51 protein-coding genes and 2 riboswitches (2 of these 53 running past the window's edge) are annotated in these 56,329 nt (G+C 73.2%); of the genes, 11 read left to right on the forward strand and 40 right to left on the reverse strand.

All coding sequences use genetic code 11. The features are described 5' to 3' along the window. The 11 genes from ACIGXP_RS07770 to ACIGXP_RS07820 all read right to left on the reverse strand — a co-directional run. Positions 1–575, reverse strand: the 5' end (the start) of a protein-coding gene (locus ACIGXP_RS07770) for an MFS transporter (RefSeq protein WP_399765260.1). Its footprint begins 796 nt before the window's first position; only the first 575 of its 1,371 coding nucleotides appear in the window; its start codon is at positions 573–575; its stop codon lies beyond the left edge, outside the window. 203 nt (positions 576–778) lie between these two features. After that, the gene (locus ACIGXP_RS07775) at positions 779–1,534 is read right to left on the reverse strand and encodes an aspartyl/asparaginyl beta-hydroxylase domain-containing protein (RefSeq protein ID WP_399765263.1); all 756 of its coding nucleotides are present in this window, start codon (positions 1,532–1,534) and stop codon (positions 779–781) included. 49 nt (positions 1,535–1,583) lie between these two features. Continuing rightward, positions 1,584–2,225: a sigma-70 family RNA polymerase sigma factor gene (locus ACIGXP_RS07780; protein WP_363218690.1), complete on the reverse strand. Its 642-nt coding sequence runs from the start codon at positions 2,223–2,225 to the stop codon at positions 1,584–1,586. Between the two features lie 244 nt (positions 2,226–2,469). Further along, positions 2,470–3,153 (reverse strand): hypothetical protein, encoded by a 684-nt coding sequence (locus ACIGXP_RS07785; RefSeq protein WP_363218691.1) that lies wholly within the window; start codon positions 3,151–3,153, stop codon positions 2,470–2,472. A gap of 277 nt (positions 3,154–3,430) precedes the next feature. Continuing rightward, a complete protein-coding gene (locus ACIGXP_RS07790; protein ID WP_399765268.1) occupies positions 3,431–5,731 on the reverse strand; it encodes a heavy metal translocating P-type ATPase in 2,301 nt (766 codons plus the stop codon). Further along, positions 5,731–5,973 carry a hypothetical protein gene (locus ACIGXP_RS07795; protein WP_363218693.1) on the reverse strand — a complete coding sequence of 81 codons (243 nt, stop codon included), beginning with the start codon at positions 5,971–5,973 and terminating at the stop codon, positions 5,731–5,733. Before ACIGXP_RS07795 ends, ACIGXP_RS07790 begins: the two co-directional genes overlap by 1 nt. A gap of 167 nt (positions 5,974–6,140) precedes the next feature. After that, positions 6,141–7,469 (reverse strand): LLM class flavin-dependent oxidoreductase, encoded by a 1,329-nt coding sequence (locus tag ACIGXP_RS07800; protein ID WP_399765272.1) that lies wholly within the window; start codon positions 7,467–7,469, stop codon positions 6,141–6,143. 45 nt (positions 7,470–7,514) lie between these two features. Further along, a complete protein-coding gene (locus ACIGXP_RS07805; protein ID WP_399765275.1) occupies positions 7,515–8,564 on the reverse strand; it encodes an aliphatic sulfonate ABC transporter substrate-binding protein in 1,050 nt (349 codons plus the stop codon). Between the two features lie 35 nt (positions 8,565–8,599). After that, positions 8,600–9,331 carry an ABC transporter ATP-binding protein gene (locus ACIGXP_RS07810; protein ID WP_363218696.1) on the reverse strand — a complete coding sequence of 244 codons (732 nt, stop codon included), beginning with the start codon at positions 9,329–9,331 and terminating at the stop codon, positions 8,600–8,602. Further along, the gene (locus ACIGXP_RS07815) at positions 9,328–10,221 is read right to left on the reverse strand and encodes an ABC transporter permease (RefSeq protein ID WP_399765279.1); all 894 of its coding nucleotides are present in this window, start codon (positions 10,219–10,221) and stop codon (positions 9,328–9,330) included. The genes ACIGXP_RS07810 and ACIGXP_RS07815 overlap by 4 nt, the downstream gene beginning before the upstream one ends. Then, a complete protein-coding gene (locus tag ACIGXP_RS07820) occupies positions 10,218–11,114 on the reverse strand; it encodes a TauD/TfdA dioxygenase family protein (protein ID WP_399765282.1) in 897 nt (298 codons plus the stop codon). Before ACIGXP_RS07820 ends, ACIGXP_RS07815 begins: the two co-directional genes overlap by 4 nt. Positions 11,115–11,727: 613 nt before the next feature. Between ACIGXP_RS07820 and ACIGXP_RS07825 the strand changes: the two genes are divergently transcribed. Next, positions 11,728–12,333, forward strand: coding sequence for a class I SAM-dependent methyltransferase (locus ACIGXP_RS07825; RefSeq protein ID WP_399765285.1), 606 nt, complete (start codon positions 11,728–11,730; stop codon positions 12,331–12,333). A 232-nt stretch (positions 12,334–12,565) separates the two neighbouring features. After that, entirely contained in the window at positions 12,566–13,147 is a 582-nt protein-coding gene (locus ACIGXP_RS07830; protein ID WP_399765288.1) for a histidine phosphatase family protein, read from the forward strand. 18 nt (positions 13,148–13,165) lie between these two features. Here the strand turns inward: ACIGXP_RS07830 and ACIGXP_RS07835 are convergent, their stop codons facing one another. The 5 genes from ACIGXP_RS07835 to ACIGXP_RS07855 form a co-directional block, all read right to left on the reverse strand. Continuing rightward, the gene (locus ACIGXP_RS07835; RefSeq protein ID WP_363218701.1) at positions 13,166–13,504 is read right to left on the reverse strand and encodes a hypothetical protein; all 339 of its coding nucleotides are present in this window, start codon (positions 13,502–13,504) and stop codon (positions 13,166–13,168) included. A gap of 146 nt (positions 13,505–13,650) precedes the next feature. After that, entirely contained in the window at positions 13,651–14,403 is a 753-nt protein-coding gene (locus tag ACIGXP_RS07840) for a CbtA family protein (protein ID WP_399765292.1), read from the reverse strand. Between the two features lie 22 nt (positions 14,404–14,425). Further along, positions 14,426–14,647, reverse strand: coding sequence for a CbtB-domain containing protein (locus ACIGXP_RS07845; RefSeq protein WP_363218703.1), 222 nt, complete (start codon positions 14,645–14,647; stop codon positions 14,426–14,428). Positions 14,648–14,683: 36 nt separating this feature from the next. Next, a riboswitch (cobalamin riboswitch) is annotated at positions 14,684–14,827 on the reverse strand. Positions 14,828–15,019: 192 nt separating this feature from the next. Beyond that, a complete protein-coding gene (locus tag ACIGXP_RS07850) occupies positions 15,020–15,421 on the reverse strand; it encodes a hypothetical protein (RefSeq protein WP_399765296.1) in 402 nt (133 codons plus the stop codon). 61 nt (positions 15,422–15,482) lie between these two features. After that, a riboswitch (cobalamin riboswitch) is annotated at positions 15,483–15,604 on the reverse strand. 29 nt (positions 15,605–15,633) lie between these two features. Continuing rightward, positions 15,634–16,398, reverse strand: coding sequence for a methyltransferase family protein (locus ACIGXP_RS07855; RefSeq protein WP_399765299.1), 765 nt, complete (start codon positions 16,396–16,398; stop codon positions 15,634–15,636). A 217-nt stretch (positions 16,399–16,615) separates the two neighbouring features. On the opposite strand from ACIGXP_RS07855, the gene ACIGXP_RS07860 reads away from it, so the two are divergent. From ACIGXP_RS07860 to ACIGXP_RS07875, 4 genes are all read left to right on the forward strand, one after another. Continuing rightward, positions 16,616–17,476: a hypothetical protein gene (locus tag ACIGXP_RS07860; protein WP_399765302.1), complete on the forward strand. Its 861-nt coding sequence runs from the start codon at positions 16,616–16,618 to the stop codon at positions 17,474–17,476. 140 nt (positions 17,477–17,616) lie between these two features. Continuing rightward, a complete protein-coding gene (locus tag ACIGXP_RS07865; protein WP_399765305.1) occupies positions 17,617–18,792 on the forward strand; it encodes a hypothetical protein in 1,176 nt (391 codons plus the stop codon). Between the two features lie 158 nt (positions 18,793–18,950). Beyond that, positions 18,951–19,958: an AmmeMemoRadiSam system radical SAM enzyme gene (gene amrS, locus ACIGXP_RS07870; protein WP_399765309.1), complete on the forward strand. Its 1,008-nt coding sequence runs from the start codon at positions 18,951–18,953 to the stop codon at positions 19,956–19,958. A gap of 4 nt (positions 19,959–19,962) precedes the next feature. After that, on the forward strand, positions 19,963–20,172 hold the full coding sequence (locus ACIGXP_RS07875; RefSeq protein WP_351240601.1) for a radical SAM-modified peptide, FtsH ternary system-associated: 210 nt from the start codon (positions 19,963–19,965) through the stop codon (positions 20,170–20,172). Positions 20,173–20,205: 33 nt separating this feature from the next. Here ACIGXP_RS07875 and ACIGXP_RS07880 read toward each other — a convergent pair whose 3' ends face one another. From ACIGXP_RS07880 to ACIGXP_RS07940, 13 genes are all read right to left on the reverse strand, one after another. Continuing rightward, a complete protein-coding gene (locus tag ACIGXP_RS07880) occupies positions 20,206–23,373 on the reverse strand; it encodes a WD40 repeat domain-containing protein (RefSeq protein WP_399765313.1) in 3,168 nt (1,055 codons plus the stop codon). Then, on the reverse strand, positions 23,370–25,019 hold the full coding sequence (locus tag ACIGXP_RS07885) for a hypothetical protein (protein WP_399765316.1): 1,650 nt from the start codon (positions 25,017–25,019) through the stop codon (positions 23,370–23,372). Before ACIGXP_RS07885 ends, ACIGXP_RS07880 begins: the two co-directional genes overlap by 4 nt. A gap of 35 nt (positions 25,020–25,054) precedes the next feature. Beyond that, on the reverse strand, positions 25,055–25,729 hold the full coding sequence (locus ACIGXP_RS07890) for a hypothetical protein (protein ID WP_399765319.1): 675 nt from the start codon (positions 25,727–25,729) through the stop codon (positions 25,055–25,057). Further along, positions 25,726–25,995, reverse strand: a complete 270-nt coding sequence (locus ACIGXP_RS07895; RefSeq protein ID WP_363216551.1) for a hypothetical protein — start codon at positions 25,993–25,995, stop codon at positions 25,726–25,728. The genes ACIGXP_RS07890 and ACIGXP_RS07895 overlap by 4 nt, the downstream gene beginning before the upstream one ends. A gap of 3 nt (positions 25,996–25,998) precedes the next feature. Beyond that, the gene (locus ACIGXP_RS07900; RefSeq protein WP_363216550.1) at positions 25,999–26,793 is read right to left on the reverse strand and encodes a hypothetical protein; all 795 of its coding nucleotides are present in this window, start codon (positions 26,791–26,793) and stop codon (positions 25,999–26,001) included. Between the two features lie 30 nt (positions 26,794–26,823). Further along, on the reverse strand, positions 26,824–28,029 hold the full coding sequence (locus ACIGXP_RS07905; protein ID WP_363216549.1) for an AAA family ATPase: 1,206 nt from the start codon (positions 28,027–28,029) through the stop codon (positions 26,824–26,826). A gap of 39 nt (positions 28,030–28,068) precedes the next feature. Continuing rightward, positions 28,069–29,982 carry an AAA family ATPase gene (locus tag ACIGXP_RS07910; RefSeq protein ID WP_399765324.1) on the reverse strand — a complete coding sequence of 638 codons (1,914 nt, stop codon included), beginning with the start codon at positions 29,980–29,982 and terminating at the stop codon, positions 28,069–28,071. Between the two features lie 187 nt (positions 29,983–30,169). Next, the gene (locus tag ACIGXP_RS07915; protein ID WP_399765327.1) at positions 30,170–31,042 is read right to left on the reverse strand and encodes a hypothetical protein; all 873 of its coding nucleotides are present in this window, start codon (positions 31,040–31,042) and stop codon (positions 30,170–30,172) included. Beyond that, the gene (locus tag ACIGXP_RS07920) at positions 30,990–32,081 is read right to left on the reverse strand and encodes a JAB N-terminal domain-containing protein (protein ID WP_399765330.1); all 1,092 of its coding nucleotides are present in this window, start codon (positions 32,079–32,081) and stop codon (positions 30,990–30,992) included. The genes ACIGXP_RS07915 and ACIGXP_RS07920 overlap by 53 nt, the downstream gene beginning before the upstream one ends. Next, on the reverse strand, positions 32,074–33,573 hold the full coding sequence (locus ACIGXP_RS07925) for an effector-associated domain EAD1-containing protein (protein ID WP_363216544.1): 1,500 nt from the start codon (positions 33,571–33,573) through the stop codon (positions 32,074–32,076). Before ACIGXP_RS07925 ends, ACIGXP_RS07920 begins: the two co-directional genes overlap by 8 nt. After that, positions 33,570–34,583: a HesA/MoeB/ThiF family protein gene (locus ACIGXP_RS07930; protein WP_399765333.1), complete on the reverse strand. Its 1,014-nt coding sequence runs from the start codon at positions 34,581–34,583 to the stop codon at positions 33,570–33,572. Before ACIGXP_RS07930 ends, ACIGXP_RS07925 begins: the two co-directional genes overlap by 4 nt. A 1-nt stretch (position 34,584) precedes the next feature. Next, entirely contained in the window at positions 34,585–35,223 is a 639-nt protein-coding gene (locus ACIGXP_RS07935) for a hypothetical protein (protein ID WP_363216542.1), read from the reverse strand. Continuing rightward, positions 35,220–36,071: a CHAT domain-containing protein gene (locus tag ACIGXP_RS07940; RefSeq protein ID WP_399765336.1), complete on the reverse strand. Its 852-nt coding sequence runs from the start codon at positions 36,069–36,071 to the stop codon at positions 35,220–35,222. Before ACIGXP_RS07940 ends, ACIGXP_RS07935 begins: the two co-directional genes overlap by 4 nt. A gap of 204 nt (positions 36,072–36,275) precedes the next feature. Between ACIGXP_RS07940 and ACIGXP_RS07945 the strand changes: the two genes are divergently transcribed. The 5 genes from ACIGXP_RS07945 (at position 36,276) to ACIGXP_RS07965 (ending at position 42,324) form a co-directional block, all read left to right on the forward strand. Beyond that, positions 36,276–37,253, forward strand: coding sequence for a protein kinase (locus tag ACIGXP_RS07945; RefSeq protein WP_399765339.1), 978 nt, complete (start codon positions 36,276–36,278; stop codon positions 37,251–37,253). 13 nt (positions 37,254–37,266) lie between these two features. Further along, a complete protein-coding gene (locus tag ACIGXP_RS07950; protein WP_363216539.1) occupies positions 37,267–38,343 on the forward strand; it encodes a hypothetical protein in 1,077 nt (358 codons plus the stop codon). Continuing rightward, positions 38,340–40,553, forward strand: a complete 2,214-nt coding sequence (locus tag ACIGXP_RS07955; protein ID WP_399765343.1) for a hypothetical protein — start codon at positions 38,340–38,342, stop codon at positions 40,551–40,553. Before ACIGXP_RS07950 ends, ACIGXP_RS07955 begins: the two co-directional genes overlap by 4 nt. Before the next feature lie 62 nt (positions 40,554–40,615). Then, positions 40,616–41,791, forward strand: coding sequence for a hypothetical protein (locus tag ACIGXP_RS07960; protein WP_399765347.1), 1,176 nt, complete (start codon positions 40,616–40,618; stop codon positions 41,789–41,791). After that, entirely contained in the window at positions 41,788–42,324 is a 537-nt protein-coding gene (locus ACIGXP_RS07965; RefSeq protein ID WP_363216535.1) for a hypothetical protein, read from the forward strand. The genes ACIGXP_RS07960 and ACIGXP_RS07965 overlap by 4 nt, the downstream gene beginning before the upstream one ends. Positions 42,325–42,361: 37 nt before the next feature. On the opposite strand, the gene ACIGXP_RS07970 is transcribed toward ACIGXP_RS07965, so the two are convergent. The 11 genes from ACIGXP_RS07970 to ACIGXP_RS08020 form a co-directional block, all read right to left on the reverse strand. Then, positions 42,362–43,546, reverse strand: a complete 1,185-nt coding sequence (locus tag ACIGXP_RS07970; protein ID WP_399765349.1) for a sensor histidine kinase — start codon at positions 43,544–43,546, stop codon at positions 42,362–42,364. A 93-nt stretch (positions 43,547–43,639) separates the two neighbouring features. Next, positions 43,640–45,376: a cation acetate symporter gene (locus ACIGXP_RS07975; RefSeq protein ID WP_399765352.1), complete on the reverse strand. Its 1,737-nt coding sequence runs from the start codon at positions 45,374–45,376 to the stop codon at positions 43,640–43,642. A 31-nt stretch (positions 45,377–45,407) separates the two neighbouring features. Further along, positions 45,408–45,656, reverse strand: a complete 249-nt coding sequence (locus ACIGXP_RS07980; protein ID WP_399765355.1) for a hypothetical protein — start codon at positions 45,654–45,656, stop codon at positions 45,408–45,410. A 252-nt stretch (positions 45,657–45,908) separates the two neighbouring features. Next, complete coding sequence (locus ACIGXP_RS07985; protein WP_399765359.1) at positions 45,909–46,721, reverse strand: LytR/AlgR family response regulator transcription factor; 813 nt, start codon at positions 46,719–46,721, stop codon at positions 45,909–45,911. A 21-nt stretch (positions 46,722–46,742) separates the two neighbouring features. Further along, positions 46,743–47,612, reverse strand: a complete 870-nt coding sequence (locus ACIGXP_RS07990) for a carbohydrate ABC transporter permease (RefSeq protein WP_363216530.1) — start codon at positions 47,610–47,612, stop codon at positions 46,743–46,745. Further along, on the reverse strand, positions 47,609–48,571 hold the full coding sequence (locus ACIGXP_RS07995; RefSeq protein ID WP_363216528.1) for a sugar ABC transporter permease: 963 nt from the start codon (positions 48,569–48,571) through the stop codon (positions 47,609–47,611). Before ACIGXP_RS07995 ends, ACIGXP_RS07990 begins: the two co-directional genes overlap by 4 nt. Then, a complete protein-coding gene (locus ACIGXP_RS08000; protein ID WP_399765363.1) occupies positions 48,565–49,905 on the reverse strand; it encodes an ABC transporter substrate-binding protein in 1,341 nt (446 codons plus the stop codon). The genes ACIGXP_RS07995 and ACIGXP_RS08000 overlap by 7 nt, the downstream gene beginning before the upstream one ends. Continuing rightward, the gene (locus ACIGXP_RS08005) at positions 49,902–50,882 is read right to left on the reverse strand and encodes a GNAT family N-acetyltransferase (protein ID WP_399765365.1); all 981 of its coding nucleotides are present in this window, start codon (positions 50,880–50,882) and stop codon (positions 49,902–49,904) included. The genes ACIGXP_RS08000 and ACIGXP_RS08005 overlap by 4 nt, the downstream gene beginning before the upstream one ends. A gap of 48 nt (positions 50,883–50,930) precedes the next feature. Beyond that, the gene (locus tag ACIGXP_RS08010; protein ID WP_399765368.1) at positions 50,931–52,127 is read right to left on the reverse strand and encodes an exo-beta-N-acetylmuramidase NamZ domain-containing protein; all 1,197 of its coding nucleotides are present in this window, start codon (positions 52,125–52,127) and stop codon (positions 50,931–50,933) included. Between the two features lie 110 nt (positions 52,128–52,237). Then, positions 52,238–54,607, reverse strand: coding sequence for a glycoside hydrolase family 65 protein (locus ACIGXP_RS08015; protein WP_399765371.1), 2,370 nt, complete (start codon positions 54,605–54,607; stop codon positions 52,238–52,240). Positions 54,608–54,609: 2 nt separating this feature from the next. Continuing rightward, on the reverse strand, positions 54,610–56,329 hold the 3' portion of the coding sequence (locus ACIGXP_RS08020) for a xanthine dehydrogenase family protein molybdopterin-binding subunit (protein WP_399765374.1). The gene runs 470 nt beyond the window's last position; 1,720 of the gene's 2,190 nt are visible here — the last part of the coding sequence; the start codon falls outside the window, past its right edge — the gene reads right to left on this strand; the stop codon is at positions 54,610–54,612.

Below are 56,329 nucleotides of genomic sequence, written 5' to 3' on the forward strand. Positions count from 1 at the left end.
CTCCGCGCCCCGGCCGGCGGGACGTCCGCCGGGAACAGTGCCCGGCCCGCCCACGCGATGGCTCCCGCCAGGGGAACGTTGACGAAGAACACCGACGGCCAGCCGAACGCCTCCACCAGGACCCCGCCGAGCAGGGAGCCCGAGCAGAGTCCGCCGGCCCCCGCAGCGCCCCACACCGCCAACGCCCGGTTCCGGTCCGGTCCTTCGGCGTAGATGGTGTTGATCAGGGACAGGGTGGCCGGGAAGAGCAGGGATCCGCCGATGCCCTGGACCGCCCGCACGGCGACCAGCGCTCCCGGCGTCTGCGAGAACCCTCCCACCAGCGAGGACACCGCATAGATCAAGGCCGCGGCGACGAACGTACGGCGCCGGCCCAGCAGGTCCGAGGCCCGGCCACCCAGCAGCAGGAAGCCACCCGTCGCCACGACGTAGGCGCTCACCACCCATTGCAGGTCGTGCTCCGGGAAACCAAGGCCTGCGCCCACGTCGGGCAGAGCGACGTACACGATGTTGTAGTCGAGGGCGATGACCAGTTGAGCCAGCGCCAGGACGAGAAGGGACAGCCGTGCCGACATCGTCCGGTCCCCCCTCACCAACAGAAAAAACATGGAGACGAATATCGAATCCGTCGATCATTTTCGGTCACGATAACACCCCGAAGAGAACTTGAGAATGCCCGCTCTGCAAACATGCCCACGGCCCGATATTCACTTTTCAGGCAGCACTGAAAACCGACAGTGCAATACCGTCGGTTGAATTTCGCAGGATTTTCAGGCGGTCAGCCCTCTCCCATCAGTCGCCTGATTTCCGAGATGAGCACCGTCAGTGCTCGCCTTTCCGGAATGGTCGTTTCCGGATGCCAGAGGTCCACGAGGAGACAGGTGCGTGGGCGAGCTCCGTCATTGCGCGCCTCATGCTCGAAGGAGTAGTCGAAGAGCAGGCAGTGACCTTCCTGCCAGGTACGGGTCTCCCCGGCGACCGTGATGCTGCACCCGTCGGGGATGTCCACGGCGAGATGCAGGTTGATGCTGAAGTTCCACAGGTCGCAATGCGGGGCTATGGATGCCCCCGGCAGCAGGGTGGAGAAGTGACTTTCCAGGAGTGGGCAGATCTTTTCCGTGTCCACGGCGAACTCTTCGAGCACCTTGTAGGCGGTGGGTACGGTCGTCGCCGCTTCCTCGACCATTGCCCCGCCGCGGTAAAGGTGGAGAGCCTGCCAGTCGGTCTGCCGGGTCAGGTAGTGCTCGTAGTCGGAAAACGCCTCCCGACGCGCCCCCCAGGCCGACTTCAGCTCATCCCTGATGACCGGATGAGCCGATTCCAGTGCCTGGACGACGGGGATGAGTTCCGGGTGGGCACGGGGATCGTGCCACGGGGTGGGAGACAGTCCCGGCAGGATCCATTTGGCTCCCTTCTGGAGCGGGTGGCGTGCCGCTCCCCCTCCGGGTTCCAGCATCCGCTCCACCCGGCTGAGGGAGTCCGCACCGTGATCGCTTCTGATCGCCACGAACGCGTTCTCTATCTCGGGTGTCATGAGGCCCTCCTGGCTACTGCCGCGACCGGCGCCGTGCCGCGCCGTCGCATCAGTAGTCGGACAGGCGACCGAGCGAGTTCCCGCGATTTCCCGCGTTCGGGCCGGGTCTGTCGGCCTCGTCGAGGAGCCCCATGAGGGTCGTCCGGGCGCGGGCCACGCGGGACCGCACCGTGCCGACGGGGCAACCGCCGAGCAGGGCGGCCTCCTCGTAGGACAGCCCCACCACCTGGGTCAGCACGAACGCCTCACGTCGTTCGTCGGGGAGCGCGTTCAGCAGGTCGAGAAGCGCGATGCCGTCGTCGAAGCCCGGCAGCCCCTGCGGCTGGGTCCGTTCCACGGCTGTCTGCCAGTCGTGGGTGTCCGCCGTCCGGGGTCGGACGGCGGCGCGGCGGTAGCTGTCGACGACCGCGCAGCGGGCGATGGACAGCAGCCAGGTTCGTGCCGAGGCGCGTCCCTCGAACCGGTGCAGGCTGTTGAGTGCCCGCACGAACGTGTCCTGGGTCAGGTCGTCGATGTTCTGGGGATCCGCTCCCAGGTGGGCGACGTAGCGCAGCACGTCGGAGTGCAGGGCACGCACGAAGCATTCGGCGGCGTCCGGGTCGCCGTTCCGGGCGGCCAGCGCCCAGGCGGTCGCCGAGGCGTCCGCAGAAGCCCTCTGCGTTTGCGGAGCAGTCAGGGCAGAAGTGATCACGAGGTGTCCTTCTCAGTCATCCGGGGCGCGGCCAGGTGAGGCCACAGCTCTGTCCGGTGAGTGGGGTGCAGCCGTAGGGGTGGTACGGCGGTGCCCGGGGCTCGCGCAGGCTCGCGCGCGTGCAGCTGTGCGTGCCGGTTCTTCAGGAACAGCTCACGACACGGCTGGTGGCGTCTTCCGAGGAAGGCTCAGGAGACCTGCTGAAGGAGAAACGGGAAGGAGAGCCCCGGTGGGTCCGGCTGTCTCAGGCGACAGCGGCGCCCACGGGCGGCCCCCGGGAGGTGATGGCGTGACAGAGAAGGAGTCGTACCGGCGTGCGGTGGCCGGAGTCGCGGCGCCTTCGCACGGACGGCCGACGCGGCACCACGGGCAGGGCGAGCAGCATCCGCAGCGGTGCCACCAGGCGGACGGCCGCGGCCCGCAGGATGCGGAAGACGGCGCGCTCGCCGTACGCGAGCCACAGGCCGCACAGGACCGCGGCGAGCAGGTGGGCGGCGAACATGCCGAACGCGGCGCCGCCTTCCATGCCGTGGGCACTGTGCGTGCCGAGCCCCATGTGAGACATGGAGCCCGCACCCATGTGCTCCATGCCGGCCATGTGCATCTCGTCCATGTGCATGGAGCCCATGTCCATGGCACCCATGCCGTCCGAGGCCGGGGCGCGGCCGGATGCGACGGACTGAGCGAGGGAGAAGGTCTCGTGGAGCAGCGCCTGGGCGGCGACCACGACAGCGACGATCGGCGCACGCCCACGCTCACGGCCGGCGAGACACCAACCGGCCGCGCCCGTCCCGGCGGCACCCGCCGCCATCGCCCACCAGGGCACCGACGTACCGGACATCATCACGTGGCCGAGGGCAGCAAGCAGCACGCAGGCGGCGGCGAACACACCGGCCCGCAGCGTGCGGCACCACCCTCCGACAGTCATGACGCGCCCATCTTCGCACCCGTGGTCCGATCGTCGTCAGGGGGTACGTGCGGACACCTGCCCCCGGACTCACTCCGAGAAGGGTGACACACAACACACCGACAGGGCGGGAACTCGGCGGGCATCGCCGACGACTTCTGGAACACGACGGAAGGACAGCTACTGCCGGAACGCGACCGTTCCGGGCCTGACCACGACGGCGGGCAACTTCACCGAGCCGCTGTGGCTGAACGTCAGTGTGAAATACACGCACCGACCAGGCGGGTGAGCCGTGCGTTCACCGGTGACCCGCCCTGCTCCGGCGTCGCTCGCGCGCCGGGGCGGGCGACGGCTGCCAGGCGCGCAGGCGCAGGCTGTTGCCCACCACCAGCACGGAGCTGACCGACATGGCGGCCGCCGCCAGCATCGGATTGAGCAGTCCGACCACGGCGAGCGGCACGGTGACGACGTTGTAGCCGAAGGCCCACACCAGGTTGGCCCGGATCGTGCCGAGCGTGCGCCGGGCGAGCAGCACGGCGTCGCCCAGGGCTTCGATGTCCCCGCGCACGAGAGTGAGGTCGGCCGCGCCGATGGCCACGTCCGTACCGCTGCCCATGGCGATGCCCAGATCGGCGCAGGCGAGCGCGGCGGCGTCGTTCACGCCGTCGCCCACGACCGCGACCCGGCCGCCCTCGTCCTGCAAACGCCGTACCAGAGCCGCCTTGTCCTCGGGCGTGCAGCGGGCATGTACCTCGTGGATGCCGAGCGCGTCGGCCACGGCCCGGGCGGGTGCCTCGCGGTCACCGGTGGCGAGCACGGGGCGGATCCCGAGCCTGCGCAGCCGGTCCACGGCCCGGTAACTGCCGGGCCGTACGACGTCGCCGACCGCGATCAGCGCCTCGGCCACCCCGTCCACCCGCACGAGCACCGGAGTGTGCGCGGCGGTCTCCGCCGCGACGAGGGCGTCCGCGAGAGCGGTCGGCAACTCGCCGTCCGGCGCCAGTACTTCCACCGTGCGGCCGTCCACGCGGCCCCGTACTCCCCGCCCCGGCATGGCCTCGAAGTCCCGTACCGGCGCCAGAGGTTCCTCGGCGAACGAGCGCCGGGCCCGTGCGGCGACGGCCCGCCCGAGGGGGTGCTCCGAGCCCTGTTCGACGGCACCGGCCAGACGGAGGACGGCTTCCTGACCGAGACCGCCGGGAGCGGCGGTGATCTGTACGACGGTCATGTGGCCACTGGTCAGCGTGCCCGTCTTGTCCAGGACGACCATGTCGACGTGCTGGAGAGCCTCCAGCGTCTGCGGGCCGCTGACCAGCACGCCGAGCTGGGCCCCGCGGCCGGTGGCGGCCATCAGTGCGGTCGGCGTGGCCAGGCCCAGCGCGCAGGGACAGGCAACGACGAGTACGGCCACGCATGCGGTGATCGCCGCCTGGGGGTCGGCTCCGGCCCCAAGCCAGAAGCCCAGCACCGTGACCGCGACCGTCAGCACCACGGGCACGAAGACCCCGGCCACCGCGTCGGCCAGCCGCTGCGCCCGCGCCTTGCCCGCCTGGGCCTCCGTCACCAGCTTGGTGATGCGGGCCAGCTGGGTGTCGGCTCCGACGGCGGTGGCACGGACGAACAGCAGCCCGCCGGCGTTCACGGCCCCACCGACCAGGGCTGAACCGGGCCCCACCTCGACGGGGTCGCTCTCGCCGGTGACCAGGGAGAGGTCCACGGCGGAACTGCCCTCCACCACCCGGCCGTCGGTGGCGACCCGCTCGCCGGGCCGCACGGCGAAGACCTGCCCCACGCGCAGCTGCTCGATGGGAACGGAACGCTCGCGCTCGCCGTGCTCGTCGCGTACGGACACTTCCTTGGCGGCGAGTCCCGCCAGCGATCGCAGGGCCGCTCCCGTCCCCCGCCTGGCCCGCGCCTCCAGGAACCTCCCGGTCAGCACGAACAGCGGGACACCGACCGCGGCTTCCAGGTACACGTGTGCGGGACCGTCCGCCGCGGACGGCAGCAGACTGAACGGCATCCGCATCCCGGGTTCGCCCGCGCCGCCGAGGAACAGCGCGTACGCCGACCAGGAGAAGGAGGCCACCACACCCAGCGAGACCAGGGTGTCCATGGTGGCCGTGGAGTGACGCAGCCCCCGCACCGCCCGTACATGGAACGGCCAGGCGCTCCACACCACCACCGGAGCAGCGAGCACGAAGCACAGCCACTGCCAGTTGCGGAACTGCAGGGACGGCACCATCGACAGCACCAGGACAGGGACGGCGAGCAGCGCGGTGACGACGAGACGTTCGCGTTCCTGGCGGGTGGCGGCCTCGGACTCGTCCTCGTCACCGGGTGTCCTGTCCCGCCCCTCCGGCGCGGGAGGCTCGGGGAGCGCGGCCTCGTATCCTGCCTGTTCGACGGCGGTGACGAGGTCCTCCGGAAGGATGTCCGCCGGATGACTGACCCGGGCGAGTCCGGTGGCGAGATTGACGGTCGCCGTCACGCCGTCCAGCTTGGCGAGCTTCTTCTCGACCCGCCGTACACAGGCGGCGCACGTCATGCCGCCGACCGTCAGGTCCGTGACCACGAGCGGCGCCAGCGGTTCGGCTCCCATCACTCACCGCCTCCGTGCATGCCGGGCATGCCACCCGTGTCACCGCCACCCGCGCCACCGCCGCCCCCTCCGGTTCCGGTGCCGTGCATGCCTGGCGCCACGGGTCCGGCGGCCGATCCCACGGCGTACGACACCGAGAAGACCAGCATCAGCAGCAGCAGAAAGCCGCAGAGCGCGGGCGGGGGCATGAGCTTGCGGATACCCCTGTCCGCACCGCGGGAGGGGTGTCGGGACTCGGCCATGCTCGACCTTCCTGGTCGCGTCGAACCGTCGTACGACCGACGAGCAGTCTCAGCCGTACCGCTCCAGGAGTCGGACGGATCGAAGGCCGAGTTCCGCCATCGAACTATGGCGTGCGCCACATGGCGGACACGCGTGCTCCGCGTCCCCACCCGCGGCCGTGTGCGGTTCAGGCATGGAACTGGTTCGCCGGTACGGGAAGCCCGTAGTGTTCGCGCAGGGTCGTGCCCTCGTACTCCTCACGGAACAGCCCCTTGCCGCGCAGCAGCGGGAGCACGTGCTCGACGAATGCCGCGAGGCCCGAGGGCAGGGCGGGCGCCATGATGTTGAATCCGTCCGCTGCGCCACCCTCGAACCAGGTGATGATCGTGTCCGCGATCTGCTCAGGTGTGCCGACGAGCTCGAAGTGACCGCGCCCGCCGCCGAGCCGGGAGATGATCTGCCGCACCGTGAGCCCCTCGCGCACCGCGAGCTCGATGATCAGGTCGGAACGGCTCTGCGATCCCTCCAGTTTCGGCCGCGCCAGAATGAAGTCCGGCAGCGGTTCGTCGAGTGGGAAGACCGACGGCTCGGTCTCGAAGACCGCGGCCAGCTGGCGCAGTCCGTACTCCGGGATCCGCAGGCGGTCGAACCGGTCCGCCAGCGCGCGGGCTTCGGCCTCCGTCGACCCGATGTACGGGACGATTCCCGGCAGGACGATCACGCCGTCCGGGTCGCGCCCCGCCGCCTTGGTTCGTGCCTTGATGTCGGCGTAGAAGGCGGCGGCACGCTCGTACGTCGTGTGGGCGGTGAAGATCGCCTCGGCGTGGCGGGCCGCGAAGTCCTTGCCGTCCTCGGAGGAGCCGGCCTGGACGAGCAGCGGGTGGCCCTGCGGAGGGCGTTCGACGTTGAGCGGACCGGCCACCTTGAAGTACCGGCCGCGGTGGCCCAGCCCGTGCAGCCGGTCAGGATCGGCGTAACGCCCCGTGGTCCTGTCGGCGACGACGGCCTCGGACTCCCAGCTGTCCCACAGTGCCTTGGCCACCTTCAGGAACTCGTCGGCCCGGGCGTAGCGTTCGGCGTGGCCGGGGCGGTCGTCGAGGCCGAAGTTGGCCGCTTCGTCGGCCCCTGCGGAGGTGACGATGTTCCAGCCGGCGCGGCCCCCGCTGACGTGGTCGACGGACGCGAGCCGACGGGCGAGGTTGTACGGCTCGTTGTACGTCGACGACACGGTCGCGATGAGGCCGATCCTGCTGGTCGCCTGGGAGAGCGCGGTCAGCAGCGTCAGCGGTTCGAGCTGGCCCGGTGGCCGGAACTCGCCGGTTCCGATGAGGGCCGGGCCGTCCGCGAGGAACAGCGAGTCGAACTTGGCGCTCTCGGCGAGCCGGGCCAGCTCGATCCAGTGCTGCAGGTCGAAGTCGGCCCGCGGGTTGCTGTCGGGGAGCCGCCATGCTGCTTCGTGGTGGCCCGCCTCCATGAGGAAGGCGTTGAGGTGGAGTCGCCGCGGTCTGGTGCTCATGTCTTCTCTCCTTTCTCCTTTGCGTGTCGAGATGGACGGCGCGGCTCAGCCGAACGTCAGCTTCGAGCTGTCGTAGCCGGCGGGGAGGAGGTTGTCAGTGATCGACGGGACGTCGACCTTCTTGGTGATCTGTCCGGCCTCCAGGAAGGCGTCGGCGAGCTTCTGCTCCGCCGCTATGTCCGGCTTCCCGATCGGGGTCACCCGGGTCTCGAAGGCCTTGAGGGACGCTTCGGCATCGGCCAGCGGGATGCCCTCCTCCTCGGAGAGGGCCTGTGCGTACTTGTCCTCGTGCTTGACCGCGTAGGCGAACTCGCGTGCCAGCCGCTGCAGTACGTCCGTCAGGGCCGCCCGCTTGGTCCTGTCGTCGAGCGACTTCCCACTGGCGACGTAGTAACTGCTCGTCTGGTCGATCGGCGGGAGGCCCTTGGCGAGGATCCGTGCCCCGTTCCTGACCGCGATCGCCGACTGGGGGTTCCAGATCGCCCAGGCGTCCACCTTGCCGGTGTTGAACGCCGTGGCGCCGGCCGCCGGGTCGAGGAAGACCAGGTGCACGTCCTTGGGGCCGAGGCCGACGCTGTTCAGCGCGTTGAGCGTCAGACCGTGCGCCGAGCTGCCCTGCGGCACGGCGATCTTCTTGCCCTTGAGGTCGGCGAGACTCCTCAGCTCCGACCCCTTCGGCACGATGATGTTCTCGTTGGACTGGCTGGGCGTGAGCGAGCGGTTGACGGCCACGATCTTGAAGCCGTACTCCTTCGCGGCGCCGGTGATCGGCGGTACGTCGCCGACGGCGCCCAGGTCGATGTCGCCCGAGGCCGCGGCCTGCACCAGCGGCGGGCCGTAGGTGAAGCGGGCGAACTTCACCTTGTACGGCGCGTCGTCGAACGCCCCGGTGATCTTGGCCAGGGCCTGGCTGCCGTCACCCCCGTTGTCGCCGATGGTGAAGGTGTACTTGCTCCACTCGGGGTGCGCGGAGGCGCTGCCACCGGACTTGCCGAGCGGCGGCGCCGCCTGGGACGACGCACTGCACGCGGCGAGGGCGCCCGTGAGCGCGAGCAGACCGGCGGCGCCGACGAGGCGGGGGGTTCTTCTGTGCATGGTTTTGCTCCGGCTTTCTGTGCAGGGGGAGGACATCAGTGGTGACCGGCGAGACCGAGGTCGTTCAGGAGCGCGGCACGCAGCTCCTCGCGGGCGACGCTCGCCTCGCGGTCGGCTGCCGAGAGCTGGACGAGATGCGCGGCGCCGATGCGCCCGTCGCGCATCACGACGATGCGGTCCGCCAGGGCGATCGCCTCGTCGACGTCGTGGGTGACCAGCAGCATGGCCGCGTGGTGCTTGCTGCGCAACGCGCGTACGAGGTCGTGCATGCGCAGCCGGGTGATGGCGTCGAGGGCCGCGAACGGCTCGTCGAGCAGCACGAGTTCGGGTTCGGATACCAGGGCACGCGCGAGCGACACCCGCTGGGCCTCGCCGCCGGAGAGCTCCTTGGGCCACGCCCTCTCGCGTCCCGCGAGTCCGACCTCGGCGAGCACGTCGCGGGCTCGCTGCTCCGCGTCGGGCCCGTACAGGCCGAGTGTGATGTTGCGCAGCACCCGCTGCCAGGGCAGCAGCCGGTCGGCCTGGAAGACGATCGCTCGCTCCGCCGGGACCTCCACCTGCCCGCCGTCGGGCCGGTCGAGGCCGGCGAGCAGTCTCAGGAGGGTGCTCTTGCCGCAGCCGGAGGGGCCCAGCAGGATCACCAGTTCCTCCTCGGCGATGGTGAGGTCCAGATGGTCGAGCACCACCCGGTCACCGAACCGACGGACGACCTGCTCGACGACGACTCCGGTCTGCCGACGGGACTCCGTCACCACTGAGCTGCTCATGACGCCTCATAACCCGGGCGCCACCGCAGCAGCACCCGCTCGAGTACCCGGACGAACTGGTCGGCGAGCAGACCGAGGAGCGAGTAGATCACCAGCCCCACGAAGACCTGGTTGGTCTGCAGGTAGGTCTGCCCTTGCGTGATGAGGAAGCCGAGTCCCTTGTCGGCGTTGACCGTCTCGGCGGCGACGAGGCCCAGCACGCTGTATGCGAGGGAGAACCGGAGTCCGACCAGGAACCCCGGCAGGGCCCCGGGCACCAGCACTCGCGTCACGATGCGCCATGTGCCCGCGCCCGTCGTGCGCGCCATCTCGATCAGGCGCTGGTCGACGCCCCTGATCGCGGCGAACAGATTGAGATACATCGGGACGCCTGCGCCGAACGAGATCAGCAGCACCTTGGTGAGCTCGTCGATGCCGAACCACACGATCATCAGTGGCAGCACCGCCAGCAGCGGGATGGTGTTGAGGACCTGCACCAGGCCGTTGAACAGGTACTCGCCGCTGCGCAGCAGCCCGCCGAGCACTCCGGTGACGATGCCCACCGTCAAACCGATCAGGAGTCCGATGCCGGCCCGTTGCAGCGAGATGGCCACGTCCGGGCCGAGCACGCCCTGCTGCCACAGGTCGGCGGCGGATTTCACGATGGAGGTCGGCGCCGGAGCGTATGTCTTCGCCAGTACGCCGGCTCGGGCGAGAACCTCCCAGGCGACCAGGATCACGACCGGGGTCGTGTAGATCCCGAGCGGCCAGCGGAGGCGCTCGCGGAGTGAGCTGAGCGGTGTCCGGCGGCGGGTGTCGCGGGGCAGGAAGACCTCGCGTTCCCGCGTGCTCGGCGACTCGGCGTCGGCGGTCTGGGGGACGGCCGGCGCCGTGAGGCGGATCTCGGTCATGCGACCGCCTCCAGGACGCCGGTGTAGTGCGAGGCGTCGCCGACGAGTTGCCGGCTGCGGCGGCCGTCGACCCCGACCGGCACGTCGCCCGCCACCGTCACCCGGTTGAGGCGCCGCGGGTGGTCGTCGTAGTTGTCCACCCCGTAGTGCTGGGTGATCCGGTTGTCGAAGATCAGCAGCTGGCCGGGGGACCAGGTCCAGCGCAGGATGTTCTCCGGACGTGTCACATAGGACTGCAGGATGCGCAGCAGATCGGCCGAGTCGCTGCTCGGCAGGCCGACGATCCGCTGGGCGAAACCGCCGATGAACAGGCCGCGTTCGCCGGTCAGCGGATGCACCCGCACGACCGGGTGCTCCGCCTCGTAGGGCGCCGAGACGAAGACCCGGTCGTACTCCTGGCGCAGCGCCGTCGTGGCCGGAGGACGGGCGTAGTCGTGCTGGTTGGTGTGCACGACGCGCAGCGAGTCCGCGAGAGCGCGGAGCGGTTCGGGCAGGTCGCGGTAGGCCGCGGCGGCGTTGGCGATGAGCGTCTCGCCGCCGTACGGCGGGATCGCGAGGGACCGGAGGGTGGTGACCTGCGGCGGGTTGACCACGAAGGTGACGTCCGTGTGCCACGCGTCGGCCTTGGACGTCTCGCTGTCGACGGCGAGCACGTTCGTCGTGCCATCGGCCGCCGGTATGTTCGGGTGAGCGGTGGTGAGTTCGCCGAACCACGCGGCGACGCGCTCCTGACCGGCGTTGTCGAGGTTCACCTGGTCGAACACGATGGCCTTGTGTTCGTTGAGGGCTTCACGGAGCGCCGTGACCGTCGACGGGTCGCTCGGGGCCGTCAGGTCGACGCCCTCGACGACCGCGCCGATACGGCCGGTCAGCTTGCGGATGGACACAGGCATGCGGAGGTCCTTGTCGGGGAGGCGGGCGCAGCACGGGGTGCTGGAAGATGAGGAGTTGGAGTGCACGGTCGACCGGCGCGGCCGGGACACCGCGGTTCGGGTGGCCGTCGGGTCGCGATGCGGGAGGAGCGGAACGACGGCGTCGAAAGCACCTGATGCAGGTCAGGGCGACCGCTCATCCGGTCGTGGAGAAGAGCCGGAGAAGGGGACGATCAGGAGGCGGGCACAACGGTCCTCAAGGAGACCGTGTGACGACGTGCCGGCTCAGCGACAACAGAACGCGCTGGAGACGTGCGCCAGATCGATGTGGCGCCGCCGAGTGAGGTCCACGCGCGGGTTCATGGGACCGGAGTTCAGCAGAGGTCCGTGGCACTGGTCAAGGACTTCCCGGACGGGTCTTGCATCGCGGACAGGGACAACCGTCGTATGTCCGGAGCCGGGCGGCCGTGTGCCATGGTGAGCGCATGGCCAGTGAGATCAGGTTCGAGCCCGGCCTCTACCGAGGCACCGCCGAGTACTACGACCGGTTCCGCCTCCCCTGCCCCGATCAGATGATCGCCGACCTCGCGCGCCGGGCGGCACCGTCGGGGCACGGACGCCTGCTCGACCTGGCATGCGGCACCGGCCAGCTCTGGTCCGCGCCAAGGCGGACGTTTCCGGCGCGGCCCACATCCGGACGATCACCGTCGGCGCCGAGGATCTCCACGCCGAACCGGGAAGCTTCGAGCTGATCGTCATCGGCAATGCGTTCCACCGGCTCCCCCGCGACCTGGTCGCGCAGCGCGCCCACGGCTGGCTGAAACCCGGCGGCTGTCTCGCGCTGTGCTGGTCGACCGGTCCGTGGACGGGGCCCCGGGACTGGCAGCGGGCGCTCTCCAGCATGCTGCGCAGATGGCAGAACACCCTCGGCGCGGCCGGCCGCGTGCCCGCCGGCTGGGAGCAGGCACGGAAGCAGGATCCCGACCACGATGTCCTGTCACGTGCCGGGTTCGAACCCGCCGGACGGCACGAGTTCTCCGTCGAGCACCGCTGGACGATCCGTGAGCTCGCCGGGTACATCCGGTCGACATCGTTCCTGCCGCCCGCGGTGCTCGCGGAGCACGCCGGCACGTTCGACGCCGACCTCACCGCCGAACTCGGCTCCTGCGCAGCCGACGGCCACCTCTGCGAAACGGTCGGCTACGCCTACGAACTGGCCCGCAAGCCGGCTCCCGGATGACCGCCCTCCGGTCCGGGCGTTCGCTTCGCAGAACCGCCGGATGCCGTACCACCGCGTCGAACAGACAGCCCTGTGTGTGGGGCACCGCGGTGTCCGGCCGGGTGTGGCCGGTCGGGCCGGAAGTGGGCGGTCGGGGCGCACGGAAGGCATGCGGTGGATGTTATGTTCGCGGCCGCGCGGGCCGTACCGGCCGGGGCCCGCGTCCCAGGACGAAGGCAGCAGGAGCATCCGCGTGACCAGCCGAGTTCTTCTCGTCTCCCCCGCCACCAGCGCGTCGTTGCGGCAGGCGCGGTTCGACGACGGCGGCTCGCTCGACGCCGTCGGCGCGGTACGGGCCCGGGCGGCGGCCGGGTCGCTGCCCGCCGCGGAGCGTGTGGCCGTCTCTCCGGGCGCGCGCTGCCGGGAGACGGCCACGGCGCTGGGCCTCGACGGCGTGCCGGTGCCGGAACTGGCGGGGCTCGACGTGGGCCGCTGGCGGGGCCGCACCCTTGAGGAGGTGGGGGCCGCCGAGCCGGAGGCGGTGGGCCATTGGCTCACCGACCCCGGCTGCGCCCCGCATGGTGGTGAGTCCGTGCAGGACCTGTGCGGAAGGGTCGCACGGTGGCTGGCCGACGTGCAGGCCGTGGCGGGCCGTACGGTCGCCGTCGTCGAGCCGGAGGTGGTACGGGCGGCCGTCGGCGGCGCGCTGGGGTTGCCTGTCACGGTTTTCTGGCGCCTCGATGTGCCGCCGCTGACCGTGACCGAACTCAGCGGCCGGGCCGGGCGCTGGAATCTGCGGCTGGGGCGTCCGCTTGCCGCGCCGGACGCCGATTAGGCGCCGCCGGCCGGTGGTTCAGTCTGCCGAAGCCCGGTGACGGCGCAGCAGCGCCGCTATCGCGCAGCGCAGGCAGGTGCCGTCGTCGCCCGGCTCCATGGCTTCGCGGTCGGGGCATGTCGTCGGCGCCGGATGGGACCGTCCCCGGCAGCCGTCCCCCGAGGCCGCGATCAGCATCTCCAGGTCGTGCAGCAGCTGTTCGGTGCGCTTGGCCTGCTGGGCGAGCACCCGCACCCGGGCGCTCTGGCCGCCGATCTGCCGTCGGCTGGCGACCAGTTGCTCGTATTCCCTCGGGGTGAGGGCGACCGCGTCGCGGCCACCGACGGTGATCCGGCGGGGCTGTGGGGCTCTGGCCACTCGGTTCCTCCGCTCCTCGCCCGGGCATCCGCCTCCGGTCCGCCGCCGGATTCCCTCGCCCTGCCGGTGAACCCGTGCGCCGGTGTCCGGAGAACGCCAGAGGGCCCCCGGATGATTCCGAAGGGCCCTCTGTTGTCCGGAAGGGGTCAGTGCGCGGCCGGAACCGCTCGCCCGCTCTCGGCCGTCGTCGGCTTGGGGCTCAGCAGCCGCTCGGCCAACTCGCCGAAGAGGAGGCCGAATCCGCCCCACAGAGCGGCCTGGATGCCCAGTGCCGAGAGCCGGAACCGCCACAGCAGGGTGGCCGGGAAGCCCTTGGGGACCTCGTTGACGACAGGCAGGAACTGGTAGGCCAGACCGATCACGACGGCGAACGCGGCCACCGCGACGACCGTCGCCCACCAGGTGCCCAGACGGGGAGCCAGGCGCTTGCCCAGCAGGGTGGCGGCGACCGCCAGCAGGACGCTGAGCAGCATCATCAGGAAGTACAGGGTGGTCCGCCTGCCGATGGTGTCGGGCTCGCCGACCGACGGCGGGTTGGCCGGGTACTTCAGGAACGGCACGACGTACACGGCGAGGAGGGCGCAGCCCGACAGCAGCAGCGCGGTGGCGCGCGGGCTGAAGCGGCCCACGCGGCCCAGGGCGAAGCAGAAGGCGAGCGCGGCGATCCCGCCGAAGGCGACCCCGTACACGAGGACACCGGTGGCGAGGCCGGCGGTGGACTGCAGGGAGCGGGAGACGACTTCCATCTCGTGCTCGTGGGAGTGGGCCTCCTCGAAGCTGATCGCCTTGTCGACGCTCGGCTCACCGAGGACGTACGCCACGACGAGGGCGAGCATGCCGGCCGCGAGGCCGGCGAGCATGCCCCGTACGAGGAGGTTCCGTACGGTTGCGGAATTCATGGGCGGGCGGTGTCCCCTCGCCTCAGTGGCAGGGGAAACCGAGCAGGTGTCGGGCGTCGTGCACCCACTCGTGGACGTCCGTGCCGTTGAGCACCGAGGTGGCGCCCTGCTCGGCGCCGACGAAGTAGAGCAGGATCAGCATGAGGATGCCGAAGAAGACCGCCCAGGGGGCAATCGCCTTCAGTGGCAGCTTGGCGGGTACGACGGGGGTGGTGGCTGTCGGCTGGGCGACGGTCTGCGCCATGGCAGAACCTCCTCTGGGAGTTCGCGTCCCATCTCGGTGGTGCACAGGACGACGGCCACGGGTCTGACTCACGGGACGCCGCGGGGGCGTCTCGCACACAGTGGCGCGACCGTGCCGGATTCCCACCGGCTTCCGTCTCGCCGTCGTCGATATCGGACAGACCGTACCGCGTGCCGCGCGCTCGGCCAAGACCGCCTGCCCCCGCCGTGATCTTCCTCTCCCAGCAGGCGGGACAGGACGAGGCCGGTGGGGCGGCAGCGCAGGCAGGGCCCACATCAACGGCGCCCGGGGGCAGTTGCGCACGGCCGTGTCGGTGGCGCGCACCGGACGGTGGCGACCTGCGCCGGCTCGGTGCCGTACCGGACCCCTGGGTCAACGGGGATCCGCACGGCGCCGTGGCGGCGTGAAGGCGTACAGGTCGAGGATGTCCGGCTGGGGAGCGACGCCCGGGCCACCCGCCCGTACCCACGTCACGATGTCCTCGGTCGCATCCGGGTCGTTGACAAGTCCGAGCCAGACCGGCCGCGCACCGGCGGCCCGGCCCGCGGTGGACGGCTGTACGACGATGACGTTGGCCTGGTCGCACACGTCGAGGCAGTCGGAGATGCGCACCGGCACCTCCGCCCGCAGCCGTGCGGTCTGCGCCTGGTGATCAACCCCCGTCACCTTGGGGCTGCCGCAGCAGCAGTCCCGGCACACGACGACCCGGCACGGCGCCGCAGCGCTCCCCGTCCCCGCTCCGCCGGACGCCTCTTCCGCCGGCCTCTCGGGCACGCCCATGTCACTCCCCTCCCGGGGAGATCCGCCCCGGTGTGCGTCGAGGAGGCGACCGCGTGAGTCTCTGGCTCCCGGGTCGTCGCCCGCCCGGCCTGCCCGCCCCGGGCGGAGCGGAGGCCTGCCGGAACTCGCTCACCGGTCACAGTGGCGGGACCGCGCCGGATTCACACCGGCTTCCTCGGACCGCCGTCGCCCTATGTCGCAGGTCATCATGCCATCACCGGTGGGAGCGCCGCGTGTACCGTCACCGCTCCCGCCCTCCGACGGCGGCCGGAGCGACGACCGGGCCGGGGGGTGTCGTTCGGATCATCCCGGCGTCGCGGGCCCTGGCGCTGCACGCTGCCCGCGGCGCGCCGGCCGACCCGGTGGGCCGTGCGGCGTATGTGGGGGATCAGGGCCGGGACTTCGGCGCGGTAGGCGTCGTAGGCGGCGCCGAACCGCCGGGCCATCAGGCGGTCCTCGACCCGGACCCGGCGCAGCAGCCCGGGTATCGCGGCCACCAGGAACGCCACCCGGACACCGAAGCCGCAGGCCGGCACGGAACCGGTGACCAAGCCGAGCAGGCCGGTGTAGATGGGGTGGCGGACCAGCCGGTACGGCCCGTCCGTGCGCAGCTCGTGGTACTCCCGGACCGTCGGCACACTGGCCCACATCGTCCCCAGCACCCAGCGGGACCACAGCAGCAGGGCGGTCGAGGCGACGGCGAGCAGGACACCCAGGAGGGCCGGCTCGGGCCGCCAGTACTGCAGATGGCGCCAGAACCCTTCGAAGCGCCCGACCAGGATGAAGAACGCGGAGACGCCCGCCGCCGGCAGCAGCCGGCGCGGCAGCGTGCGGCGCAGTCCCCGCAGCCAGCCGCGCAGTCCCAACCGGCTCCGCACGCCGAAGTGGACAGCGCCCACGACCCAGGCCGCGACGAAGATCAGGACGCAGACGTCGACGGTCAGGACGAGTGCCGAGTGAAGAGAACCCATGCCTCAAGACTGCTCCGCGTACCCAGCCGATCACCACCACCCACGGGTCGATGGAGAGGCCCCGCCTATCCCCACCGCTCCCCACCGTTCTCCGTCCACGGATGGAGAACGCGGCGGCAAGGCCCGTACCGGACACGGCAGTTCGGGCGTGTCCCGGGTGTGGCGCTGCTAGCCTGCGCGCAGGTGCTCGGGCGGGACAGGGGAGGAGCTGAACGCCGTGGTCCATGCGTTCGCCGTGTACCGGGACGCCATGCGCGAGGCGTGGGGTGACTGGTGGCTGGCCTGGCCCCTGCTGCAGAAGGTCGGCGTGGGGGACGTCCTGCACGACTCGCGGGGGTCCGTCCGCGCGGCCGGGACGCTGGCCGACCGCAGGATCGCCTTCGACGCGACGGCGCCCGAGGCCCGCGGTGCCTTCCTGCACGACGCCGGCGGCGGGATCGACGTCCGCTTCAAGGCGTCCGGCGCCACGGACCCGCTCTTCACGGCCCTCGTCGACGCGGACGCCGGGGTGCTGCTGCGGTTCGCCCGGCAGCGGGCCGCGCTGGTGGCGTACCGGGGCCTGGCCGGGAGCGGTCTGACGGACACCCCTGCCCTGGCCCGGGCGCTCGTCCGCCGCTACTGGGAGGGCCGCTGGGAGGCCGGTCTGCTCGCCGTGACCGAGGTGGTGCGGGCCGATGCGGCCGCCGTGCTGGTGGCCGCCGAGGCGGGCGCCTCGGCCGAGCTGCGCCTGGCCACGTCCGTCGGCGCCGGGCCGCTGCAGCTGCTCGACCTGGCGGGCTCGGCGCGGCTCGCCGGCAGCAGGCACCTGGGCTTCCAGTGGATCGGCGAAGCCCTCACGCCGCTCTTCCGGGTCGTACGGCTGCGCGGCACCTGGCTCGGCGGGGTGCGCGAGGAGTACGGACCCGTGCAGCCGGGGCGCGGCCTCGACGCCGAGCCCGTACCGCCCCTGCTGCTGGAGCAGGCCGCCGACGACCCGGCAGCCGTGCTCGAAACGCCGCCGCAGCTCGTCGGTGAGACGGAGACCGAGACAGAGCCCGGGACCGGGACCGCACCCGAGCCGGCCCAGGACGCGTCCTGACCGGGCCGGCCCCGCTGTCCGTCCGGCGCGCCGCCGCACGGCTGCACGCCGTCGCCGGGCTGGAGGAGGAGCTGCGTCAGTGGCAGGGCGCGAGCCGCGCCGGCGGTCCGCTGGAGAAGCACCACAGCCAGCTGGAGGCGGTGCTCGCGCTGCTCGGCGTGGGAGTGGCCGACGTACGGGCGCGGCTCGCCGACGGACGCGCGGACGACGTGCCCGGCCGGGTCCTGGACCTGCACCATGTGTGGGACTACTACCGCACCCGGTTCCTGCTGCGCCGCGTCCGTGACTACCGCCGTGTCCTGGACGTCGCCGACGAGTTGGCCTGGGAGTGCTACGGGCCGGTCCTCGGCCTCGCCGGAGCTCGCGCCAAGGAGCCCCCGCTGGTCGGCTTCAGCCGGGCGGCCGCGCCGCGCGCCCACCGCCGGGGCAGCGCCTACCACGATCTGCTGCCCCGCGGTGGCATCCACACCCGCGAGGGCCGCGAGGCCGCCGCACGGCTGCCGTTCCCCGTCATCGACGTGCCCTGGTCCTTCGGCTCCCATCTGCCCGCCCTGCTGACGGTGGCGCACGAGGCCGCGCACCACATCGACGACGACCGGGGCCTCGGTGACGAGATCCGCCGGCGGATCACGGCGGCCGGTCTGGCCCCGGAGCGTGCCGTCCCCTGGGAGCGGTGGTCGGGCGAGGCGTTCGCCGATGTGTGCGCCGCCGTGCTGTGCGGGCCCGCCTACGCCGCCGTACTCGCCGAACTGCTCGACGCCGGGGACGACACGGACGAGCCGGACGAGCGGGACTTCGACGGAGCGCATCCGCCGCCCGGGGCCCGGCTGCGGCTGACCCGTGCCGCCGCCCGGCTGGCCGGACACCCGGGCGCGCCGGACGACACCGAAGACCGCGCCTGCGACGGCGACGAGGCCCATGTCGTGGCCGGCGCGCTTCTGCGGGGCGGCTGGTCCGGGCTGGACGGGCTGTCGCTCACCGATCTGCTCGGGGCCGGAGGCCCGCCCGGCCGGGCGGACGTACCCGAGGGGACGCGGCGGCTGCTGGCGGGCGGCCCGTCCCGGTGCTCCTCGGCGGCCGGGGTGCTGGCGGCGGCCGCCCTCGCCTTCCAGCGCGACCCGGCCGCGTACGACCGGCAGGCCGTCGGCGAGCGGGCCGTGACCGAGGTGCTGCGCCTGCGGGCCGCCGGTACACGGGCGGCACGTGCCGCGGACCCGTCGGCCGTCGAACGCCGCCGCGTGCACACCGAGGCGGGCCGTGCGGTGCTGGCCGCGCTGGCTGCCCGGCCGGATCCGAGCCGAGCGGATTTCTGGTGAGCGCCTGCCGCAGCCGGCCGAGAAGGCGACGTCCTGGGACCCGCCCGGATCCGAACCTGCCGGCTCCGGATCCAAGTCTCGTGGTTCGCCGGAGAGTTGACCGGCCCGGAGCTACTCTGGCTGAGGCGCACCGACCGGACGGGGGACGGTACATGGGCATGCAGTGGACGCCGGCGGTCCTCCACCGGCAGCGGCACGGACGGGTGCAGTGCGTGCTGTGTCCCTTCCGCTGTTCGCTGAAGGACGGCGAGACGGGTCTGTGCGGGGTGCGCCGCCGGTCCGGGGACCGACTGGAGACCGCGACCTTCGCGTCGTCGGTGCGGCACTGGGACACCGTCGAGCGAAAGCCGCTGTTCCACTACCGGCCGGGCACGCCCTGTCTGACCCTGGCCGCGCCCGGCTGCACCTTCGCGTGCGACTACTGCATCAACCACCGTATGTCCCAGTACGGCCGGGAGGACTCCGTCCGCTGGGACGCCGAGCCGGTGGACCCGGCCGAGGTGACCGGCGAGGCCGCACAGCGCTCGGGGTGCGTCGCGATCTCCTACACCGAGCCCTCACTGGCCATCGAACTCACCGCCGCGCTCGCCGAGTCGGGCCGTCCGCTGGGAGTGGACGTGGTCTGGAAGAGCAACGGCTTCCTCACCGCCGAGGCCGTCGACCTCGCGGCGAGCCATGTCGCCGCCGTGAACGTCGACGTGAAGACCCTCGACGAACGCGAACATCGTGAACTGACCGGCGCCCGGCCCGGTCCCGTGCTCGACGCGCTCGCCGGGCTGCGGGAACGCGGTGTCTGGGTGGAGGTGTCGACCCCGCTGATCCCCGGCCTCACCGCCGGCCCCGGCACCCTGCGCCCGATCGCCCGGGCACTGGCCGCGCTGGATCCCGCGATCCCCTGGCATCTGGTCCGGGCCACGCCCGCCCACCGCCGCACCGGCCACGCGCCCACGCCGGTGGCCGACCTGGAGGCCGGGGTGCGGATCGGGCACGAGGAGGGGTTGCGGCACGTGTACGTCGAGCGGGCCCTGGGCGCCGATGGGCGGGCCACCCGGTGCCCGCGGTGCCGTACCACCGTGGTGGCACGGGACATCTGGGCGCTGGGCGAGAACGTGCTCGTGGACGGCAGGTGCCCGCGGTGCGGCACCGAAGTGGAAGGACGATGGTGACACCATGGCCGAATACCGGATGGTCGAGCACATCCCCGACCTGATCCAGCCCGAGGAGTACGAGCAGCATCCCGAAGGGCGTCTGGTGCGGATCAGCATCCGCGTCGACGGCGGGGGCGTCCAGGTACTCGGTGACGCCTTCCGGCCCGAGGTGCTGGAGCAACTGCTGCAGACGCTGGGACCGGACGCGATCGAGCAGATGCTCTGCGGCTGACCGCACGGCACCCCGGGCGTGCCGGAACCCGTCTCACTCGTCCGACAGCAGCGCCGTCAGTGCCGCCCGCAGCTCCTCCGGTGACGGTTCCGGCGGCAGTACCTGGCGGTGCCGGGCCGGCTCCCGCCAGGGGATGTGCGGGTAGTGCACACGCAGTTCGCGCAGTCCCGGTCGCGGTGCGGGCCGCAGGTAGGGGTGCGACAGCAGCACCATCCGGGGCGGTCCGGACATGTCGGCGGTGAGCCGGGCGGCCACCACCTCGGCCTCCCGGAACGCCGTGGGCGCGTCACCCGCCGCCAGCGGGCCTGCGGCCCACACATGGACCAGGTCCTCCGGGCCCTGCAGGATCCGCGACCGCCACGGTTCGCCGAGCGGCACCAGGGCACAGGGCCGCCCCAGCCTGAGCACGGTGGCGGCCATCAGATGGGCCGCGAGCCGCAGCACGGATCCGACCTTGCCGTGGGTGGCGGGTGTGTCGTCCAGCACCAGCACCAGGCCGTGCGGATCACGCGGCAGCCGGCCGCTGCTGGTGCGGTACAGCAGCTCGTCGCGGGCGTGCCGGGCCCTGAGCAGCTCGGTGGGCAGGGCGAGCTGGGTGGGCAGCAGCCGGTTGGCGGGGCCGTGCCGGGCCAGCCCGGAACGGCCGGTGCCGCCCGCGCCGCCCATGGCGAGTCCGGTGTCACCGTCGAGCAGCCTCAGGCCCAGCAGGGCACGCTGTGCGGGTCCGGGCGGGGTGAGGGAGAGCGGCAGCCGGCGCATCCGGGCCGGCAGGGTGGGGTCGGCGGCCACCGCCTCGGGGCCGAGGATGCGCAGCAGCGCGACCAGCCGGTCGTCCACCGTGCCCAGCGCCGCGGTCAGTTCGGTGAGCGTGGGCGCGGATCTGCGGGCGGGGATGGAGGAACCGGTCAGCGCCCGGCCCAGGGCCTGGGCGAGATCGGCCGGGGTGACCTCGGGCGGGGCCAGGTACGCCGGGTCGGCGGGCAGGTCCGCGACCAGCAGCAGCGCCAGTCCGGCCAACGCGGGCCCCGGCCAGCCGAGTTCGCGCAGCGCGTGCAGACCGCGGTGGTCGGCCAGGGTGCGCAGCCGGGGTGGGCAGGTGCCGTGCAGCAGCGCCAGCACGTCCGCGAGCAGGTCCAGCGGTACCCCGAACCCGTGGACGGCCGCGAGCACGGCGAGCCGTACCAGTTCCTCCTGGCCGTTGGGCGGGACCGGGGCGGCGGTGGTGCGCGGGCCGCCGGTGAACAGCTCCCACAGCACGGCGGCACCCGAGTTGTAGGTGGCCGCGAGCTGGTCGCCGACCGGGGACCAGCGCAGCGTCCACAGATGCCCGCCGACCCCGTCCGGCGGCACGAGGACCCGGATCCGGCGCGCCTCCTGCGCGTCCCAGACCTCGGCCACGGAGTCCTGGTCGGCGGACACGAACGCCAGCAGCCGGGAGTCGGCGCACCAGGACAGCGCCGGGGCCCAGTCCCGGCCGCCGGCCTCGCCGAACGTCTGCCGCCGCTGCCAGGTGCCGGTGTCCCAGACCACGACCGGGCCGCCGGAGCTGCCCGGCGCGGCGGCCAGCCGGCTGCCGTCCGGGGACCAGGCCACGTGGCACACCATGAACTGGGGGTCGGGCCAGTCCAGTACCCGCACGCGGCGGCACCGGCCGGTGGAGGCGGCGCTCCAGACGATCACCCGGCCGCGGGTGCCGGCCGCGAGCAGCCGGCCGTCCGGGGACCAGGCGGGTCGGCGCACCCCGTCCGCCACGGGCAGCCGTTGCGGTCCGCCGCCGTCCTGGGCGAGGTCGTGCACCAGCAACTGCCGGGGGGTGGCGCCGGGTTCGGGTGCCGCCCAGCGCAGCGGTCGCACCGGATCGGCGGTGACCGCCTGTCCGGCCGCGCGTTCGGCGAGCACCCCGCCGTCGCTCGGGTCCACCAGCCGGTTGACGCCCTGCTCGTAATGGGATGCCAGCACCAGGACCGGGCGGTCGCCGGCCAGGCAGGCGGCGTCGTACCAGCCGTGCGGGAAGCTGCGCACCGGTGCCTCGCCGTGCGGGCGGGTCGCGTCGGCGGCGTGTTCGAGGATGCGGCCCGGCCCGGACTCGCACCAGTGCCGGGCGCCGTCGGGCGACCACACGAGGGCCGGGGCGACACAGCCCAGCCCGGCCGCCGGCAGGCGCAGCGCGCGCAGCACGCCCGGTGGCCGTTCCCCGGTGCGGGTGTGGACCTTGCCGACGGTGACCCCCATCGCGTTGGCCCAGCGGCGCAGCGCGGCCGGGTCGCGGCGCCGGTGCGGGCGCGGCACCGCGCCGGACGGCTCCCACACCGCGATGGTGTCCGCGTCGAGCCGGGCGGCGAACAGTCCGCTCGCCGACAGGCTCAGGTCGCCGGGGCCGGTGACCCGGCCGGGCAGCTGCCCGAGGAGGTCGAGGCGCGGGCCGAGGACGCGCAGCCCGTCCAGCTCGGAACCGGCGATCAGCAGGGATCCGTCGTGGCTGAAGGTCAGCGCGTTCATGCGGTACGGCACGAACTCGCGGTGCAGTTCCCGGCCGGAGCCCGGATCCAGGAGCCGTAGCCCCGCGTAGTCCTCGACGGCGATCGCCCGTCCTTCCGGGGAGCACGCCACGCGGCGCAGGCCCTCGAAGAGCCCGCCGAGCGTGCCCGTCATGGTGCCGCCGTGCGGTTCCCACAGCTGCGCGGACGTCGCCGTTGCCACGCACAGGGTGTCCTGCCGGCCCGGGATCCAGCTCACCTCCACCACCGGGTCGACCCCGCGCAGCCGGGTCACGGTGCCTTCGGCGCGGTACAGCAGCAGGACGTCGCCGGTGCGCAGGCCCGCCGCGAGCAGCCGGGCGTCGGGTGACAGGGCCAGGGCGGTGATCTCGCCCTCGGTGTGGAGCTGCGCGGGCAGTTCCACGGGCTCTCCGGTGTCGGCGTCGAGGAGGACCAGCCGGCCCGCGCCGAGCAGGAACAGCCGGTCGCCGTCGGGGGTCCACACCGCCGCGTCGGTGCGGGGGTGCGGGTCCGCGCCGAGCGGTGGACCGGGCCAGGGCAGCCGCCACACGGCGCGGCCCTCGTCGTCGTAGCGCACCACCGTGCCGTCGTGCACCACGACCAGTCCGGTGCCGTCCGGCGACAGGCACAGGCCGCGGGCGTCGGCCGCGGGCACGGTGAGGATGTGCTGGGCGCTCCAGGCGCCGGCCGGGGGTGTGCTCACAGGCCCTCGCCCAGCTCGGCCGCGGCCCGCTCGTACATCTGGGCGGCGCGCTGGAAGTGGCCGGCCTGTTCCAGCAGTTCGGCGGCCTTGCGGTACTCGCCGCGCAGCCAGTGCTCCGTGGCGGCCTGGTTCAGCCGCCGGCGTTCGGCCTCCGGGGTGTGCGCCGCGGCCGGTGCGGCGGGCTCCGGTTCGGGCATCGCTCCGGCCAGCCGTTCCAGCAGCTGCCGCGCGGGCTCGGACAGTCCGGCGGCGAAGGCGGGCGGCGCGGGCATCCACAGCTGCCAGGCGGGCCGTACGTCGGCCAGGCGCAGCCGCCAGGCGCCGTCGCGGCACAGCACCGTGATGACGTCCGGGCCGAGGCCGAGGACCTCGTCGCGTGCGGTGTCCGGCAGCGGCGGGTTGAGGACGCAGCCGCTCTCCAGGTACAGGGCGCCGGGACCGGCCTGGTGGACGGGTACGCCGAAGGGCAGGGCCTGGCAGAGTCCGGGCGGCTCGGTCACCAGGTGGCGGCCCGGTCCGAAGGCGACGACGGCGGTCTCGTGCAGCGGCCGGGTGCGCAGGAAGCGGCGCAGCGCGTCGAGTTCGCCGTCCGCGACCAGCACGGCGTCGACCCGGTGCGGGGCCCGTGCGCTGGCCACCAGGCGGACGGGCAGCGGCGGCCCGAGTGCGGGCACGGGCACCGGGGTGCGCACGGGTGGGGTGGCGGCCGGCACCGGGCGTGCGTCGAGGAGTTCACCCGCGGCGGCCTCGCCCAGCGGCCGCCACTGCCAGGGCGGTCCGGACACGGCGCGTTCCACGACGAGGTGCCCTGCGGGCGGGACCTCCTCCAGCAGCGCGGCGTCGTCCAGCGGAAGCCGCAGCCGCACGTCGACCAGCAGCCGGCAGTCCGGGTCCGCCGCCCGGCAGGCGACGGTTCCCGGCAGCCTGCCGCAGGCCTCGACCAGTCCGGCGGGTACGGCCCCGGCCGCGGCGCTCAGCCGCAGCAGCAGCCAGCCCGCGTCCCGGCCGTCCGGTCCGAGCCGCTCGACGGGTGTGAAGGTGGTCGCCACGCCCGTGGCCAGGCAGCGGCGCAGCAGCCAGCGGCCCAGCGCGCCCGGCGCGAGGACGGCGACCTCCCTCAGGCCGGGTGGCGGGCCGGCCACCGGGCTGTGGGCGGCGAGTTCGGCGAGGGACACCGGCTCCCATGCGGCGACGGCGGACAGCTCGCCGATGGCCCGCGGGACGCGTCCGGCCGGCCGGTCGGGCCACAGCAGGCCGTCGGCATCGGCTTCGCAGACCACTCCGCCGTACCCGGCCGCCAGGGGCAGGCCCGGCTGGTGTCCGGGGGTGAGCAGCGCCCACACGGACGGGTCGTAGGGCGATCTGCGCAGCCCGGGTGGGCCCAGTTCCGCCGTCGCCGCGACGTGGCCGAGGGCGGCGCGGGGGGACGGGAAGCGGACCACGGCCGACCAGCCGGCCGGCTCGCCCCGCTCTCCCGGCTCGGCGGCCGGGGGTTCACCGGGCGGCGCGGGCGGTGTGTCCTGGCCGTGCGGGGGCTTGGGGATCACGGTGATGGGCCGTGAGCGGTCGGCCGGCGCGGGCGGCGCGGGCTGCTGTGCGGGAAACAAGGGGAACGGCCGTTTCTTGCGCCGCCAAAGAGTACTCATGGATCCCCCGATGTATGGATCTGCCGATGCTGGCCCTAGTCCCGTGCCGGGCCCGGCGGCGCGGGTCCGGTGGGCACGCCGGTGGTGTCGCCGAGGGTGCGCGCGGCCCACTGCTGCCAGCGGTCGGCGCAGCCACCGACGCCGGCCCGGTAGGAGGCCGCGAAGACCAGGGCGCCGAGGTCCGGGCGGCGGATGTGGTCCGCCGCGGTGACCGCCCACGCCTCGGTCTTGGCCCGCTCCCGGGCCGGGGTCAGCGAGCCGATGCGCTCCGGCACGCCCGCCAGGGTGCGCAGCAGGGCCTCGCGCTCGCCGTAGGCCCGGGCCGCGGCCAGCTGTCGGCCCAGCCGGCGCCGCAGCCGCTCGCCCGCCGTCCGCGGCTGCGCGACGGCGAACAGGTGCTCGGCGGTGGCGTACGACCGGGTGAGGGTGACCAGGGTCCAGCCGGCGCTCAGCAGGTCGCCGCCCTGCTCGAAGCACTCGGCCGCCGCCTCGAACCGGCGCGCGGACAGCAGGCATTCGGCGGCCCGGCCCGGCCGGCGGGCGCGCCGCCAGAGGTCGGCGGCGCGCTCCGGGTCGCCGGCCTGCTCCCACAGTTCGGCCGCCTTGAGCGGATGGCCGGCCGCTTCGTGGCAGCGGGCGGCCTCGGCGTAGTCGCCCGCCTGCTCGTAGCAGCGGGCGGCGGACGCCAGGAGGTCGGGCGATCCGGTCATTCGTGGGCGCGCCTCGGTTCGCGGTGCTGTTCTCCGTCGGCGGGATCGGTCTGCGCGGGCAGCTGCAGGGGCTGCGGCTCGCGTTCCTGGTCGCGTACCTCTTCCGCCACGGGCCTGCGGTCCAGCACCCGGCCGATCGCGCAGGCGATCTCCTCGTGGGTGGCGTCATGGTCCTCGGTCCGGGTGGTACGGCCGATGTCGTCCACCTGGAACAGCTCGACCTCGCCGGTCTCGGCGTTGTACCGGAACTCGACCCTGACCCGCATCGCTCAGGCCTCCATCTCGAACTGGATGTTGAGCGTGCCGTCCGTCTCGTCGACCTGGATGTCCTGCACGCCGCGCTCGCGCGCGTACGCCACGATGGCGTCGCGGTAGGCCACGGCCAGCACCTCGTGCACGGGGCGCAGAAAGCCGGTGCGGGTGTCGCGCAGCCGGGTCTCGGCGTCCCGTTCGAGTTCCCCGCGGCGCCGCTCCGCCTCGGCGGCGGCCCGGCGTTCGGCCTCCGCACGGGCCTCGGCGTCGATCTCGTCGCGCTGTCCGGCCAGCCTGCGCTGCCCGGCGAGCCGCTCCCGTTCCTCCTGGCGGGCGGCCTGCTCCGCGGCCTCGCGGTCGGCGCGTTCCTGGGCCTGGGCGCGGGCCGTGCGTTCGGCCAGCGACTTGCTCAGGCCCGCCCAGCTGTCGTCGAAGTAGCGCTCGGTGTGCTCGGCGGTGGCGTTCACGTCCACCGTGCCCTGCAGGGTGCGGGTCACCTCGGCCTCGGCGGTCACGATGTCGCTGAGCCGGGCGGTCATCTCGATCTCTCCGGTGTCGAGGTGGTAGACGACCGTGCCGCCGTCCATCTCCAGCCGGTAGGTGCCGTCCTGCCAGGTCCACCGGGTGTCGGCGCCGAGCGCGTCCTCGAAGGCCCGGCGCGCCGGGGCGCCGAGCAGGCTCCCGAACTCCTCCCGGAGCGTGGCCTCGCCGGCCACCTCGGCGCTGGCCCGGCCCGTACGGCGCAGCTCTTCCTGCCATATGCGGGTGAGCCGGCTGGAGGCCCGGACACGGACCCGTCGGGGATTGCACATGCTGGGGTACCCCCTCGTGTGTTCCCGCCCTCACTCGAACTGGTCGAGCAAGGCGTTCACTTCGGCAATGATACGAGACAGCTCTGCCTCGGTCTGGGTGTTCACGGGTGGATGCTCCCTCAACTCCCGTGACAGATCGGCGAGTTTGTGGAGCCCTTCGACGACGCTCCACTCGCTGGGCCGCCGGCCGGCGGTCAGCGGTGCGCCGATGTCCCGGGCGTCGAGCAGGATCTCGTGGTCGGGTCGGCGCCGCCTGGCCGGCTCCCCACCGTGTTTCTCCACCACGGCCTGGACGGCCTCCTCGACCGTGGTGCGGTCGGCCGGGTCGGTCCAGATGTGGGCCAGCGGCCACAGGTCGACGGGTTCGGCGGTGCGCGACTCGCGCAGCAGCGCGGCCCCGGCGACGAGTTTCAGGCTGCGCACCAGCCGGCGGTCCGAGAGCCGCACCCCCTGGATCAGCAACTGCCGCACCAGTTCGCGGTGTTCCCCGAGGACCGGGTCCAGGTCGACGTCTCTCAGCCGTAGCGTGAGCCGGCCCAGCCGTTCGACGGTCACCGTGCCCGAGGTGCGGTGGGCGTCGGGCCGGGCGGCGGTGTTCGCGCCCCGCGCCTGTTCGGCCGCCTGGACGGCTGCGGTGAACCGGCGGGTCTCGTGCTCCCAGCCCACCTGGAGCAGCCGTTCGAGGTCGGTGCCGCCCACCGGCTCCACCTCCAGCCGGATCAGGAACCGGTCCGAGAACGCGGTCAGCCCGGGATCGTCGGGTATCTCGTTGGTGGCCCCCAGCAGGCTGATCAGCGGGGCGTTCTCGGCTCGTGCGCCGTTGTGGTAGCGGCGTTCGTTGAGCAGGGTGAGCAGGGTGTTGAGGATGGCGCTGCTGCCCTGGAACACCTCGTCCAGGAAGACGAGTTCGGCGGTCGGCAGCATGCCCTCGGTGCGCACCTGGTAGGCGCCCTGGCGGAACTGCTCGAAGTCCAGCGCGCCGAAGATCTCCGACGGTTCGGTGAACCGGGTGAGCAGATAGCTGAAGTGGCGGGCCTCGATGTGCCGGGCCATGGCCGAGATCAGCTCGCTCTTGGCAGTGCCGGTGGGCCCGAGCAGCAGTGCGTGTTCCCGGCAGACCACGGCGAGTTGCAGCAGCCGCACGGCACGGTCGCGGCCGACGAACTCGCCGTCGAGTCGCCGCCGTACGTACTCCAGGTCCCTGATGGTGTCGACGGTGTCCTGGCCCCAGCTCACCGTGCCTCCTTCCGTGTGTCCCTCGTGACCGCCACGGTGTCAGCGCCTGCCCGAGCGGCGCTGCTCGCGTCGTTTGCGCTGCAACTGGCCGACGATCTGGCCCAGTTGCTCGGGCGTGGGCGGCACCGGCGGATCCTGGAAGTGGGCGGCGACGAAGGCGTCCCGGAAGACCGAGTGGATGTCGTCGCCGTTGCGTCCGCGCAGCGCCGACGCGATCAGCTCGTCCACCCCGCCGCCGACGTCGATGCCGAACTTCGCCGCGTGCAGGTTGATCATCTTCAGCCGGGCCTCGTCGTTGGGCAGGTCGATGGCGATGCTCTCGAAGCGGCTGGGCCGCAGCAGGGCCTCGTCGATCAGGTTGAGCCGGTTGGTGGTGCCGATCACCAGGGTCGGCACCTCCGGCCGGAAGCCGTCCATCTCGGTGAGGATCTGGGCGACCACGGCGTTGCCGGCGCGGGTGCCGCCGTCGGAGTGCTCCGAGCGGCGCGAGGCGATCGAGTCGAACTCGTCGAAGACCACGACCGAGGGGGCGTTGCGGCGTGCCTCGGCGAAGATCTCCCGGACGTTGCGCTCGCTCTCGCCGACGTAGGTGCCCATGACCTCGGGGCCGGACACCACGAGGATGGTGGCGTTCATCCGGTTGGCGATCGCCTTGGCGAACAGGGTCTTACCGGTGCCCGGCGGCCCGTGGAAGATGAAGCCGCGCGGGATCAGCTTGGTGCGCAGGTGGTCGTGCTCGGGGGGCAGCCGGTGGTGGCCCATCACGATGTCGATGGCCCGCTGGATGTGGGCCTTGACCTCGTCGTAGCCGGCGATGTCGTCGAAGCCGACGTCCGGCACCTCGAAGTTGCTGGACATCTGGGCCTTGAACGCCCGGATCGTGGCGTACAGGTCGCGGGCGACCGGCGCCGGGTGGTCCTTGTGGACGCTCATCGCGTAGCGCATGGCCTGGCGCAGCAGGACGGGGTTCATGCCGGCGACGTGCTTGTAGAACTCGACGGGGTCGTACCGGTCGAAGCGCTCGGCCTCGCCGACCGTGACCAGGGCCCGGCCCAGCGGCTGTTCCTCCTGGTCGTCGCGGAACCAGACGGTGCGCGGCACGCCGGTGATCGTGACACGGGTGCTGAACCGCTCGGCCAGCACCTCGGGCACCGACAGCGAGGGCGCGGCGAAGGCGAGCATCACCCGCTCGGGCGCCCCGTGCAGCAGCTCGGTCACCTCCCGTGCCTCCGGTGAGAGCTGTCCGTCGGAGCCGCCGGCGAGCAGGTCGAGGTGCTGGACGACGAGCACGGTGTCGTCGTTGAGTGCGCGCACCAGCTCGCGCAGGCGGGCCAGCAGGCGCTGGCGCGGGTTCTGCTGCACCGGGGGGATGAGCTGTTCGCCGGGCGGCGGCTGCTCCTGCGGGTCGCCGTCCTCTCCCTCGGGGGGCTCCTCCAGCACCTCGGCCCGCAGGCCGGCCCGGGAGGCCATCTCCCGCCACAGGTGCGGCACCACCGGTTTCTCGGCCACGACCAGCACGGAGAGCCGGGCCCGCAGCAGCGAGGCGACCTGGGCGATGTCCCGGCCGTAGGCGAGGACCGTGGACTGGTCCTCGTGGAGTTCCGCGGGCTGCGGGTGCCGGTACACCGGCTCCTCGGGAGCGGCCTGTTCGCGGGGCGGTCCGGTGGTGCCGCCCGGGTCGGGCCGCTTGGTCAGGCCGGGCGGCGCTGCGGTCGGCGAGTACGCCGGTGCGTAGAGCGGGGTGCCGTGCGGCAGGTCCGACTGGAGCAGCAGCTCCGGTGAGACGGTCTCCCAGCTCAGCACGTCCCAGCCCGGCGGGAGCGGCAGGAGCAGCAGGTACGGTCCGGAGGCCAGGGCCTGTTCGACGGTGATGTGCGGCGGCTGCCGGCGCAGCGCCGCCAGGGACGCCTCGTCCGGGGCGACGACGGAGATGCGGCGCACGGTCGCGCTCATGCGGTACTCCCCCCACTCGCTTCGAGCCGCTCCACCTGCCGGTACAGACGCACACCCGGCGGACACGCGGTACCGATACCGGAACGGGCCCCCAGCAGCCGCCGGTACGGGCGCACCAACCCGGCAGGGCCGGCCCACCAGGAGACGACCGGACAAGCGACCACGCACCCACCGCACACAGTCGCGGTCATGCCGTACTCCCCCCATTCGCTTCGAGCCGCTCCACCTGCCGGTACAGGCGCACGCCCGGCAGATACGCGGTACCAATGCCGGAGCGGGCCCGCAGCAGTTTGCGGTGCGAGCGCTCCAGACGGGCGAGTGCGGCCCACCAGTGGGCGACGGGGCGGGCGGCGGCCAGGTCGGGGGGCACGGTCAGGCCGACGCGGGCCCGGCGTATCAGCGACAGGTGTGCCTCCGTGTGCCGTAGCAGGGCAGCCTCGTACACGTCGATCACCAGCTCCCGCTCGCTCATCCGGAGCTGGTCGAGCAGCCGGCCCCGCCACAGGGCCTGGGCCGGGGAGGCGGGGGCCTCGCAGTAGACGGTGGTGATCAGGCGGCGGCCCTGAGGGTGTGCCAGCAGTACGTCCTCCAGCAGGAGTTCGGCCTGGGTCTCGCCGACCGGGTCGGGCCGGTCGAGCAGGGCGGTGAGCGGTGAGGCGGCCCGCAGGCGGCCGGCCAGCACCGGGTCGGTGATGTGCGGCAGAGCGGGCGCGACCACCGCGTGGTAGGCGAGCACGTCCCACAGCGAGCGGGCGGGCGGCACCGCGCGGACCGCCTCGGCCGCGAGCCGGGCCTGGGCCCGTGCACCGACCGCGGCGGCCAGCAGCAGGGCCCCGGCGCCGACCGGCCGCGGCTCGCGGGCCGCGAGGGCGTCCAGCCGCAGCCGGGCGGCCGACTGCGCCGCCAGCCGGACGACGGCCGGGCCGGCGTCGGGCGGTGGCGCGGCCAGCTCCTGTGGAACCGTCAGCTCGCCCTCGGGCGGCGCCGGACGTGTGGCCGTGCCGCCGTCAGCGGCCGTCGACCACAACAGCACGCGCAAGGCGGTATCGACCGCGGTCATCTTTCACCCACTGTTCGCATTCGCGCACCGAGTCTCCGGAGCGTGCGTAGAAACGCAGCAGCCGCTCCTCGCTGGTGAGGTTGATCAGTCCGGCGACCTGCCAGGGCTGACGGAACGTGCCGAGGTGCAGATCGACGTCGATGCTCGACAGGCCCGACTCGTTCCCGGAGAAGAGATGCGTGTGGTACCAGCCCATGAGCTGCCGGTCCTGCCCGGAGGCGGTGATGCGCTGGTTCACCTCGCGGAAGGAGTCGCCGGTGAAGGTGAAGTGCAGTGCTCCGGCGCCCGCGTGCTCGGCCGGTGTGACCTCGGTGATCTCCACCAGATAGCGGTCGGCCGGCGCCTCGCCGTCGTCGTCCGCCCCTTCCGTGCGTTCCGGGCCGAGGACACGCAGGACCTTGCCGAGCAGGAAGCCGCCCTCCTCCAGCCGGCGGGAGAGTTTCATCTCCTGCAGATGGCCGTGGATGTCACCGGACAGCAGGACCGTCACCTGGCCGAGCCCGGCCGCGTCGATGCCCAGGTCCGCCGGGTCCACGCCGGGCACCGGCGGCTCGGCCACCTTGCGCACGGTGAAACTGCGCCTGCTCTCCCGGAGGTTGAGGTCCATGGTGCCCTCGACCTCGGGGGTCGAGCGACCGAGCGCCAGACCGCTCAGGGAGGGATGGTCGATGCAGAAGCCCCACACCTGTTCGTCGGCGTCGAGCTGCTGCACCACGTGCTGCAGGACCGGGCCGAGCAGCTCCCGCACCGGGTACTCGCGGTCGATGACGGTCTCTCCGCCCTGGGAGACGATCACCCCGAGGCGGCCGATCTGGCTGCGCAGGTTGTGGATCGTGCGCGGGCCGTCCACCAGCCGGGGATCCGGCTTGCGCACATACCGCAGATGCATGATCAGCGGCTCGTCGGGTTCGCTGTCGGGCAGGTCCCGGCGCAGCCCTTCGACCATCAGCGAGGACAGGGTCATCTTGCCGACCAGGTCGAAGGACGTGCCCTTGTAGAGCAGCACCATGGCCGTGCCGGCGCGGTTCTCCTCACTCATGCGCGCTCTCCTCCACGCGCCGGGCCGCAAGGAACCGGGAGCGGTCGGCCTTCTCGGTCAGACCCGCCCGGGCCAGCCAGGTGGTGCCGCCGATCTCCTTGATGCGCTCCTGGCCGTCCCAGGAGAACGCCCAGGCGGCGGCGCCCGCGTCGAGGTATCCGCCGCGTTCGATGATGTCCTGCACGAGGCTGTCGAAGTCCCTGGCCATCCGGTAGTCGTGGGGCAGGATCTCGTAGTTGCGGTAGCGGGCCATGTCGATGAGCATCTGGCACAGCGAGTACATGCTCAGGTCGGGTGTGTAGTCCGTCATCAGCGGGCCGAGGCACACCGCGCCCTTGCGCTCCTCGTCGCGGGCGATGTTCGGGTGGAACACGTCCGACCGCCAGCGCACCATCGGGGCCTGGATGGGGAACTCGGAGGGCATCCAGACGTCCAGCTCGTGCTGGTCGATGCGGCGGGGTTCGAGCGGCCAGGTCTCCAGGTCGTCGGGCGGGGCGAAGCCGGGGACGTGCAGCTCCACCCGGTACTCCATCGGCAGCCGCTCGTCGTCCATGGAGACCAGCGTGAACTCGTCGTGGTCGGCGGCGAAGTCGACGATGTCGTCGCGGGCCCGGGTCAGCGCCTCGAAGCGCAGCAGGCTGTCGACGCCGGCCGTCGACTCGGCGGACATCTGCAACTGGCCACCGTCGCGCACCCCCTGGTTGTACAGCGGCTGCTCGGGGTCGAGGCGGCGGGCCTCGCCGCTCTCGTCGCGGAAGTCGACGACGGCGCGCAGCAGATGCCCGTTGGCGTCCTGGGCGACCTCCGGCCGGTACTGCGCCCAGACGGCGGGGACGAGGTCGCTCGGCAGGGTCGTGTTGGGCACGTACGGGATCTCGAACTGCTGCCCGTCGGGACCCATGACCTCCAGGCGGGTGTACAGGGTCGGGCGGAAGTCGTACTCGCCGTAGAGCACTTCCACGTCGGGTGCGAGGCGCGCGGCCCGCTCGCGCAGCCGGTCCAGCCGGTCCGGGAGCATCGCGGCGACCCGGTAGGCGGCCTGCCCGTGGCCGGCGTACAGCTGGACGGCGTCGGCGTCGATCAGCTCGCGCACCAGTCTGAGCAGTTCGGGGTAGGCGTCCGTGCCCACGAACTCCACCGTCCGGTACAGCGTGTCGGCGTTCCCGGCGGTGCCGCCCTGCTCCCGGTCCTCCTCCTCCAGGAAGGCACGGATCTTCTGCAGGGCCTGGTTGCCCGGCCAGCGGCCCAGCACCGTCTCCACCAGCTGCTGGACACCTTCACGCGGTACGGCGCCCAGTTCCAGCGCACGCACCACCTGCCGCCAGTAGGCGCCGACCTCCTGGCCCGCGTCCCAGCGCGGCCGGGCCTGCTGCGGGAAGTCCATGTCGTCCAGGACTTCCTCGGCCTCGTTCTGGGTGCGGTAGAGCTCGCCCAGCAGGTTGACCAGTTCGCGTTTGATCTCGGGGGGCAGCTTGCCCGCTTCGTAGGTCATCGGGGTGTTCCTTTCCCGTCGGCCTCGGCCAGTTCCAGGTAGCGGATTCCGCGGGTGCCGCCGGTCGTGAGGACCGGCAGGATCTCGCGCGGCGCAACGCCGAGATCGGCGAGCCGGGCACGCGGGGGCGCATCGGCGAGCCGGGTGGACTCGCGCGGGGGCGGGGAGCCGGGCAGCGGCGCCCAGGTCATCACGGTCTCCTCGGGGGCCAGATGGTCGGTCAGGTCGGCCGGGGTGGACAGCACCGTGTCCGGGACGGGAGCCACCAGGTCGGCGGGGATACGGCGGTGCAGGGGGCAGTCGGGGTCGCGGGGCACGGTCACCGGGGTCGCGGTACCGCCGGCGGCGTCCACCCGGACCACGCCCGGGCGGGTGGTGGCACCGCACAGCAGCCGTACCGCGGTCACCGCCAGCCAGGAACCGATCAGCGCTGACACGGGCGCCGAGGCGCCGGCCTCGGGTACGACGGCGTCGGCGCAGGCCCACGGGTCGTCCTGGGCGGCGCGATCCCGGGGGGTGAGGCCGCAGCCGAAGCAGGGCCCGGTCGGCTCGTACAGCCGTATCTCGCCGCCCCAGGCGCTGGTGCCGCCGTCCAGGAGCACGGCGCCCACCAGGTGGCAGCGGCCGGCGAGCTGGAGCCGGGCCGCCAGGCTGTCCAGGCAGCTGACGACCAGCGAGGCGTCCCGCAGTTCCGCCAGTCCCACGCCGCTGGCCAGGGGTGCGGTGCGGGCCTCGGCCCGGGTCAGGGGGGACAGTTCGGTGAGCCTGCGGGCCGCGGTGGGCGCCTTGGGCCTGCCGATGTCGTCGGCGCGGAACAGGGGGGCGCGGCTGAGGTTGGACTCCGAGACCGCGTCGGGGTCGCACAGCACCAGGCGGCCGACGCCGGCCAGGGCGAGCGCCTGGGCGCACTGGCTGCCCAGGGCGCCCACCCCGCACACCACGACGGTGGACTCGGCCAGGCGCTGCTGGTCCCAGCCGCTGATGAGGGCGTGCCGGTCGAAGCGTCCCATGTCAGTTCCGCCTCAGGGTGCGGAAGTTCATGGGGCACTGCTGGACGGTCAGTTCGCTGCGCCACTGCTCGAAGCAGCCGAGGCCGCGCGCCGGGTCCTGGTGGACGGCCTTGCGGCAGCCGGGGTCCTCGGGCGAGCAGGGGCATACGACGACCGTCTCGAACAGCCGGAAGGTGTGGGTGCACACGAAGCAGGCGTTGCGCTGCCGCGGCTGTCCGAGCACCGGGTCGCCGGGCATCAGCCGTACGGTGTGCAGGGTGTCCGGCCGGGGGTCGGTGGTGTCCACGCCGTGGAAGAAGGCGGCCTGCGCCCCGGAGTCGGACGGGGCGGCGGGCGGGACCTCGCCGCTGCAGGGCAGGTTGCGCAGGTGGTGGGTGACGTCGGCCAGTCTGCCGTCCTCGGCGTGGCGCAGATAGACGGTGTCGTCCAGCCGGAAGGTGTGACCGCACACCCGGCAGGGGGCGCGGCGCGCCGAACCGGGCCGCCGCCAGGTGCCGAGCCAGCGCGAGTCCACGGTGGTGGAGGCCGGACCGTCGGCGCCGGCGACCTGCGGGTTGTCGCCGCGCTGCAGCCCACGCTCGAAGGCGCTGGCGACGTCGGCCGGGGCGGAGGTGACGGGAGGTGTGTTCGGCGTCGTCATGCCGCGCGGCTCCTTCGGGAGCAGTGGTGCACCTCGTCTGGGTCGTGGCCGTTCAGCAGGAGGGCCGCGCGGGCCGACTCGCAGGCGCGGTCGACGGCGGTGGAGTGGGCCAGGGATGCGTAGAAGCCCTCGGCGAAGGCGAGGGCGGCGTCGTCGGGGAGTTCGCCGCTGGTGCCCACGACGGTGTCGGCGCAGTCGAGCAGGCCGTCCGCGTACGCCGCCGACCAGCAGGAGTTGAGGACGACGCAGTCGAGCGGCGCGTGCAGGGCGAGGGCGGCGGCGAGCGCGCGCATCGGGACCGGGGCGGAGGTGCCCGTCTCGTCCTCGAAGAGCAGCCGGCCGTCGTGCGTGCCGTGCCCGGCGAAGTGCACGATGTGCGGCCGGACCGCCTGGAGCTGGGGCAGGATGTCGGACACCCGGGCCGCCGGGTGGGCCTCCACCGTCAGCCGGCCGGCGGAGCGGGCCGCCGCCTCCCGGATGACGCGCTGTTCGGCGCCGATGCGCAGCCTGGCCTCGTCGAGCGGGGCGGACATCAGGCACAGGATCCGCAGCGCCGTCGTCGCGCCCCGGCCGGCCAGCGCGGCGAGGCCCTGGTGTCCGGGGTACAGGACCGCCGCCGCGGTGACGAGGTCGCCGAGCACGACGCCTTTGAAGCGGCCCCGGTCGACGGTCCGGCAGACCGTGCGCCACCAGGAGGCGGCGGGCAGCTGGGCGAACGGCGGCAGCAGCGCGGGGCTGATTCCGAGGTCTTCGAGAAAGGCGTGACTGCTCGGCGCGTCGGGAAATAATTCGCCCAGTGTTTCGAATGCGCCGGCATCGCGCAGTTGTGTCCATGTCGGACTGGCCATCTGTTCGTCCCCCGAGCCAACTACCGTCACGTATTGGGCCGTTGGTGAGAAGGGTACGCGCAGTGACGCGATGCGGGTGTAGTTTCGGATTCCGCAGCACACTTATCGGGGGCGGGTTTGATCGAGCGTCTGGAAATGATCACCTGTGGTGGCCGCGATGCCGGAAAATCGATCTTCGAGATCGATTTCGATCACCAGGGAGAAATGTCCCGGGACGGGTTCCGGGAGCGCCACGGACTGCTGGTGCACGGCGGCGGTGAGCGTGTCGTGCAGCGCATCGCCCACAGCGACGCGGCGCGCCGGGAGCTGGAACGGACCGTCAGGACGGCCGACGTGCTGGTGCGCCGGCTCGGCGTCACCAGTTACCCGCCCGAACTCAGCCGCGTCATCGGCTACCGCCCGGACGGCCGGGCGCCCTATCTGGTCGCCACCCGGCGCGGGCGCCCGCTGTCCGAGATGGGCGACCGGTTACCGCTGGAGGCCGGCCAGTTGTGGGCCGTCGTGGACGGCATCCTCGCGGTGCTCCGGCACCTGAACGACCTGCGTCTGGTGCACCGGGACATCCGGCCCGAGACCCTGTGGTGGGACGGGACCACGGTGCAGCTGGCCGACTTCGGTCTCACCCTGGACGAGGGCGAGCCCCGCGGCGCGGCGGCCGGCACCGACCCCTGGCGGTCCCCGGAACAGGCCAAGGGGCAGGGCCGGGCCGACTGCCGGGACGACGTCTACTCCGCCGGCGCCGTCTTCTTCCACCTCGCCACCGGCGAGGAGGCCACCACGGCCGCGGACATGCGCGACCGGGTGCGCTGGCTCGACGCCGGGCAGCGCACCCTGCTGGAGGGGGTGTTCACCGACGAGGCGCGCCAGCGGGTCAGCGCGTACACACTACGGCTGCGGCGCGACACCCAGGCGGGCCGCAGCACCGGCCCGGGCCCGGGCACGTCCGGCCCGCCCCGGCTCGCCGAGGTCGAACAGCAGGCCCGCCAGCACTTCCATGAGCTGCGCGCCCGGCAGCACGCGTTCAACCAGCGGCAGCACGGACAGCCGTACCCCCAGCCGCCGGCCGCTCCCCCGCGCACGGGCCCGGTCGCGCTCTTCCTGGCCAGGCGGGCCGTCGTCCTGTCCGTCGCCGCGGCCGTCCTGGCCCTCGGCGTGCTGATCGCCGTCCTGGCGCTGACCTGACGGGAGGAGTGACATGGCAGCAAAAGTGAGGTGCCCCATCTGCCTCAGCATGGTCGACTGGGCGAAGGCCGAGACCGTCACCCTCACCGCGGACGGCCGGCCCGAACCGCTCGCCCCGCTCGAGGGCGAGGACGACGTGCTCGGCAACCACCGCCGTCTCGACGCCTACCGGCTGTGCACGGGCGGCGGTGAGCCGCACGTCCTGCCCGGCCGCTACGGCGACTTCGGCGAGCCCCTGGTCATCGGCGTGGTCGGTGAGTCCGCGGCCGGCAAGAGCCATCTGCTGGCGGCCATGCTCGGCATGCTCTCCGACGTCGACCGGATGGCCCGCCTCGGTCTGGTCGTCGGCGGGCTCGACCTGAAACTGCACCAGCGCTATCTGAAGGACGTCGTACGGCCCTTCCTCGACCAGGGCCAGGGCCTGGCCGGTACCCCGGCCCAGCCGCCGGAGTTCACCGACGCCCTGTGGATCCACAACAGCAACACCGGACGCAACGTCGCCGTCGCCTTCTTCGACGTCTCCGGCGAGTGGCTCGCCGACCACGACGCCGAGGTGCCGTTCCTCGGCGCGGTCAGCGCGCTGGTCTTCGTGGTCGACCCGACCCGTATCCGCGGGCTGACCGCCGCCACCGGCAGCGTCACCGGCGACCCGTCCTTCGGTGTCGTCCTCGACAAGATCGGGCGGCTGCACGGGGTGGACGGCTCCCAGTTCGTACCGCTGCCGGCCGCCGTCGTGGTCGGCAAGTGCGATCTGCTGCGCCACCACGAGCCGCTCGTCGACCGCTGGTTCCAGAACACCTCCCCCGACGAGGAGCTGCAGCTCGCCACCGTGGAGCAGGAGAGCGAGGACGCCTACGCCTTCCTCAGCTCCCGCGGCGCCGCCGGCTGGCTCGCCCCCTTCGTGCGCTGTGCCCGCTCCACGCTGCACTTCGCCACCGCGACCGGCCACAAGGCGGTCGAGGCGGACGGCGTCCAGCGTTCCCCGCTCGGGAGCTTCGCGCCGCGCCGGACCCTCAAGCCCATGCTCGCCCTCTTCGCCATGTGCGGGGTCCTCGGCCCCACCGACCTCGGCCAGGGAGCTGTCCGATGACGACGGTCGACCAGATCCTCTTCGGCTGGGCCGAACGGGACCACGAAGGCAACGCCGGGGTCCGCCCGGTCGCGCACTCCGGGCTGCGCACCCTCGACCGCTGGGCCAAGCGGCTCCAGTACGTCTGGGCCACCCAGGACGGCCAGGGCGAGCAGCCGGAGGACTCGGCCAGCCTCGTCCACCTGGTGTTCGACGACGAGGCGGCCGTCCTGCGCAAGCTGCCCTCCAGCAACCCGCACGGCCGGGGCGGCGCCACCCTGACCCACGTCCTGGTCGGCGACCCGCGCGCGATCGACGCCGGGCTCGCCCTGGGACTGCACGACTGGCCGGGCTGGCGGGACCGCGAGCCGGACGGCACCGGCGCGGACCTCGCCGCGCTCGATCTCGACGATCTGAGGGAGGCGGCGCGGCCCGGACTGGCCGCGCTGCGCGACCGGGTCACCGAGGTCCCGGCCGAGCAGCTCACCGCGCTCGTCGCCCGGGTGCTCGCCGAGCCCGCGGAGGACTTCAGCGTCCTCACCCGGCCGCAGCTCGCCCTGCCGACCATGACGGCCCTGTTCGACATCGCCGGGCCGGTCTCCGGCCGGCCCTGGACCTTCGCGAGCCGGGAGTCCACCGACAAGGGCGGCCATCAGCCCCGGGTGGTGTTCCTCGCCGCCCGCCCGCCCCAGTCGATGTACATCAACCAGCGCCGACGCGTCGATGTGACCGAGCCCCCGCCGGACACGGACACCGCCCGGTTCGCCGCCCAGCTGGTGGAGCTGTACCGGGAGAACGGACACGCGGCGCTGGAGCGGGTCCGCCCGCGGCATCCGTTGCACACCGTGCAGGACGTGGACGCCTGGCGGCGGACGGTGCCGGTCGTGGACGGCCGGATCGCCGACCCCCGGGTGCGGCTGGACATCTTCCACGACGACTCCCTGCTGGAGCGGGCCGTCGCGCGCGGCGTCCTGGTCCATGAACTGGCCCGTATGACCGGGGAGTTGAGGAAGCAGCCTGCGCAGTGGCTCATCGAGGCGCTGCGCCGCTGGCGTCGTGGGCAGCAGCGGGCCACCCGCCATCCCGACCTGTGGAGCCTGCTGATGAGCGAGGCCGTGCAGGCCTGCCTCGCCGATCAGGGGCCCAACGAGCTGGTGGAGGCGACCAGGGACGCGGAGCCGCCGCCCGCGGTGGTGGCCAGGGTGTTCGGCCGGCAGGTGCCGCCCGGGGGCCTGGACCTGAGCCGGGCCGGACACCGGCGGCTGCTGATCGTGGCCCTCGCCCTGCACCTGCCCGCCGACGCGTTGGACCACCCCGACCTCCTCGCGGCCAGCCCGGCGCACGAGCTGCTGGACCACGTCGCGCACTACGCCGGCCACTACCCGGAGGCCATGCACCTGGTGCTGCGCCACCTCGCCGACGCCGGCCAGAACCCGGTCGCCGCACGGCTGTGGTACGAGCAGGGCCTGCTGCTCGACCCGGTGGACCGTATCGCCCGCGGCGACCGCGTGAAGGAGGTCGACTGCTTCCGCCAGCTGCTCCTCGCCGCGCACGGCCCGCGGCTGGACCACGCGGCCGCCGCCACCCTGGTGGAACGCGCCGGGGTCCGGGCACCCCTGGGCCTGTACGCCGCCGCGCTGGAACTCGCCGCGGACGACGGCGCCCAGCAGCGGATCCGGTACGAGCTGTCGGAGCAGTTCCTCCGTGCCGAGGGCTATCCCGGCCCGGGCACGGGCTCCCCGTACGGATCGCGGCCGGGCGGGCCGGTGCTCGGCGGCAGGACGACCGCACCGGCCGGGCCCGGTGCACCGCCGGGCCACGGCGCCGCCGGCCCGGTACCGTACGAGCCGGGCCGGCCCCGGCAGGACCCGCCCGCCCCGGGCACCGGCTCCCCGCCGCCGGCCGCCGTGGGTGCGGGCTCGTACCCGTCGTCCCCCTCCCCCACGCGCACACACACCGAGTGGGCGCATCCGGCCGCCCCGGGGGCGGGCCACCCTGCCCAGGGAGCCGTCCCCGGCCCCGCACGGTGGGACCCCCTGACGCCGCCCCGGAAGCCGAGCCGCCGGCCGGCCGGCCCGCACGCCGATGGCGGCCCGCAGGAGCCCGCCGACCGCCGGCGCAGGCTCGGGGGTCTTCTTCAACTCGACCCCGTGACGGTGATCTTCGTGTCGACGCTCCTGCTCGTGCTGGTCTGCGCGTTCGGGTACGTCTTCTGGACCTCCATGCCCTGATCCCCGGACCCCGCCGCGCCCTCATCCCCACCCCGACCGACGGACGACACGAATGACGCCGCATGACATCGACTGAAGAGGCAACACCGCCGAACCCCGGGCCGGTTCCCGCGCAACGCACCGGCCCCGCTTCGGAACTCGACGGCATCGCCGGGCGGATCCGCGCCCTGGCGAACCGTGCCCGCACCGACGGTTCCGACACCCGGGTGCTCGACCGCGTCGTGGCCGATCTGGAACGGGGCGGCGCCACCCTCGCCGGCACCGACCTGGTCACCGCCTACCCGCCCGAGGTGCTGCTCCCGGACGCGCCGTCGAAGGGCCGCGGCACGCTGGAGGGCTGGCTCGGCGTCGCGCGCGACGTGCTGGTGTTCGCCCCCATCGCGCTCACCTGGTGGCGGCTGCGCGGCGCACTGGACGCCTACGACGCGACCCGCAGTCAGGACCCCTTCCTGCTCGGCTGGGCCCGCGGCTTCCCGCACGGCAGCCCGCCCGAGCCGACCACCGTGACCCTGGGCACGTCCGCGCTGCACGTCACCCTGCTCATCCTGGCCGTCGTCCTGCTGACCCTGGTGCTGCACGCCCTGCAGCGCAGCCGGGAGCGGCGGCTCTCCCGGGAGGCGGAGCGCGGGCGGCTCGCGGGCGAACTGGCCCTGGCCACGTTCCTGCTCGCCACGCCCGCACGGCCGGCCGGCAAGCCGCTGGACAGCCGGAGCGCGGAGAAGCTCGCCTCCCAGCTCAACGCCGGTACGGAAGCTCTGCAACTGGCGTTGCACCGGACCTCCCAGGAGATCACGGCCGCGCTGGAGACCGGGCCGGGCAGCAGGATCCAGAGCGCCCTGGACGGCTGGACGAAGACGGTCGACGAACTGACCCGGCTGATCCGGGGGCTCACCCCGCCCAGCCAACTGGCCCAGGACCTGATCCGGATCCGGGAGCAGAACGCCGAGGACGAGGCGAAGCTGCGCGCCGCCATCGAGACGCTCGTCGGCGACCTGCGGCGCGCCCAGGAGACGACCGGGCAGGAGATCCACCGGCACGACCTCGCGGTGGCCGCGGTCCGGGACCTGGCCCGCAGTCTCGGCGAGACACTGCTGGTCTTCACCGAGCGGGCGGAGAACCTGGTGGACTCCACCCGGAGCATCTGGCAGCTGGTCGACCGCCTGGAGCGCCGCTACGGTGGGCCGGCGTCCGACGGCCGGGACAACGCCGACCCACCGCCGTACCGGGGCGGCCCATGAGCCGCCGGCTGCCGCAGCGGGCGGCCGGCGGTCGCACCATGCTGCTCGCCGGGTGGCTCTTCGCCGATCTGCTCCTGCTGCTGCTCGTGATCGCGCTGGGTTCGCTGCCGCGCGAGCACCGCACGGGCGCGACGCAGAAGCCCGGCACGCCGTCCAGTCCGCCGCCGAGCACCCAGCCGGCGGAGCGCGGGCTGGTGCTCAAGCCGTGCAGCTTCACCGTGCGGACGGGCAGCGCCGGGTCCGTCCGGAAGCAGTTCGGCGCGCAGCTGCGCAGGGCCGGGGTGGCGGACCGTACGGCGGGTTTTGTGCTCTCCTTCGGTACGGCGCCGGATCCGGGGCCGGGCCAGGAGGCCGCCGACAAGGTCAACTCGATGATCACCGGCGGTTTCTCGCACTTCAAGGGCGCGCCCAAGCGGGGCTACTGGAAGGGCGGGCCGTCCGGCAAGGTCAGGATCGACGTGTTCTTCCTCGCCACGCCCGACGGCGACACCTCGTTCCCGAAAGGGTGTCACTCCTCGGACGACGGCAGCTGACCGACCGGGACCGGTGACGGGGGGCGCGGAGGCGGAGTCATGGGGGCGGGGCCTGGATGCCCGGGCGGAACTTCGGGAGGCGGAGGGTGATCTTCGTACCCGCGCCGACGCCGGTCTCGATGACGAGGCCGTGGTCGTCGCCGTAGACCTGGCGCAGCCGGCGGTCGACGTTGCTCAGGCCGATGCCGGAGGCGGGTCCGGCCGTGCCGCGCAGGATCGCGCGCAGGCGTTCCGGTTCCATGCCGACGCCGTTGTCCTCGATGACGACCCGGGCCTCGGTTCCCTCGTCCTCGGCGATGATCGTGACGCTGCTGCGCTCCACGGCCTCCAGGCCGTGTTTGAGGGCGTTCTCGACGAGAGGCTGCAGACAGAGGAAGGGCAGGGTCACGGGCAGCACCTCGGGGGCGATGCGCAGGGTGACCTTCAGGCGGCGGCCGAAGCGGGCGCGGGCGAGTTCCAGGTACTGCTCGATGGAGCGCAGCTCCTCGGCGAGGGTGGTGAAGTCGCCGTCCCGGCGGAAGCTGTAGCGGGTGAAGTCGGCGAATTCCTGGAGCAGTTCACGGGCGCGCTCGGGGTCGGTGCGGACGAAGGAGGCGATGCTCGCGAGGGAGTTGTAGATGAAGTGCGGGGAGATCTGGGCGCGCAGGGCCCGGACCTCGGCCTCATGGGCGCCGGCGCGGGCCCGGTCGAGGCCGGCCAGTTCGAGTTCCAGCGAGAGCCGGCACGCTGCTTCCTCGGTGGCCCGGAGCAGGGCGGTGGACTCGGCGGCGGCGAGCACGGCGAGGGCACCGCGAACACCGCCGTCGGCCGTGAGGGGCACCAGGGCGCCCCAGCGGACGGGGCAGCCGGCGTCGTCGCAGAGCAGGGCGAAGGTCCGGGGGCGCGCCGGGTGGGCGAGCTGTTCGGCGATCTGCGGGCGGTGGTGGTCGGCGGCACCGTCCCAGGCGAGCACGGAGGCGTCGTCGGTGAGGGCGAGAGCGGGGGTGCCGAGCAGGGGGCGCAGCCTGCGGGCCGCCTTGCGGGCGGTGTCCGGGGTCAGTCCGGCGCGCAGGGGTGCCGCGGCGAGTGCGGCGGTGTGCAGCGCGTGGGCGAGGGCGCGCGTCCCGTCGCTGTCGGCCGAGTGCTCCTGCTGCCGGCGCGCCGCACCGTGTCCGAGGGCGGCACCGAGCACGAACAGCGCGAGCCCGGCCAGAGCGAGGGCGGCGGTACCGAGGACGGTCATGGGTGCCGCGGGTCCCGCATGGACCGGCCGGCGGGAACGCTCGCGCAGGGCCGGCTGCGGCGCGCTGAAATGGTGAACACGGCGGCTCCTTCGTCAGGTCGTGGCCGTTCCGGGGCGGGGGGTGGGCGGGGGTTCGGGCAGGTGCAGGCGGGCCAGGGTGGCGGCGGTACCGGGCGGGACGCGGTCGCGGGTGGCCAGGGAGACCAGGACCATCGCCGTGAAGCCGACGGGGACGGACCACACCGCGGGCCAGGCCAGCAGGGTGTGCAGCCAGCCCGAGCGGGCGCCGCCGGCGATGGTGGCCGTCACTGCGGCGAGCGCCGAGCCGCCGCCGAGGAGCAGCCCGGCGATGGCGCCCGGCGGGGTCAGGCCGCGCCACCAGATGCCGAGGACGAGCAGCGGGCAGAAGGAGGAGGCCGAGACGGCGAAGGCGAGACCGACCGCGTCGGCCACGGGCAGGTCGCTGACCGCGGCGGCCGCGGCGGTCGGCACCGCGATCGCGGGCAGGGTGGCGAGCCGGAAGTGCCGGACGCCGAGCGTGGGCAGGACGTCCTGCGCGAGGACGCCCGCGACGGACATGGTGAGTCCGGAGGCCGTGGACAGGAACGCCGCGCACGCGCCGCCGGCGACGAGCGCGCCCAGCAGGTCCCCGGCGGCCCCGCCGATCAGCCGCTGCGGCAGGACCAGGACGGCGGCGTCGGTGTCGCCGGTGAGCAGCAGGTCGGGGGCGTACAGCCGGCCGAGCATGCCGTACAGGGGGATCAGGAGGTAGAAGGCGCCGAGCAGGGCGAGCACGCTCACCGTGGTGCGGCGGGCGGCGCGGCCGTCGGGGTTGGTGTAGAAGCGGACCACGACGTGCGGCAGGCCCATGGTGCCGAGGAAGGTGGCGAGGATCAGCCCGTAGGTGGCGTACAGGCCGTGCTGCTCGCGGTCCGGGGACAGCGGCTTGGCCCAGCTGGAGGGCGCGGTGCGGTCGGGTGCCCGGTCGGGCAGGGGGACGCGGGCGCCGGCCGGGAAGCGCAGGGCGGTGTCCGCGCCGATCCGGTGGCGGCCCTCGCCGAGCCGCAGCGCACTGTCGTCAACCGCACGGCCGTCGACGGTTCCTGAGGCGGTCACGCGGACCGGCTCGTGCACGGTGAGGGTGAGCGGCCCCTCGACGCGCACCTCGGTGGAGCGGTGGAAGACGGGCCGGTCGTCCCAGGCCGGGGCGGGGAGGTGGTCGCTGCGCCAGGCGAGCAGCAGGAACACCACCGGCACCAGCAGGGCGGTGAGTTTCAGCCAGTACTGGAAGGCCTGGACGAAGGTGATGCTGCGCATACCGCCGGCGGCGACGGCGACGGTCACCACGGCGGCGACGACCAGAGCGCCGAGCCAGCCGGGGGCGCCGGTGAGCAGCCGCAGGGTGAGGCCGGCGCCGCGCAGTTGGGGCAGCAGATACAGCCAGCCGATGCCGACGACCAGCACCCCGGCGATCCGGCGCACCGCGCGGGACTGGAGCCGGGCCTCGGCGAAGTCGGGGAGGGTGTAGGCGCCGGAGCGGCGCAGCGGGGCGGCGACGAAGGCCAGCAGCACCAGGAAGCCGGCGGTGTAGCCGATGGGGAACCACAGCATGTCGACGCCCTGGGCGAGGACGAGTCCGGCGACGCCGAGGAAGGAGGCGGCGGACAGGTACTCGCCGCTGACCGCGAAGGCGTTGAGGCGCGGCGCGACGGTGCGGGAGGCGACGTAGAAGTCGGAGGTGGTGCGGGAGATGCGCAGGCCGAGCGCGCCGACGAGGACGGTGGCGAGGATGACGGCCGTGACGCCCAGGAGGCCGTACGTCTGGTTCACCGGCCGGCGCCGGCGGATGGTCGGCGCATGGTCAGGGGCGTTCCGCGGGGGCGCCGGTGGCGGCCGCGTCGGTCTCGTTGGCCTCGGCGCGACGGACGTACCAGGCGCCGATGGCCAGCAGCGCGGGGTAGGGCGCCACGCCCAGCAGGAGCCAGACGGCGAGCGGGACGCGGGGTGCTGCGCCGGCGAGGGGCAGGATGCGCAGGAGTACGGGGAGCAGGCCGAGCAGGGCGGCGAGGAGGGCCGTGACCATGAGCGCGGCCTTCAGCTGACGGTGCATCAACTGACGCAGGCGGGGCTCGGGCCGGGGCTGCGGAAGGGCCCTGGGGCGCGGTGCGGTCGTATCGCCCGCGGCGCGCGGCCGTCCGGTGACCACCTCTCTGCGAGGGACGGACTCCGCACCCATGCCGCACTCCCCGACGCCGCGGTGATCACCTTGTGCTGCGGCGAGTGTACGCAAGCGGGCCCTCGTGGAGACAGTCGGCGGACGACAATCGCCACAGGTCCGTGACCCGGGGGCCGCGCCGGCTGCTCAGCGGGCCCGGCCGGCCGCGTGCCGGGCCAGCAGGTCCCGCAGCTCCCGGGCGTTGCGCCGGCTCACGGCGAGGACACGGTCGCCGATCCGTACGGTCACGTTGCCGCCGTCCAGGCGGAGTTCCTCGATGCGGCCGAGTGCGACGAGCCGGCTGCGGTGGATGCGTACGAAGCCGCGGGCGCGCCACTGTTCCTCCAGGGTGGACAGTGCGACGCGCACCAGGTGGCTGCCGTGCGGGGTGTGCAGCCGGGCGTAGTCGCCCTGTGCCTCGACGTGGGTGATGTCGGCGATGGGCACGAACCGGGTCACCCCGCCCAGTTCCACGGGGACGTGGTCGCCGAAGGCGGGCGCCGGCCCCGGCGCGGCCCCGGCGGGTGCGGCGGGCCGGGGCCCCTGGCCGGCCCGGACCAGTTCGGCGACCCGGCGGACGGCCTCGGCGAAGCGTTCCTCGCGGAGGGGCTTGAGCAGGTAGTCGACGGCCTTGAGGTCGAAGGCGCGGACCGCGAAGTCGTCGTGCGCGGTGACGAAGACGACCAGCGGCGGTGCGGCGAACCGGCCGAGCAGCCGGGCCAGTTCGAGGCCGTCGAGTCCCGGCATGTCGATGTCGAGGAAGACGACGTCGACGGCCCGGTCGCCGGGCGGCCCGTCCTCCATGGCCCGGCCGAGCCGCCGCAGGGCCTCGGTGGGCCCCGCCGCGGGCACCACGCTGCCGACCCGCGGATCGCGCCCCAGGAGGTACAGCAGCTCTTCGAGCGCGGGCTCCTCGTCGTCCACGGCCAGCACGCTCAGGGGCATGTCGCTCGCGCTCATCTCCGCCGGCTCCTCCCCCCGCTACTTGAGGCCGCTGAGCATGACACCACGGATGTAGTACTTCTGCAGCAGCAGGAACAGCACCAGGACCGGCAGAATGCTCAGGACCAGACCGGCCATGACGACGGGCATCGTACGGGCCGGGTCGACGTGGTCCTGCAGGAGCTGGATGCCGACGGGCAGGGTCATCACGTCCGGGTTCGCGGTCGAGACGAGCAGCGCCCAGATGTACTCGTTCCAGGCGTCGACGAAGGTCAGCAGCCCGAGCGTCACCAGGACCGGGGTGGTCTGCGGTACGACGATCCGCCACCACACGGTGAACTCCCCGGCCCCGTCGATGCGCGCGGCCTCCAGGACCTCGTCCGGGATCGAGAGCATGAACTGGCGTGTCAGGAAGATCCCGAAGCTGCTCACGAGGAACGGCATGGCGAGCGCCACGATACTGACGGTCAGGCCCGCGCCGCCGCGCCCGGTCAGGTCGTTGCCGCCGGCCAGTGGCCAGTGGACGAGGATCAGGAAGTGCGGGATGAGGAAGACGAACGGCGGGAACATCATCGTGGACAGGACGAGGCGGAAGACGAAGTTGCGTCCGGGGAAGCGGAGTTTGGCGAGTGCGTAGCCGGCGAGTGACGACGTGAGCAGCACCGATGCGGTGATCAGGGTGGTGGCGACGACGCTGTTGCGGAAGAGCACCGGCAGGTCGAGCTGGTGGATCGCCGCCCGGTAGTTGGACAGGTCGAACGCCTCGGGCAGGAACCGGTACGGCAGCGTGCCGGCCTCGCCGGGCCCCTTGAAGGACGTCATCACCATGTCGAGGAACGGGACCACCGTCAGCACGGCGCCGGTCACGACCACCAGGTACGACAGCCACGGGAAACGGCGGCGGCTCATGCGTCCTCCCCCTTGCGCCGGAAGATCCACAACTGCACCAGGGTGACCAGGAGGACCACCGCGAACAGTACGAAGGCGGCGGCGCTCGCGGTGCCCCAGTCGCCGTAGCTGAAGGCCTGCCGGTACATCTCCAGCGCGGCCACGTTGGTCGCGTCGCCCGGCCCGCCCTGGGTCATCACGATGATCAGCGCGAACGACTGCAGGCCGGCGAGGAACTGGGTGATGCACACGAACAGCAGGGACGGCCGCAGCAGCGGCAGGGTGATCCGCCGGAAGACGGTGACGGGCCCGGCGCCGTCGAGCGCGGCGGCCTCGTAGTACGACTCGGGAATGGACTTCAGCCCGGCCGTCAGGACCAGGATCGCGGAGCCGACCGAGGCCCAGGCCTGCACGACCACGACCGAGGGCAGCGCGGTGTCCGGGTCCTGCAGGAACGCCACGGAGCCGAGCCCGAGGGCGTTGAGGACACCGTTGACCAGACCGCCCGGCTCGTACATGTACTTCCACACGTTGCCGACCGCGACGACGGTCGTGACGATCGGCAGGAAGTACAGGGTGCGCCACAGCCCTTGGAACCGCAGCTTGTCGATGCAGGTGGCGACGAGCACCGAGCCGGCGAGCGCGAGGGCCACGGTGCCCAGGGCGAACAGCAGCGTGTTGGTGAGGATCGGCGCCAGGAACGCCGACCCGTCCGCGAAGAGACCGGTGAAGTTGTCCGGGCCGGCCGGGTCGATGTCGCCGAGCCGGAACCCGGCCCAGCGGGACATCGACAGCAGCAGCGCGAAGCCGAGCGGCAGGATCAGGAAGACCGCGAAGAACAGCAGCGCCGGCGCCAGGAAGAGGTAGGCGACGACGGCCTGGCGGCGCCGGTGCCGGGTGCGGCCGTCCAGCGCCGGGCCGGCGGGCTGCGGCGCGGTCGCCGTCCGTCCGGCGGTCTCCGGCGCCAGGGCGTTCACCATGAGCGCGACACCTCCTGATCGACCTGACGGCGGATGGTGCGCAGTGCCTCGTCCACCGACTGCTGACCGGTCCACAGCGCCTCGATGTTCTTGCGCAGCAGCGACTTGGCCTGCTGCGCGCCGGGCACGTTCGGCTCCGGCACCGCGTACGCGAGCGCGTCCAGGAACGGGCGCAGGTTCGGATCGCCGCCCCGGCCCAGGAGTGTCCGCATGTCGTCGGCGCGGCCGGTCAGGGAGCCGACCGACACCTGCAGGGCGCTCATCCGGGTCACCGCCGCACCCTTGTCGACGCGCACCTTCTCGGTGTTGAGCCAGCGCAGGAACTCCCAGGCCTCCCGCGGGTGTTCACTGGCCGTGTTGACGCCCAGCATGAAGCCGGTGGAGAGCGTGGCGCGCTGGTCGTGCGCCGCGGGGACGGGCACGGGCGCGACACCGACATCGCGGTAGTCCTTGCCCATCAGGGGTTTCAGACTCCCGGTCCACCAGCCCGCGCTGATCACCATGGCCACCTGCCCGGAGGGGAACGCCTGATAGACGTTGACGGCGGGATCGCTCGCGCCTCTGCCGACGAGGCGGTGCTCCAGTTCGAACACGGCCCGGCCGGCCGGCGCGTCGATGGCGGTGTGTCTGCCGTCCGCGGAGACGAACCTGCCGCCGGCGGCGCTGAGCAGGGCCAGGGTCTGGCCGACGGTGGTGGAGTCGTCGTTGGCCGACAGCCCGAAACCCTGGACCAGCGTGTTGCCGTACCGGTCCCGCCTGGCGGTGCGGTATGCCGTCTCCTCCAGCTCACGCCAGGTGCGCGGCGGGCCGTCGAGTCCGGCCTCGCGCAGCAGGCGCTTGTTGTAGTAGAGGGCGTACGTCTGCACCTCGGTGGGGTAGCCGTAGACCCTGCCCGCCACCGACGCGGCGCCGACCGCGGCCGCGCCGTAGCCGCGCCTGATCTCCTCGGCGTGCTCGGACGGGGCGGGCCGCAGGACGCCGGCCCGGACGAGCTGGCCGTTCCACAGGCAGTACGGGTGCAGGATGTCGGCGCCCTGGCCCGCGGCCTGCCGGACCATGAATGTGGTCAGCAGGTCCGTGAACTCGACGGCCTTGGTGCGCACCTTGACCCGGTCGTGCGTGGCGTTCCACTCGTCGACCGGGCCCTGCAGGGCCCGCTTCAGCTCTCCGCTCGCGTAGTGGGAGAGCAGGGTGAGGACGATCGGGTCCCCGGGCCGCCCGGTGCCCCGGTGCGGCGTGGCGCATCCGGAGGCGAGCAGCGCCGAGGGGAGCGCGAGGGCGAAGTGGCGGCGGCTCAGGCCGTCGGTGCGGCGGGGGTGGTGTGACGGCGTCACCGGGCGGCCTCCCGGCGCAGCACGCGGAACACCCGGGTCGTGGTGAAACCCGCCGCGCGGTACAGGTGGCCCGCGGGAGACCGTTCGCCGGTCCACAGGAACCACGCGCCGTGCGCACCGCGGGCCCGCATCCGCTCCAGGACCAGGTGGAGCAGCACCTTGCCGAGTCCGGTGCCGCGCATCTCCTCCAGCACGCCGAACGGGCCGAACCGCTCGTCCGCCGAGGCGTACGCGCCGTGCATCGCCCAGCCGACCAGGCGGCCCGAGGGGTCCCGGGCGACGACGATCCGGTCGAGCGGGGTGCCCGCGGCCAGGCACTCGCGGATCGCGCGTGCCCAGTCCGGGTTGAAGTGGTTCCCGGCGAGCGCGATCAGTTCCACCAGGTCGTCGTCGGTGGGCGTGCCGAACCGGTGGCCCTGCGCGGTCAGTTCGTCCTCGCGGTGGGCGACCTCGTCCGGGAGCCGGTAGCCGACCAGGCCGCGGTCCATCGCCGCCGCCTCGTAGAGCGTGCGGAAGCCCAGGGACTCCAGGAGCCCGGCCGCTTCCGGGTAGGTCTCGGCGTCCAGGCCGGGCAGCACGTAGTTCGGGGTGTACGAGGCGAAGTCCACCCGGGTGCGGCCGTGGCCGTGCAGCCAGTCCAGCGTGTCGCTCAGCAGCCGGCGGCCGAGGCCGCGTCCGCGGGCGGCCGGGTCGACGAAGAAGAACGGGATCCAGCCCTGTTCCGGCTCCAGGTCGGTGCCGGTCATCGGCGTCAGCCGGCGTACCCCGTAGGCGGCGCCGACGACACGGCCGTCGTCGACGGCGACGCGCAGCCCCTCGGGGTCGAAGTTGGCGTCGAGCAGCACCAGGCAGCGGAAGCGGTCGGGGGTGATGGGGTCGGCCGGCGCGCTCCGCCGCCAGACCTGCACCACCTGCGGACCGTCACCCGCCCGGAAGCCACGGATGCCGGCCCGGGGTGTCGTCGTGCGATCGGTCATCGACGGGGTTGTCCTTCCCTTCATGGATCGCCCGGCGGGCAGCGGATATCAGGCGTACAGCAGCGCGTCGGCGCCGGCCCAGTGGACCGGCGGGGCCGGTGGGGCGCACAGGGGCAGGGGGTCGCCGCCCGCGTCGATGGTGTGCCGCAACCGGTCGGAGCCCCACAGCAGGTCGATGAAGTGCCGGTGGCCGGTCCGCTCCGCGCCGCCGTCCGGGGTGTGCCAGGCGAAGTCGTCCGGGTACAGCCGCCGCAGGGTGGCGAGCATCGCGACGGCGGTGCGTACGGGAGCGAACGCCTCGCGGTCGGTGAGGTGGAGCTGGACCCCGCGCAGCGGCCGTCCGGCGTGTTTGTGGAAGGTAGGTACGTACCGCAGATCACGGAAGTGCACTCCGGGCAGGGCGAGTTCGGCGAGCGCGGGCGCGAAGCGCGCGTCGATGTACGGGGCCCCGACGATCTCGAAGGGCTGCGTGGTGCCACGGCCCTCGGAGAGGTTCGTGCCCTCGAACAGGCAGGTGCCGGGGTAGACGGCGGCGGTGGCGGGCGTCGGGATGTTCGGCGAGGGCGCGACCCACGGCAGGCCGGTCGCCCCGGCGTCCATGGCGCGCCGCCAGCCGACGGCCTCGATCACCGTCAGGTCGGCGCAGGCCCCGGCCGCTCGGGGCACGATCGAGGCGTTGAGATGCCGGGCGAGTTCGCCGCAGGTGAGGCCGTGCCGGACGGGTGTCGGGGCGCGCCCGACGAAGCTGGCCCAGGCCTCCTCGAGCAGCGGGCCCTCGCTGACGAGTCCGCCGAGCGGGTTGGGCCGGTCGGCGACCACGAACCGCACGCCCGTGCGGGCCGCCGAGACCATCAGGTCGAACATGGTCCCCACGTAGGTGTAGTACCTGGCCCCGATGTCCTGCAGGTCGAACACCAGGGCGTCGACGCCGCTGTCGAGCAGCAGTGCGTCCAGGCGTTCGCCGTCGCAGCGGTAGGTGTCGTGGACCGGCAGGCCGGTGGCGGGGTCGGTCCCGGCGGCCTCGCTCCGGCCGGCCTGGGCCGTCCCGTGCAGCCCGTGCTCGGGGCCGAACAGGGCGACCAGCCGTGCGCCGGCCTCCAGCAGCGCGGGCGCGGCGGGGCGCAGGTCGGGCAGGACGCCGGTGTGGTTGGTGACCAGCCCGAGCCGGCCGGGTCCGGCGAGCGCGGGAGACGCGTGCAGTCGTGCGATCCCGGTCGTCACCGTGCCGCGGTCGTCCGTGCTCATCCTGGCCCCGTCTGCCGGTGACATCTCGCCCGCTCTCCGAGTGGTTGTCCGGAATCTACTGGCATGTCCGGGAATTTAGCAATGAACCACTCGCAGGGGGTGCCGTGCGCTCACTCCGGTACGACCAGCTGTGCCGTCTCCCCCGGTCCGACCGGTACGACCCGGTCGCGCAGGCAGAGGTCGATGAGCGAGCGGTCGGAGGACGGTACGGCGATCTCCAGCAGGCCGCTGCGCAGGCGCAGATGGACGCCCCAGTGGCCGTGGTAGCGGATGGAGAAGCCGTAGGAGGAGAGTTCGGGCAGCGGGACCGGGTCGAGGTACAGGGCGCCGCTGCGGGTCTCCAGGCCGGTCAGTCCGCGCTGGACGAGGTCGAGGGTGCCGGCCATGGCCCCGAGGTGGATGCCCTCTCCGGTGGTGCCGCCCTGCAGGTCGGCGATGTCGCCGCGCAGCGCCTCCTGGACGAAGGCCCAGGAGCCGGCGCGGCGGCAGCGGGCCAGCACCCAGCCGTGGACCAGGCCACTGAGGGTGGAGCCGTGACTGGTGCGGTGCAGGTAGTGGTCGACGGTCGCGGTCCAGGTCCGCTCGTCGAGGTGGTGGCCCAGCCGGCCGAGGAGCGCACGGAGTTCGGTCGCCGAGAAGAGGTAGCCGAGCATCAGGACGTCGGCCTGTTTGGACGCCTTGTACCGGTTGACGGTGTCGCCCTCCGCCTCCAGGATCCGGTCCAGGCGCCGGATGTCGCCGTACAGCTTGCGGTAGCCGTGCCAGTCCAGCTCGGCGAGGTCGCCGTAGCCCTCGAACTGGCTGATCACCCCGTCGTGGAAGGGCACGTGCAGGGTGCGGGAGATCTCCTCCCAGCGGGCGGGCTCCTCCTGGTCGAGGCCGGCGCTCTCGGCGAGTTCACGGCAGCGCGGCTCGGGCAGCAGGTCCAGCAGCTCCAGGGCGCGGGCGAGCACCCAGGCGGCGGTGACGTTGGTGTACGCGTTGTCGTCCAGGCCCGGTGCGGCGGCGCCGGGGTAGGCGTCGTGGTACTCGTCGGGGCCGACCACGCCCCGGATGCGGTACCGGCCGAGACGGTCGTCGTAGTGGGCCGAGTCCGCCCAGAAGCGGGCGATGTGCAGCAGCATCTCGGCGCCCTCGCCGTGCAGGAAGTCGATGTCGCCGGTCGCCTCGCAGTACTGCCAGATGTTGTAGGCCACCGCCGAGCCGACGTGGTGCTGCAGCCGGGAGTGGTCCGGCAGCCAGCGGCCGGAGCGCGGGTTGAGGTGGAGCTGCTGGGTCTCCTCGCGGCCGTCGCTGCCGCTCTGCCACGGGTACAGCGCGCCGCGCCGGCCGACGTCCCGGGCCGCCTGGCAGGCGGCGTCCAGCCGGCGGTGGCGGTAGTGGAGCAGGGCGCGGGAGACCTCGGGCAGGTGCAGGTTGAGGTAGGGCAGCACGAAGAGTTCGTCCCAGAAGACATGACCGCGGTAGGCCTCGCCGTGCAGCCCGCGCGCGGGGACGCCGACGTCGAGGTCGGCGGTGTGCGGCGAGAGGGTCTGCAGCACATGGAACAGGTGCAGGCGCAGGATGCTGCCCGCCTCGCCGGGGACCTCCAGCGCGGTGCGCCGCCACAGCTGCTCCCATGCCGCGGCGTGCGCCTCCTGCAGTGCGTCGAAGCCGGGGGCGGCGCCGACACGGTCGACGGCCGCCTGCAGCGCGTCGCCGATGGCCGGGTCGTGGGAGGTGTGCAGCGCCACGGTCTTGTCGACGGTGACGGTGCGGCCGGGCGCCAGGCGCAGTCGCACGTGCTGGACGGCGCGCTCGGGTTCGGGCACCAGCAGCACCGGCGCGTCGGCGGTCAGCCGGGCGGCGAGGCCGAACTCGATGCGGGAGGTACGGGTGTGGCAGCGCAGCCATACGGTGTCGTGTGCCGCGATGCCGGTCCGCACATGCATGAGGTGCCGGCCGTCCAGGTCCCGGTAGCGGGCCACGCCGGAATTGGTGACCCGTCCGTCGAGCGCGGCCTCCACCTCCAGGTCGAGGCTGCCGCCCTCGACGGTGAACTCGGTGCGCAGAGCGGCGAGATGGGGGTCGGCGAGGTGGACGAGCCGCAGCTGGCGCACCTGGAGCGTGGCCTCGCCGTCCAGGCCGTAGCCGGTGCGGCGTTCCAGCAGGCCGGGATCGAGGTGGAGCATCTGGTGGTGCTCGGTGACGAGGGCGGTGTCAGGGGTGAGCCAGGCGCCGCCCGCCGGACGGAACCGCAGCGGCAGCCAGTTGGGGAGGTTGACCATGTCCTCGTTCTCGACCTGGCGCCCGGCGACTTCGGACGTGAGCCGGTCGTAGCAGCCGGCCGCGTAGGTGCCCGGGTAGTGGATGTCGTCGGCAGTGCACTCGGGCAGCGCCCCGCGGGTCGCGAAGTAGCCGTTGCCGACGGTGCACAGGGACTCCCGCAGGCGTTCCTCCTCGGGGCGGTAGCCGTCGTACTCCCAGGTCGGTCCCGGCACCGTCACCCCCCGGCGAGCAGGCCGGTGAGGATCCGGTCGGGGGTGAGGGGCAGGTGGCGGAAGCGGACGCCGGTGGCGTGGTGGACGGCGTTGCCGATGGCGGCGGCGGTGCCGACGATGCCGATCTCGCCGATGCCCTTGCTGCCCATGGGGTTGAGGTGCGGGTCGTCCTCGTCGATCCAGTCGGCCTCGATGTCGGGGACGTCGGCGTGCGCGGGCACGTGGTAGGAGGCGAGGTCGGCCTCGGCGAAGTCGCCGAAGGCCCGGTCCATCGTGCTGCCCTCGGTGAGGGCCATGCCCAGGCCCATGGTCATGCCCCCGGTGAACTGGGAGCGCGCGGTGCGGGCGTTGAGGATCCGACCGGCGGCGAAGATCCCCAGCAGCCGCCGTACCCGGGTCTCGCCGGTGACGGTGTCGACGGCGGCCTCGGCGAAGTGGGCGCCGAAGGCGTGCCGGGCGTAGGGGCTGTCGGCGTCGGCCTGCCCGGCGGTGTCGGCACGGGTCTCGATGCCGTCGGCGGGCAGCGGTCCGGTGTGCGCGGCCAGCCGGGAGGCCAGTTCGGCACACGCGTCGTGCACGGCCCAGCCCCAGGAGGCGGTGCCCATGGAGCCGCCGGCGAGCCAGGCGGACGGCAGGTCGCTGCGCCCGATCTCGGTGCGGACCCGGTCGAGGGGCACGCCGAGGGCGTCGGCGGCGATCTGGGCGAGGACGGTACGGGCCCCGGTGCCGATGTCGGTCGCGTTGATCCGGACGGCGAAGGTGCCGTCGGGCAGGGCCCGGGCGGTCGCGGTGGCCGGGACGGCGGCGGCCGGGTAGGTGGCCGCGGCCACGCCGGTGCCGATGAGCAGCGGGCCCTCGCGGCGGACACCCGGACGTGGGTCGCGCCCCTCCCAGCCGAAGCGGCGGGCGCCTTCCCGCAGGCACTCCACGAGGTGCCGGCTGCTGAACGGTTGGCCGCTGCCGGGCTCACGCTCGGGCTCGTTGCGGACGCGCAGCTCCACCGGGTCCATGCCGAGCGCGTCGGCGAGTTCGTCCATGGCCGACTCCAGGGCGTACATGCCGGGTGCCTCGCCGGGTGCCCGCATCCAGGAGGGGCTCGGCACGTCGAGCGGGACCACCCGGTGGGCGCTGAGCAGCGCCGGGGCGTCGTACATGACGCGGGAAGGCACCGCGGCCTGCTCCACGAACTCCCTCACCCGCGAGGTGTGGGTGGTGACCTCGTGCAGCACGGCGGTGAGCCGGCCGTCCGCGTGCGCGCCGAGCCGCAGCCGCTGCTCGGTGGGGGCGCGGTGGCCGACGGTACTGGGCAGATGGCGGCGGGGCCAGGCGAGAGTGACGGGCCGGCCGGTGTGCCGGGCGGCCATCGCGGCGAGGACGACGTCGGGGCGCGGGGTGCCCTTGGAGCCGAAGCCGCCGCCGACGTGCTCGCAGACGACCGTGACCCGGTCCTCGGGCAGCCCGAACAGCTGGGCGAGGACCTCCCGCACGGTCGTACCGCCCTGGCTGGAGGTGTACACGGTGAGCCGGTCCCCGTCCCAGTGAGCGGTACTGGTGTGCGGCTCCATGGGGTGATTGTGCAGCGGCGGCACCCGGTAGACGGTGTCGACGCGGACGTCGGCGGCGGCGAAGGCGGCCTTCGGATCGCCGTGCACGACGCGGCCCGGGAAGCCGGCGTTGGTCTCCTCGGGTTCATAGGCGTCCCGGTGGCCGGGGTCGAGGACG

The sequence above is a fragment of the Streptomyces sp. NPDC053069 genome (assembly GCF_044546895.1).
Classification (GTDB): domain Bacteria; phylum Actinomycetota; class Actinomycetes; order Streptomycetales; family Streptomycetaceae; genus Streptomyces.

Coding starts and splice junctions, on each gene's coding strand:
- ACIGXP_RS07775 (WP_399765263.1), bottom strand. CDS start 1,534: ATGACACCCGAGATAGAGAACGCGTTCGTGGCGATCAGAAGCGATCAC.
- ACIGXP_RS07785 (WP_363218691.1), bottom strand. CDS start 3,153: ATGACTGTCGGAGGGTGGTGCCGCACGCTGCGGGCCGGTGTGTTCGCC.
- ACIGXP_RS07790 (WP_399765268.1), bottom strand. CDS start 5,731: ATGGGAGCCGAACCGCTGGCGCCGCTCGTGGTCACGGACCTGACGGTC.
- ACIGXP_RS07795 (WP_363218693.1), bottom strand. CDS start 5,973: ATGGCCGAGTCCCGACACCCCTCCCGCGGTGCGGACAGGGGTATCCGC.
- ACIGXP_RS07800 (WP_399765272.1), bottom strand. CDS start 7,469: ATGAGCACCAGACCGCGGCGACTCCACCTCAACGCCTTCCTCATGGAG.
- ACIGXP_RS07805 (WP_399765275.1), bottom strand. CDS start 8,564: ATGCACAGAAGAACCCCCCGCCTCGTCGGCGCCGCCGGTCTGCTCGCG.
- ACIGXP_RS07810 (WP_363218696.1), bottom strand. CDS start 9,331: ATGAGCAGCTCAGTGGTGACGGAGTCCCGTCGGCAGACCGGAGTCGTC.
- ACIGXP_RS07815 (WP_399765279.1), bottom strand. CDS start 10,221: ATGACCGAGATCCGCCTCACGGCGCCGGCCGTCCCCCAGACCGCCGAC.
- ACIGXP_RS07820 (WP_399765282.1), bottom strand. CDS start 11,114: ATGCCTGTGTCCATCCGCAAGCTGACCGGCCGTATCGGCGCGGTCGTC.
- ACIGXP_RS07825 (WP_399765285.1), top strand. CDS start 11,728: ATGCGGCACCGGCCAGCTCTGGTCCGCGCCAAGGCGGACGTTTCCGGC.
- ACIGXP_RS07840 (WP_399765292.1), bottom strand. CDS start 14,403: ATGAATTCCGCAACCGTACGGAACCTCCTCGTACGGGGCATGCTCGCC.
- ACIGXP_RS07845 (WP_363218703.1), bottom strand. CDS start 14,647: ATGGCGCAGACCGTCGCCCAGCCGACAGCCACCACCCCCGTCGTACCC.
- ACIGXP_RS07855 (WP_399765299.1), bottom strand. CDS start 16,398: ATGGGTTCTCTTCACTCGGCACTCGTCCTGACCGTCGACGTCTGCGTC.
- amrS (WP_399765309.1), top strand. CDS start 18,951: ATGCAGTGGACGCCGGCGGTCCTCCACCGGCAGCGGCACGGACGGGTG.
- ACIGXP_RS07875 (WP_351240601.1), top strand. CDS start 19,963: ATGGCCGAATACCGGATGGTCGAGCACATCCCCGACCTGATCCAGCCC.
- ACIGXP_RS07885 (WP_399765316.1), bottom strand. CDS start 25,019: ATGAGTACTCTTTGGCGGCGCAAGAAACGGCCGTTCCCCTTGTTTCCC.
- ACIGXP_RS07890 (WP_399765319.1), bottom strand. CDS start 25,729: ATGACCGGATCGCCCGACCTCCTGGCGTCCGCCGCCCGCTGCTACGAG.
- ACIGXP_RS07895 (WP_363216551.1), bottom strand. CDS start 25,995: ATGCGGGTCAGGGTCGAGTTCCGGTACAACGCCGAGACCGGCGAGGTC.
- ACIGXP_RS07900 (WP_363216550.1), bottom strand. CDS start 26,793: ATGTGCAATCCCCGACGGGTCCGTGTCCGGGCCTCCAGCCGGCTCACC.
- ACIGXP_RS07910 (WP_399765324.1), bottom strand. CDS start 29,982: ATGAGCGCGACCGTGCGCCGCATCTCCGTCGTCGCCCCGGACGAGGCG.
- ACIGXP_RS07915 (WP_399765327.1), bottom strand. CDS start 31,042: ATGACCGCGGTCGATACCGCCTTGCGCGTGCTGTTGTGGTCGACGGCC.
- ACIGXP_RS07920 (WP_399765330.1), bottom strand. CDS start 32,081: ATGAGTGAGGAGAACCGCGCCGGCACGGCCATGGTGCTGCTCTACAAG.
- ACIGXP_RS07925 (WP_363216544.1), bottom strand. CDS start 33,573: ATGACCTACGAAGCGGGCAAGCTGCCCCCCGAGATCAAACGCGAACTG.
- ACIGXP_RS07930 (WP_399765333.1), bottom strand. CDS start 34,583: ATGGGACGCTTCGACCGGCACGCCCTCATCAGCGGCTGGGACCAGCAG.
- ACIGXP_RS07935 (WP_363216542.1), bottom strand. CDS start 35,223: ATGACGACGCCGAACACACCTCCCGTCACCTCCGCCCCGGCCGACGTC.
- ACIGXP_RS07940 (WP_399765336.1), bottom strand. CDS start 36,071: ATGGCCAGTCCGACATGGACACAACTGCGCGATGCCGGCGCATTCGAA.
- ACIGXP_RS07945 (WP_399765339.1), top strand. CDS start 36,276: ATGTCCCGGGACGGGTTCCGGGAGCGCCACGGACTGCTGGTGCACGGC.
- ACIGXP_RS07950 (WP_363216539.1), top strand. CDS start 37,267: ATGGCAGCAAAAGTGAGGTGCCCCATCTGCCTCAGCATGGTCGACTGG.
- ACIGXP_RS07955 (WP_399765343.1), top strand. CDS start 38,340: ATGACGACGGTCGACCAGATCCTCTTCGGCTGGGCCGAACGGGACCAC.
- ACIGXP_RS07960 (WP_399765347.1), top strand. CDS start 40,616: ATGACATCGACTGAAGAGGCAACACCGCCGAACCCCGGGCCGGTTCCC.
- ACIGXP_RS07965 (WP_363216535.1), top strand. CDS start 41,788: ATGAGCCGCCGGCTGCCGCAGCGGGCGGCCGGCGGTCGCACCATGCTG.
- ACIGXP_RS07970 (WP_399765349.1), bottom strand. CDS start 43,546: ATGACCGTCCTCGGTACCGCCGCCCTCGCTCTGGCCGGGCTCGCGCTG.
- ACIGXP_RS07980 (WP_399765355.1), bottom strand. CDS start 45,656: ATGCACCGTCAGCTGAAGGCCGCGCTCATGGTCACGGCCCTCCTCGCC.
- ACIGXP_RS07985 (WP_399765359.1), bottom strand. CDS start 46,721: ATGAGCGCGAGCGACATGCCCCTGAGCGTGCTGGCCGTGGACGACGAG.
- ACIGXP_RS07990 (WP_363216530.1), bottom strand. CDS start 47,612: ATGAGCCGCCGCCGTTTCCCGTGGCTGTCGTACCTGGTGGTCGTGACC.
- ACIGXP_RS07995 (WP_363216528.1), bottom strand. CDS start 48,571: ATGGTGAACGCCCTGGCGCCGGAGACCGCCGGACGGACGGCGACCGCG.
- ACIGXP_RS08005 (WP_399765365.1), bottom strand. CDS start 50,882: ATGACCGATCGCACGACGACACCCCGGGCCGGCATCCGTGGCTTCCGG.
- ACIGXP_RS08010 (WP_399765368.1), bottom strand. CDS start 52,127: ATGAGCACGGACGACCGCGGCACGGTGACGACCGGGATCGCACGACTG.